The 51,737-nt window shown below is 43.2% G+C and carries 47 protein-coding genes and 3 pseudogenes; 30 read left to right on the top strand and 20 right to left on the bottom strand.

The window, feature by feature from the left end:
- Nucleotides 1-159: 159 nt before the first annotated feature.
- Complete coding sequence (locus MiAbW_RS13895; protein ID WP_151696593.1) at nucleotides 160-801, bottom strand: L-threonylcarbamoyladenylate synthase; 642 nt, start codon at nucleotides 799-801, stop codon at nucleotides 160-162.
- Between MiAbW_RS13895 and larC the strand changes: the two genes are divergently transcribed.
- Entirely contained in the window at nucleotides 778-2,055 is a 1,278-nt protein-coding gene (larC, locus tag MiAbW_RS13890) for a nickel pincer cofactor biosynthesis protein LarC (protein ID WP_151696592.1), read from the top strand. The two genes, MiAbW_RS13895 and larC, sit on opposite strands and share 24 nt — an antisense overlap.
- 102 nt (nucleotides 2,056-2,157) lie before the next feature.
- Here larC and MiAbW_RS20715 read toward each other — a convergent pair whose 3' ends face one another.
- From MiAbW_RS20715 to rpsD, 3 genes and pseudogenes are all read right to left on the bottom strand, one after another.
- Nucleotides 2,158-2,481 carry a DUF29 domain-containing protein gene (locus MiAbW_RS20715; RefSeq protein ID WP_274596533.1) on the bottom strand — a complete coding sequence of 108 codons (324 nt, stop codon included), beginning with the start codon at nucleotides 2,479-2,481 and terminating at the stop codon, nucleotides 2,158-2,160.
- A 73-nt stretch (nucleotides 2,482-2,554) separates the two neighbouring features.
- Nucleotides 2,555-2,620: pseudogene (locus MiAbW_RS20710) on the bottom strand (DUF29 domain-containing protein); the annotation flags it as partial.
- Between the two features lie 625 nt (nucleotides 2,621-3,245).
- Nucleotides 3,246-3,854, bottom strand: a complete 609-nt coding sequence (gene rpsD / locus MiAbW_RS13880; protein WP_002798058.1) for a 30S ribosomal protein S4 — start codon at nucleotides 3,852-3,854, stop codon at nucleotides 3,246-3,248.
- Between the two features lie 324 nt (nucleotides 3,855-4,178).
- Here rpsD and MiAbW_RS13875 point away from each other — a divergent pair, with 324 nt between their 5' ends.
- From MiAbW_RS13875 to MiAbW_RS13855, 5 genes are all read left to right on the top strand, one after another.
- A complete protein-coding gene (locus tag MiAbW_RS13875; RefSeq protein WP_151696591.1) occupies nucleotides 4,179-4,679 on the top strand; it encodes a bifunctional nuclease family protein in 501 nt (166 codons plus the stop codon).
- 109 nt (nucleotides 4,680-4,788) lie between these two features.
- Nucleotides 4,789-5,916 (top strand): aldo/keto reductase, encoded by a 1,128-nt coding sequence (locus tag MiAbW_RS13870; RefSeq protein ID WP_151696590.1) that lies wholly within the window; start codon nucleotides 4,789-4,791, stop codon nucleotides 5,914-5,916.
- A gap of 132 nt (nucleotides 5,917-6,048) precedes the next feature.
- Complete coding sequence (gene fba / locus MiAbW_RS13865) at nucleotides 6,049-7,128, top strand: class II fructose-bisphosphate aldolase (RefSeq protein WP_151696589.1); 1,080 nt, start codon at nucleotides 6,049-6,051, stop codon at nucleotides 7,126-7,128.
- A gap of 282 nt (nucleotides 7,129-7,410) precedes the next feature.
- Nucleotides 7,411-8,649, top strand: coding sequence for a carboxyl-terminal processing protease CtpA (gene ctpA, locus MiAbW_RS13860; protein ID WP_151696588.1), 1,239 nt, complete (start codon nucleotides 7,411-7,413; stop codon nucleotides 8,647-8,649).
- A gap of 459 nt (nucleotides 8,650-9,108) precedes the next feature.
- A complete protein-coding gene (locus MiAbW_RS13855) occupies nucleotides 9,109-10,413 on the top strand; it encodes an ABC transporter substrate-binding protein (RefSeq protein ID WP_151696587.1) in 1,305 nt (434 codons plus the stop codon).
- A 543-nt stretch (nucleotides 10,414-10,956) separates the two neighbouring features.
- Here MiAbW_RS13855 and psb30 read toward each other — a convergent pair.
- A complete protein-coding gene (gene psb30 / locus MiAbW_RS13850; RefSeq protein ID WP_002736367.1) occupies nucleotides 10,957-11,076 on the bottom strand; it encodes a photosystem II reaction center protein Ycf12/Psb30 in 120 nt (39 codons plus the stop codon).
- Between the two features lie 174 nt (nucleotides 11,077-11,250).
- Between psb30 and MiAbW_RS13845 the strand changes: the two genes are divergently transcribed.
- From MiAbW_RS13845 to arsC, 4 genes are all read left to right on the top strand, one after another.
- Nucleotides 11,251-11,589 carry an ArsR/SmtB family transcription factor gene (locus MiAbW_RS13845; RefSeq protein ID WP_151696586.1) on the top strand — a complete coding sequence of 113 codons (339 nt, stop codon included), beginning with the start codon at nucleotides 11,251-11,253 and terminating at the stop codon, nucleotides 11,587-11,589.
- A gap of 125 nt (nucleotides 11,590-11,714) precedes the next feature.
- Nucleotides 11,715-12,860 (top strand): ACR3 family arsenite efflux transporter, encoded by a 1,146-nt coding sequence (gene arsB / locus MiAbW_RS13840; RefSeq protein ID WP_151696585.1) that lies wholly within the window; start codon nucleotides 11,715-11,717, stop codon nucleotides 12,858-12,860.
- A gap of 9 nt (nucleotides 12,861-12,869) precedes the next feature.
- Nucleotides 12,870-13,517 (top strand): arsenical resistance protein ArsH, encoded by a 648-nt coding sequence (gene arsH / locus MiAbW_RS13835; RefSeq protein ID WP_151696584.1) that lies wholly within the window; start codon nucleotides 12,870-12,872, stop codon nucleotides 13,515-13,517.
- Nucleotides 13,518-13,540: 23 nt separating this feature from the next.
- Nucleotides 13,541-13,936 carry an arsenate reductase, glutathione/glutaredoxin type gene (gene arsC, locus MiAbW_RS13830; protein ID WP_151696583.1) on the top strand — a complete coding sequence of 132 codons (396 nt, stop codon included), beginning with the start codon at nucleotides 13,541-13,543 and terminating at the stop codon, nucleotides 13,934-13,936.
- A gap of 123 nt (nucleotides 13,937-14,059) precedes the next feature.
- Here arsC and MiAbW_RS13820 read toward each other — a convergent pair whose 3' ends face one another.
- Both MiAbW_RS13820 and MiAbW_RS13815 read right to left on the bottom strand, forming a co-directional pair.
- The gene (locus MiAbW_RS13820; RefSeq protein WP_151696582.1) at nucleotides 14,060-14,941 is read right to left on the bottom strand and encodes a universal stress protein; all 882 of its coding nucleotides are present in this window, start codon (nucleotides 14,939-14,941) and stop codon (nucleotides 14,060-14,062) included.
- 133 nt (nucleotides 14,942-15,074) lie between these two features.
- Complete coding sequence (locus tag MiAbW_RS13815) at nucleotides 15,075-15,275, bottom strand: NblA/ycf18 family protein (RefSeq protein WP_002739006.1); 201 nt, start codon at nucleotides 15,273-15,275, stop codon at nucleotides 15,075-15,077.
- 573 nt (nucleotides 15,276-15,848) lie between these two features.
- Between MiAbW_RS13815 and MiAbW_RS13810 the strand changes: the two genes are divergently transcribed.
- Together MiAbW_RS13810 and rpiA are read left to right on the top strand one after the other, a co-directional pair.
- Nucleotides 15,849-16,376 carry an RNA recognition motif domain-containing protein gene (locus tag MiAbW_RS13810; protein WP_151696581.1) on the top strand — a complete coding sequence of 176 codons (528 nt, stop codon included), beginning with the start codon at nucleotides 15,849-15,851 and terminating at the stop codon, nucleotides 16,374-16,376.
- Between the two features lie 72 nt (nucleotides 16,377-16,448).
- Nucleotides 16,449-17,159, top strand: a complete 711-nt coding sequence (rpiA, locus tag MiAbW_RS13805; RefSeq protein WP_002747271.1) for a ribose-5-phosphate isomerase RpiA — start codon at nucleotides 16,449-16,451, stop codon at nucleotides 17,157-17,159.
- Nucleotides 17,160-17,258: 99 nt separating this feature from the next.
- On the opposite strand, the gene recF is transcribed toward rpiA, so the two are convergent.
- A complete protein-coding gene (gene recF / locus MiAbW_RS13800; protein ID WP_151696580.1) occupies nucleotides 17,259-18,386 on the bottom strand; it encodes a DNA replication/repair protein RecF in 1,128 nt (375 codons plus the stop codon).
- A gap of 144 nt (nucleotides 18,387-18,530) precedes the next feature.
- Between recF and MiAbW_RS13795 the strand changes: the two genes are divergently transcribed.
- The 3 genes from MiAbW_RS13795 (at nucleotide 18,531) to MiAbW_RS13785 (ending at nucleotide 19,945) form a co-directional block, all read left to right on the top strand.
- Nucleotides 18,531-19,103, top strand: a complete 573-nt coding sequence (locus MiAbW_RS13795; RefSeq protein ID WP_151696579.1) for a DUF2808 domain-containing protein — start codon at nucleotides 18,531-18,533, stop codon at nucleotides 19,101-19,103.
- Between the two features lie 202 nt (nucleotides 19,104-19,305).
- Nucleotides 19,306-19,470 carry a metallothionein gene (locus tag MiAbW_RS13790; protein ID WP_151696578.1) on the top strand — a complete coding sequence of 55 codons (165 nt, stop codon included), beginning with the start codon at nucleotides 19,306-19,308 and terminating at the stop codon, nucleotides 19,468-19,470.
- A 103-nt stretch (nucleotides 19,471-19,573) separates the two neighbouring features.
- Nucleotides 19,574-19,945 (top strand): ArsR/SmtB family transcription factor, encoded by a 372-nt coding sequence (locus MiAbW_RS13785; RefSeq protein ID WP_002772122.1) that lies wholly within the window; start codon nucleotides 19,574-19,576, stop codon nucleotides 19,943-19,945.
- Here MiAbW_RS13785 and MiAbW_RS13780 read toward each other — a convergent pair.
- Nucleotides 19,942-20,730, bottom strand: a complete 789-nt coding sequence (locus tag MiAbW_RS13780) for a pentapeptide repeat-containing protein (RefSeq protein WP_151696577.1) — start codon at nucleotides 20,728-20,730, stop codon at nucleotides 19,942-19,944. The two genes, MiAbW_RS13785 and MiAbW_RS13780, sit on opposite strands and share 4 nt — an antisense overlap.
- A gap of 200 nt (nucleotides 20,731-20,930) precedes the next feature.
- Between MiAbW_RS13780 and MiAbW_RS13775 the strand changes: the two genes are divergently transcribed.
- Nucleotides 20,931-23,993, top strand: coding sequence for a DEAD/DEAH box helicase (locus MiAbW_RS13775; protein WP_151696576.1), 3,063 nt, complete (start codon nucleotides 20,931-20,933; stop codon nucleotides 23,991-23,993).
- Here the strand turns inward: MiAbW_RS13775 and MiAbW_RS20780 are convergent.
- From MiAbW_RS20780 to MiAbW_RS13755, 5 genes and pseudogenes are all read right to left on the bottom strand, one after another.
- Nucleotides 23,990-24,088, bottom strand: a pseudogene (locus tag MiAbW_RS20780) (DUF6515 family protein); the annotation flags it as partial. The gene MiAbW_RS13775 and the pseudogene MiAbW_RS20780 overlap by 4 nt on opposite strands.
- A 19-nt stretch (nucleotides 24,089-24,107) precedes the next feature.
- Nucleotides 24,108-24,440 (bottom strand): type II toxin-antitoxin system PemK/MazF family toxin, encoded by a 333-nt coding sequence (locus MiAbW_RS13770; RefSeq protein WP_151696594.1) that lies wholly within the window; start codon nucleotides 24,438-24,440, stop codon nucleotides 24,108-24,110.
- Nucleotides 24,437-24,679, bottom strand: coding sequence for an AbrB/MazE/SpoVT family DNA-binding domain-containing protein (locus MiAbW_RS13765; RefSeq protein ID WP_151696575.1), 243 nt, complete (start codon nucleotides 24,677-24,679; stop codon nucleotides 24,437-24,439). The genes MiAbW_RS13770 and MiAbW_RS13765 overlap by 4 nt, the downstream gene beginning before the upstream one ends.
- 91 nt (nucleotides 24,680-24,770) lie before the next feature.
- Nucleotides 24,771-25,551 (bottom strand): annotated as a pseudogene (locus MiAbW_RS13760) (DUF2092 domain-containing protein).
- A 33-nt stretch (nucleotides 25,552-25,584) separates the two neighbouring features.
- The gene (locus MiAbW_RS13755; protein ID WP_151696574.1) at nucleotides 25,585-26,247 is read right to left on the bottom strand and encodes a potassium channel family protein; all 663 of its coding nucleotides are present in this window, start codon (nucleotides 26,245-26,247) and stop codon (nucleotides 25,585-25,587) included.
- 580 nt (nucleotides 26,248-26,827) lie between these two features.
- Between MiAbW_RS13755 and MiAbW_RS13750 the strand changes: the two genes are divergently transcribed.
- The 4 genes from MiAbW_RS13750 to MiAbW_RS13740 all read left to right on the top strand — a co-directional run bounded on the left by MiAbW_RS13750 (nucleotide 26,828) and on the right by MiAbW_RS13740 (nucleotide 30,472).
- Nucleotides 26,828-27,796: a helix-turn-helix domain-containing protein gene (locus MiAbW_RS13750; protein ID WP_151696573.1), complete on the top strand. Its 969-nt coding sequence runs from the start codon at nucleotides 26,828-26,830 to the stop codon at nucleotides 27,794-27,796.
- 71 nt (nucleotides 27,797-27,867) lie between these two features.
- Entirely contained in the window at nucleotides 27,868-28,023 is a 156-nt protein-coding gene (locus tag MiAbW_RS19615; RefSeq protein WP_172967376.1) for a hypothetical protein, read from the top strand.
- 48 nt (nucleotides 28,024-28,071) lie between these two features.
- The gene (locus MiAbW_RS13745; protein WP_151696572.1) at nucleotides 28,072-28,533 is read left to right on the top strand and encodes a hypothetical protein; all 462 of its coding nucleotides are present in this window, start codon (nucleotides 28,072-28,074) and stop codon (nucleotides 28,531-28,533) included.
- 214 nt (nucleotides 28,534-28,747) lie between these two features.
- Complete coding sequence (locus MiAbW_RS13740) at nucleotides 28,748-30,472, top strand: SulP family inorganic anion transporter (RefSeq protein WP_151696571.1); 1,725 nt, start codon at nucleotides 28,748-28,750, stop codon at nucleotides 30,470-30,472.
- 528 nt (nucleotides 30,473-31,000) lie between these two features.
- Here the strand turns inward: MiAbW_RS13740 and MiAbW_RS13735 are convergent.
- Nucleotides 31,001-32,395 carry a DUF2252 domain-containing protein gene (locus tag MiAbW_RS13735; protein WP_151696570.1) on the bottom strand — a complete coding sequence of 465 codons (1,395 nt, stop codon included), beginning with the start codon at nucleotides 32,393-32,395 and terminating at the stop codon, nucleotides 31,001-31,003.
- Between the two features lie 1,504 nt (nucleotides 32,396-33,899).
- Between MiAbW_RS13735 and lipB the strand changes: the two genes are divergently transcribed.
- From lipB to MiAbW_RS13720, 3 genes are all read left to right on the top strand, one after another.
- Complete coding sequence (gene lipB / locus MiAbW_RS13730) at nucleotides 33,900-34,568, top strand: lipoyl(octanoyl) transferase LipB (protein ID WP_151696569.1); 669 nt, start codon at nucleotides 33,900-33,902, stop codon at nucleotides 34,566-34,568.
- 1 nt (nucleotide 34,569) lies between these two features.
- Nucleotides 34,570-35,832 (top strand): pentapeptide repeat-containing protein, encoded by a 1,263-nt coding sequence (locus MiAbW_RS13725; RefSeq protein ID WP_151696568.1) that lies wholly within the window; start codon nucleotides 34,570-34,572, stop codon nucleotides 35,830-35,832.
- A 67-nt stretch (nucleotides 35,833-35,899) separates the two neighbouring features.
- Nucleotides 35,900-36,130: a hypothetical protein gene (locus MiAbW_RS13720; protein WP_151696567.1), complete on the top strand. Its 231-nt coding sequence runs from the start codon at nucleotides 35,900-35,902 to the stop codon at nucleotides 36,128-36,130.
- Here the strand turns inward: MiAbW_RS13720 and MiAbW_RS13715 are convergent.
- Nucleotides 36,119-37,315 (bottom strand): homocysteine biosynthesis protein, encoded by a 1,197-nt coding sequence (locus MiAbW_RS13715; RefSeq protein ID WP_151696566.1) that lies wholly within the window; start codon nucleotides 37,313-37,315, stop codon nucleotides 36,119-36,121. The genes MiAbW_RS13720 and MiAbW_RS13715 overlap by 12 nt on opposite strands.
- 207 nt (nucleotides 37,316-37,522) lie before the next feature.
- Here MiAbW_RS13715 and MiAbW_RS13710 point away from each other — a divergent pair, with 207 nt between their 5' ends.
- Together MiAbW_RS13710 and MiAbW_RS13705 are read left to right on the top strand one after the other, a co-directional pair.
- The gene (locus MiAbW_RS13710) at nucleotides 37,523-38,449 is read left to right on the top strand and encodes a class I SAM-dependent methyltransferase (protein WP_151696565.1); all 927 of its coding nucleotides are present in this window, start codon (nucleotides 37,523-37,525) and stop codon (nucleotides 38,447-38,449) included.
- A gap of 14 nt (nucleotides 38,450-38,463) precedes the next feature.
- Nucleotides 38,464-39,117, top strand: coding sequence for a HupE/UreJ family protein (locus tag MiAbW_RS13705; RefSeq protein ID WP_151696564.1), 654 nt, complete (start codon nucleotides 38,464-38,466; stop codon nucleotides 39,115-39,117).
- 177 nt (nucleotides 39,118-39,294) lie between these two features.
- Here the strand turns inward: MiAbW_RS13705 and MiAbW_RS13700 are convergent, their stop codons facing one another.
- On the bottom strand, nucleotides 39,295-40,293 hold the full coding sequence (locus tag MiAbW_RS13700) for a helix-turn-helix domain-containing protein (RefSeq protein ID WP_151696563.1): 999 nt from the start codon (nucleotides 40,291-40,293) through the stop codon (nucleotides 39,295-39,297).
- A gap of 202 nt (nucleotides 40,294-40,495) precedes the next feature.
- On the opposite strand from MiAbW_RS13700, the gene MiAbW_RS13695 reads away from it, so the two are divergent.
- On the top strand, nucleotides 40,496-41,107 hold the full coding sequence (locus MiAbW_RS13695; RefSeq protein ID WP_151696562.1) for a hypothetical protein: 612 nt from the start codon (nucleotides 40,496-40,498) through the stop codon (nucleotides 41,105-41,107).
- Nucleotides 41,108-41,635: 528 nt separating this feature from the next.
- Here the strand turns inward: MiAbW_RS13695 and MiAbW_RS13690 are convergent.
- The gene (locus tag MiAbW_RS13690) at nucleotides 41,636-42,469 is read right to left on the bottom strand and encodes a GIY-YIG nuclease family protein (RefSeq protein WP_151696561.1); all 834 of its coding nucleotides are present in this window, start codon (nucleotides 42,467-42,469) and stop codon (nucleotides 41,636-41,638) included.
- A 721-nt stretch (nucleotides 42,470-43,190) separates the two neighbouring features.
- On the opposite strand from MiAbW_RS13690, the gene MiAbW_RS13685 reads away from it, so the two are divergent.
- A complete protein-coding gene (locus MiAbW_RS13685; protein WP_151696560.1) occupies nucleotides 43,191-45,941 on the top strand; it encodes a glycerol-3-phosphate acyltransferase in 2,751 nt (916 codons plus the stop codon).
- An 82-nt stretch (nucleotides 45,942-46,023) separates the two neighbouring features.
- On the opposite strand, the gene MiAbW_RS13680 is transcribed toward MiAbW_RS13685, so the two are convergent.
- The gene (locus tag MiAbW_RS13680; RefSeq protein WP_151696559.1) at nucleotides 46,024-48,180 is read right to left on the bottom strand and encodes a putative PEP-binding protein; all 2,157 of its coding nucleotides are present in this window, start codon (nucleotides 48,178-48,180) and stop codon (nucleotides 46,024-46,026) included.
- Between the two features lie 345 nt (nucleotides 48,181-48,525).
- Between MiAbW_RS13680 and MiAbW_RS13675 the strand changes: the two genes are divergently transcribed.
- The 3 genes from MiAbW_RS13675 (at nucleotide 48,526) to MiAbW_RS13665 (ending at nucleotide 50,027) form a co-directional block, all read left to right on the top strand.
- The gene (locus MiAbW_RS13675; RefSeq protein ID WP_002795661.1) at nucleotides 48,526-49,221 is read left to right on the top strand and encodes a response regulator transcription factor; all 696 of its coding nucleotides are present in this window, start codon (nucleotides 48,526-48,528) and stop codon (nucleotides 49,219-49,221) included.
- A 174-nt stretch (nucleotides 49,222-49,395) separates the two neighbouring features.
- Nucleotides 49,396-49,608, top strand: coding sequence for a hypothetical protein (locus MiAbW_RS13670; protein WP_149977555.1), 213 nt, complete (start codon nucleotides 49,396-49,398; stop codon nucleotides 49,606-49,608).
- A 20-nt stretch (nucleotides 49,609-49,628) separates the two neighbouring features.
- Nucleotides 49,629-50,027: a helix-turn-helix domain-containing protein gene (locus MiAbW_RS13665; RefSeq protein WP_151696558.1), complete on the top strand. Its 399-nt coding sequence runs from the start codon at nucleotides 49,629-49,631 to the stop codon at nucleotides 50,025-50,027.
- Between the two features lie 175 nt (nucleotides 50,028-50,202).
- Here MiAbW_RS13665 and MiAbW_RS13660 read toward each other — a convergent pair.
- Nucleotides 50,203-51,737: WD40 repeat domain-containing protein (locus tag MiAbW_RS13660; RefSeq protein ID WP_151696557.1), on the bottom strand; the 1,535-nt coding region annotated here is incomplete at its 5' end.

Below are 51,737 nucleotides of genomic sequence, written 5' to 3'. Positions count from 1 at the left end.
GGGGGGGGGGGAGGGGGGGAGGGGGGGGGGGGGGGAGGGGGGGTGGGGGGTGTGGGGTGTGGGGTGTGGGGAGAACAAAGCTGCCTTTTGCCTTTTGCCTTTTGCCTTTTGCCTTTTGCCTTTTGCCTTTTGCCTTTTGCCTTTTGCCTTTTGCCTTCGTTATAACCATTGTTGTAATTCCGGCCAACCCAAACCCTGACGCACGATATCCGGTTGATCGCCAGTAAAATCAACAATGGTTGACAGTTCCGAACCAGGGACTGAACCATCTTCGATAATTAAATCAACGATATGATCGAGGGCATCGAATAACCTAGCGGATTCTAATCCCTTGGTGGGAAAATCCCCCTCTTCATCGGGAAGATGGGCAGAACTAGAGATAATGGGATTTTCTAGGGTTTCGAGAATGGTGCGACAGATAACGTGATCGGGAACCCGGATACCGGTGGTTTTCCGCTTCGGATTCATCACCACTTTCGGCACTAATTTAGTCGCCGGTAAGAGAAAAGTGTACGGACCCGGTATGACTCGTCGCATAATCTTATAGGCATAATCGCTGACCACTGCGTACTCGGAAATATTCGACAAAGAAGAACAGAGAAACGTCAAGGGTTTATCATTAGATAGTTGCTTGATTTGGCGAACTCGTTCGACGGCGGATTTCACATTGAGATCGCAACCGATCGCATAGACGGTATCGGTAGGATAAAGCATAATTGCCCCATTTTTCAGGGCATGACAGATTTCTTGGATAGAACGTTGTTGGGGATTTTCGGGATGGAGAGAGTAAATAGTAGCCATGATAGCAAAATCGTCGCCTATTGGGATTGTCCCACGGGAATCGCCGGGGATATGTTTTTAGGGGCATTAGTAGATTTAGGAGTCCCCTTAGAATACCTGATTGCACAACTAAAAACTTTAGGAATTGAGAATGAATATCAGTTAAGGGCCGACAAAGTGCATCGTCGCGGTCAAATTGCCACTAAGGTTCACGTCGATGTCACTACCGAGAAGTCCGCTGATCATCACCACCATCACCATCATACCCCCACTCGCCATTTACCAGAGATTGAAAATTTAATTAAACAGGCAAATTTACCCCAGAAAGTCCAAGAATGGAGTTTAGCGGTTTTCCAACAACTTGCGATCGCGGAAGGGGCTGTTCACGGGATCGCGCCGGAAAAAGTGCATTTTCACGAAGTCGGGGCAACCGATGCCATTGTTGATATCGTCGGGACTTGTTTGGGTTTGGATTGGCTATCGGTGAGTGAATTATACTGTTCTTCTCTACCCACCGGCGGCGGTACAGTTCAGGCTGCCCATGGTCGTTTGCCGGTTCCCGTACCAGCAGTAGTACAATTGTTCAGTCAGCGACAAGTACCAATTTATAGTAATGGCATCGAAGCAGAATTAGTAACACCCACAGGGGCAGCTATTGTGACAACTTTAGCTAAAAGTTTCGGTAAACCGCCGAAAATGCAGTTAGAAAAGGTCGGTTTAGGAGCAGGTACAAAAGATTTACCGATTCCCAATCTTGTCCGACTTTGGTTAGGGAAAAAAGAATCAGAAAAGCTAGATGAAAGCCAAACCGTGGCAGTTTTAGAAACTCAAATTGATGACTTAAATCCGCAAGCGATCGCCTATTTAAGCGAGGCTTTATTACAAGCGGGGGCTTTGGACGTATTTAGTCAATCAATTACTATGAAAAAATCTCGTTTGGGGATACTTTTGACAGTAATTTGTGCTTTGGATAAAACTGCTATTTGTGAAAATATGATCTTTCAGGAAACCACAACTTTAGGCATTAGAAGAACGATTCAAGAGCGATCAATCTTAAAAAGAGAAATACAATTGATCGATACTGTCTATGGACAAATTCGGCTTAAAGTTGCCTACAAAGAGTCAATTAATCAACCGATTACCGTACAACCAGAATACGAAGATTGTGCCGCTATTGCCCGTCAGCATCATCTACCTTGGCGATTTGTTCATCAAATGGCTTTAACTATTTGGCAAGAAAAAAGCAGTCTTGACAGCAGGGCAATTTTATCATAAAACTGCTATATCCATTTTTCAAAAGGTATTTTCAGGAAAATAATCCCAATTTAAAATCTGTTCTTGGCTAAAAGGACAATCAACTGGAAAAGTTTCTTTTGGTCAATTAGTTTCATTTACCGTCCCTCGCACTGCTTTTTGATAACATTCTGCGAAAATATCGGCTAAATAGGGTTTTAAGCCAGGACTATCCCTTAAAATAAGCTCTAATTGTTCTCTTTGCTCATCAATGGCATTTATCCAGCTATTAGTTACTTTTTCTGGTTGATATTGCCATTTAAGTAAGTGCATCAAGAGAACTTTTAAACGACTGAATACCTCCCGTCTATTATTACTTACCATATCGGATATTTCTTCGATTAAGTTATAGCTTTTCTCACACCTGAGTGGCACACTTAAACCTTTGCTGATCAGACTTTTCAACATCGATAATGTACCTCTTGCGAACAGGAAACGCTATATCTAAATCAAGATGTTCTAAATTGCCCTTTTTTAAGTGATTTACGGTTTGCTCAAGCCACAAGTTAAAATCAGTTTCATAAAGCTGAGATAATTTAGTTTTCATTTTGAAAATATCCCATTTAGAAGTCGGTAGTCGGTAGGCTGCATTAACAGAGGGGAACCTCTTTGGGAATATTGAAAATCGAGAATGGTGATCGCTATATAAAAAACTTTTTTGTAATTTTATCTTTTTATTTCTAGCTGTTTCATCTTTTGCCCACGAATATACTTATCTAATCCAACTTGTACTTCTTCTAACTGAAACTCAAATTCTTACAGTTCTAAAATACCTTATTTTTTTAACAAACGTTCTCTAGTTTCTTCGTCAGGAATGATAAGTACCTAAGTAAAATTAATTACACATTTCGATAAAGCTTTTGCCTTTTGCCTTTTGCCTATCTTCACTAGGAAATTTATTTTGCACGACTACTTAGATTGCTCATTCATGGTACATTCCACTCTATTTTGATTTCTTGTACAGTAAGTTCTCAAGCAGCAATTCTTGACTGACTCTGACCTATGGCTTAATACAGAAATCTTAGCATATCAGTAGCGGGATATGGTTGAGCTTCTACCATCCGCAGTCGGGTCTTAGCCAACCCGATGTACAATCAAAAATACTAAATTTAGCCAATAAAATAAGGACGCTGCCAATTGCGTCCTCAAGGTATCTGGAAAAGGCTTTTTTCCTAGACTTTCCGAGAGTAGTATTCCACTACTAACAGTTCATTAATCGAGAGGGCAATCCATTCTCTTTCCACAACGCCATTCACTTTGCCCACGAGGGTGTTTTTGTCAAATTCCAAATGACTCGGCAGGTTGGCTAAACCGGGGTATTCCATATTTCTTTTGACGAGATCCTGGGAACGCTCTTGATTTCTAACTCCAATCACATCACCCGGACGGCATTGATAACTGGCAATATCCACAACTCTACCGTTAACGGTGACGTGACCGTGATTGACTAATTGTCGCGCCCCCGGAATTGTCCCGGCCATACCGAGACGGAAAACGGTATTATCCAGACGCATTTCTAAGAGTTGCAGCAGTACCTGACCAGTGGAACCAGTAGCCCGGCGAGCTTTACGGACATAGCGAATTAATTGTTTTTCGCTGACACCGTAGTTAAAACGCAGTTTTTGTTTTTCTTCTAGACGAATGGCATATTCTGAACGTTTTTTGCGGGCTTGACCATGTTGCCCCGGTGCATAGGCACGACGGGCATTTTTACGGGTTAAGCCTGGTAATTCCCCTAAACGACGCACAACGCGCAAGCGCGGTCCTCTATAACGAGACATACAGACAGTCTGCTCCTATTTAAATTTATCCGAAAACTATTATCGTAGCACAAATTAAGTAATTTAGATGGGAAGTGGGGTGTGGGAAGTGGGAAGGTGGAGCATTTGGCTGAAATTTCCCTAAACCCCTATCAACCTATCTCCTGTCTCCTATGACTCCCGTCTCCTGTCTCCCGACGGCAGGGGATGTATTTTTTTCGTTAAAGATGAGGCTAATCTCTGCCATCTTAGGGCATACTGTGAGTGTAGCGAAGCACTATATTATTCGGGTTGCTTTCCCACTCCTTCCCTAGCTGAATCTCTATCTTGGAGAAGCCATTAGTCATGATCGAAATGAAAGTCGCTGGAATTGCCCTAGACGCTATCACTCGCAGTCCCATTGTACTGCTGAAGGATGGTTCCGAGCGTCGCGCCCTACCTATCTACATCGGACAAGATCAGGCTAAGGCCATTATGACCGTCCTCGAACAACAAAGACCTCCTCGTCCTCTCACCCACGATTTGATCGTTAATATTTTTAAAGCTTGGGATATGGATTTAGAAAAGATTATCATCCATTCTCTCCAAGATAATACTTTTTATGCTGTTCTCTGTCTCCAGCGCGGCGAAGTCAAAAAAGAAATTGATTGTCGTCCCAGTGATGCGATCGCCATTGCCCTGCGTACTAACAGTCCTGTCTGGGTAATGGAAGAAGTGATCGCTTCCGCTTCTATCCCTGTCGATCGTGACGCAGATGAACAGGAACGTCAAGCTTTTCGCAATTTCGTCTCCAATCTTAGCCCCTCAGACCTGATCCAACGTCGCGGTGATTTTAGTGATCAGTGAAAATTCAGGAGATAGAAGTCAGGAGACAGCTTTTATTTATTCACCCCACACCCCACACCCTATCACCCAATACCTTCTAACTGACAACTGACAACTGATAACTGAATCAATGCGTTATCGACGATTTGGCCGTACTAATTGGCAATTTTCGCTGTTTTCCCTGGGGACAATGCGCTGTTTGTCCTCAGAGTCGGTGTTTACTGCAACAGTTGATCGCGCCCTAGAATTGGGGATTAATCACCTAGAAACGGCCAGAGGTTACGGTAATAGCGAAGTTTTTCTCGGTCGCTACCTGCAGCGTCAAGGAGTGCGGGATCGGGTTTATCTGACCACGAAATTAGTCCCCACTCCCGATCGCCAAACTATGGAAAAAGCGATCGCTGAATCCCTAGAACGATTACAATTAAATTACCTCGATTGTCTAGCAATTCACGGCATTAACACCCGCGAGCATTTAAACTGGATTAAAGACCCGCAAGGCTGCATGAAAGCCGTTTTTATAGCCCAAGAAGCTGGAAAAATCGGTCATATTGGCTTTTCTACCCATGCACCCCTAGAAATTATTCTGGAGACCATCAATACAGATTTCTTTGCTTTTGTCAATATCCATTACTATTTTTTTTGGCAAAGACAGCAACCAGCGATCGCTTTAGCCCAAACAAAGGACATGGGTGTGTTTATTATCTCCCCTGCTGATAAGGGAGGTAGTCTCCACAGACCTCCCAAGAAGCTAGAGGAATTATGCGCTCCTTTTTCACCCCTAGAGCTAAATTATCGCTTTTTATTGAGTGATCCGCGCATTACTACCCTCAGCGTCGGGGCAGCGATCCCAGAGGAATTAGAGGCAATTATTAACGTATGCGAAGGAGATCAGCCCCTAGATGCGGCGGAAATTGCCGTTTTTAAGGGTTTAGAGGCACATTTAACCGATAAATTGACTACAGATTTATGTAGCCAATGTTATCAATGTTTACCCTGTCCCGAAAATATTAATATCCCTGAAGTGTTGAGACTGCGGAATCTGGCAGTAGCTTACGAAATGACCGATTTTGGCCAGTATCGCTATCGAATGCTGGAAAATGCCGGTCATTGGTTCCCCGGACGCAAGGCGAATAATTGTACTGAATGTGGTGATTGTTTACCTCGCTGCCCGGAAAAATTGCCGATTCCCCCGCTGCTATTTAATACACACGAACTACTTAAAGGTCCAGCGCAACGGAGATTGTGGTCATCTTAGGACGAAACCCGAAAAAATTTTTTTTGGGGATCGTCAAAGTGTAAAAACTATCTTAAGATTAACAGGTAAGAGAATTAACTTTCTTGAATTTAAAGAGACAAAAAACAAGAAATAGATTAAGGAGTAAAGGATATGGCACTCGTCCCCATGCGGTTATTGTTGGATCACGCGGCTGAGAACGGATATGGCATCCCCGCTTTTAACGTAAATAATATGGAGCAGATCCAAGCGATCATGCAAGCGGCGGCAGCCACCGATAGCCCCGTTATCCTGCAAGCTTCTCGCGGTGCGCGCAAATATGCAGGGGAAAACTTCCTGCGTCACTTGATCACCGCCGCGGTGGAAACCTATCCTCATATCCCCATCGTGATGCACCAAGATCACGGTAATGAACCCGCCACCTGCTACTCGGCCATCCGTAACGGTTTCACCAGTGTCATGATGGATGGTTCCTTAGAAGCGGATGCTAAAACTCCCGCCACCTACGAGTACAACGTTAACGTTACTGCTGAAGTAGTAAAAGTTGCCCACTCGATCGGTGCTAGTGTAGAAGGGGAACTCGGTTGTTTAGGTTCCTTAGAAACTGGTAAAGGAGAAGCGGAAGATGGCCACGGTTTTGAAGGGGAATTAGATCACTCGATGCTGTTAACCGATCCCGATGAAGCGGTGGATTTCGTCGAAAGAACCCAAGTAGATGCTTTAGCAGTAGCCATTGGTACTAGCCACGGTGCTTACAAATTCACCCGCAAACCCACCGGCGAAATTCTCGCTATTAGCCGCATTGAAGAAATTCACAGCCGCTTACCCAATACTCACTTGGTCATGCACGGTTCTTCCTCGGTTCCCGAAGATCTCCTCGAATTAATCAACCAATTCGGTGGCGCTATCCCTGAAACCTACGGTGTTCCCGTGGAAGAAATCCAAAAAGGCATCAAGAGTGGTGTGCGTAAAATCAATATCGACACCGACTGCCGTTTAGCAATTACCGCCGCAGTTCGGGAAGCACTATTCAGCAACCCGAAAGAGTTTGATCCCCGTTTCTTCCTGAACCCCTCGATCACTTATATGCAGAAAGTTTGTGCCGATCGCTATCAACAATTTGGTACCGCCGGTAACGCCAGCAAAATCAAACAAATGTCCCTCGATGACTACGCAACCAAATATGCTAAAGGACAATTAACCCAAGTCAGCAAAAAAGTTGTGGCTGTCTAGTAGCTGAACAATTAAGCGATCGCTTAATTGCACCGATCTAGTAGAATTTTTTGGGGTAGTTAACCATAACTACCCTCTTTTTTATCAGGAACGATCGATCTTTGTGTTCTTTGTGTCTGGAGTGGTTCGTTCCACTAATTCGCACGGAAGACTGTATGTTAGAATACATTTTATCCACCAAGCCTAAGAGAGTCAAGAGTTGCCGCGTAAGAATCGATTTCAGAGAAAAGACTATACTGAGAATAATCAGCAGATCAGCACTTGATTTATAAGAGAAGCAAGATGAGAAAAAAATCGTTGTGGGTGGGATTATTGGTGGGATTTTGGTTTTGTCTAACTTGGATGGCATGGACACCCACAGCAGCCGCCTTTAGCGAAGAACAAAAATTAATACTGCAATCTTGGCGATTAGTCAACCAATCTTATTATGATGACACATTTAATCATCAAAACTGGTGGCAGGTGCGGGAACAATTCATCAAAAAACCCCTCAATGATCGGACGGCGGCCTACAATGCGATCGAACAGATGTTAGCCACTCTCGATGAACCCTTTACCCGTCTCTTGCGACCGGATCAATACCATAACCTACAAATTAGCACCACGGGGGAATTATCGGGGGTAGGACTACAAATTAATATCAATCCCGACAATGGTTACTTAGAAGTGGTTTCCCCCCTTGCTGGTTCTCCTGCCGAGGCCGCTGGTTTAACTAGCCACGATCGCATTTTGTTTATTGATGGCATCGATACCACTACTTTAACCCTCGATGCAGCAGCCGCCAAAATGCGCGGGACCGCCGGAACAGAAGTTTCCTTAGTCATTCTTCCCTATCAAAAAAGTCAACCAAAAACTCTATCTTTAACCCGTCAACGCATTTCTTTAAGTCCAGTGGTAGCGGTTTTAGATAAAAATTCCAGTTCCTTGCCCATCGGTTATGTGCGTTTAAATCAATTTAGTGCTAACGCTGCCAAAGAAGTCTCGGAAGCTGTGACGAATTTACAAAAACAAGGAGCCAAGGGTTATATTTTGGATCTAAGAAATAACCCCGGTGGGTTACTGCAAGCGGGCATAGAAATCGCTCGGATGTGGATTAATCAGGGAACGATCGTTTATACGGTTAATCGCGAGGGAATTGCCGATAGTTTTACCGCTTCTGGTAATGCTTTAACTGCTGCCCCTTTAGCAGTTTTAGTCAATCAGGGAACCGCCAGCGCCAGCGAGATTTTAGCGGGAGCATTACAGGATAATCAACGGGGGGTTTTAGTGGGAGAAAAGACCTTCGGTAAGGGGTTAATTCAGTCTTTATTTGAGTTACCCGATGGGGCAGGATTAGCGATTACCGTGGCTAAATATGAAACTCCCGCCCACCATGATATTCATAAGTTAGGAATTATGCCAGATCAAGTGGTGGCACAAGAACCGATCACATATCAGGAAATCGGCACCGAAAAAGATAGTCAATACCAAACCGCGATTCAGTTTTTAAACCAGAACACCGTTTTAGCCAAAGCTTCCTAAGTGGGTTTTCAGTCATCAGTTACCAGTGATCAGTAAACAGTAATCAGATGCGAGTTTTCATGGTTCTTCGTTACTTGGTATGGTTTGATCGGGTGGCATAAATCGACTAAATCCTTATCTGGCAAGAGACTTAATTGATTAGTTCGTTAAAGAGGGAAAACAATTGACCAATATCCCATCAATGTCTTTTTCTATAAGGGTTTCATCCCTTATAACCCCCTCCATTGCCTAACACAAACAAAAAGAACCGTTTTCAGTTCACTGTTTACTGATCACTGAAAAAACTTCCTACACCCCACGTCCTAGGGCATAGATCGAACAAATTAGCCATTTTTTCCATCAATATCTAAATTAAGATGAAAACCTGTTTGATTTGGAGAGAATGCTAACATCGATTAGAATTTTCCCAGTCCGGGTTTTTCAGCCTTGCAACCTTAACTCATCCTTGATTTTACTGCCATGCAGAGATATATTCGATCGCCCCTAGCCCTAACCCTGAGTATCAGCCTCTTAGCTAATTTTTTAACCGCTTGTAATAATGCCCAAACCCCAGATAACAACGCCTCTAGTCCCACCACCACTGCCCCCGGTGATGAGGGCTTAAAATTAGGGGCTTTGCTGCCCATTACCGGAGATTTAGCCGCTATTGGTCAAAATATGCCCGAAGCGGCTGCCCTAGCGGTAGAGACTATCAATGCCTGTGGTGGAGTCAATGGCAAACCCGTCACCCTCGTGAAAGAAGATGACCAAACCGAGCCTGCCGCCGGTGCTTCAGCGATGACGAAACTAGCGGAGGTGGATAAAGTAGCTGGTGTGGTCGGTTCCTTTGCCAGTAGCGTCTCAGGAGCAGCCGTAGATGTGGCGGTGAGAAATAAAGTTATGTTAGTCTCTCCGGGTAGCACCAGTCCCGTATTTACTGACAGGGCGAAAAAAGGCGATTTTCAAGGTTTTTGGGCGCGGACGGCTCCCCCAGACACCTACCAAGCTCAAGCTTTAGCAGCCCTTGCTAAGAAAAAGGATTTTCAAAATGTGGCCACCGTCGTGATCAATAACGATTATGGAGTGGGATTTGAACGGGAATTCGTGAGTGCTTTCGATAAATTAGGCGGCACTATCACTAATAAGCAAAATCCTGTCCGTTATGACCCGAAAGCTGCCACTCTCGATAGTGAAGCGGCAGCTGCCTTCGCTAACCAACCGGATGCTGTAGCGGCAGTCCTTTACGCTGAAACGGGCAGTTTATTACTACAAGCGGCCTATAAACAGGGATTGACCAAAGGAGTTACTGTCCTCCTCACCGATGGGGTTTATTCGGAAGATTTCACCAAGCAGGTGGGGAAAGGAACCGATGGTAAGTCAATTATTGCTGGCGCCCTAGGCACGGTCCCCGGGGCCGACGGTCAAGCTTTAAGCGCTTTTACTACTCTCTGGAAAGAAAAAACCGGCAAGGATGTCACCGCTTTTGTTCCCCATACTTGGGACGCAGCGATCTTATTGATGTTAGCAGCCGAGGCGGCTAAATCTAACACCGGAGAAGGTATTCAAAGCAAGATTCGTGAGGTGGCTAATGGTCCGGGGACGGAAGTAACCGATGCTTGTCAAGCGATGGAAATGATTCGCAAAGGCGAAGATATTAACTATCAGGGAGCCAGTGGCAATGTGGATATCGATGAAAATGGCGATGTGGTCGGTAGTTACGATGTCTGGACTGTTAAGGATGACGGGACTCTCAAGGTTATTGATAAGGTGACACCCAATCAGTAATCAGTGATCAGTAATCAGGAGTCAGGAGTCAGTATTCAGGAGATTGCTTTTATTTATTCTCCCCACTCCCCACTCCCCACTCCCCACTCCCCACTCCCCACTCCCCACTCCCCACTCCCCACTTCATACTTTGTGCTTTTTGTCAAAAAAACTTTTTTTTTGCAATAAAACTACACAAAAAAAAGATCATCGTTGTGGGTGAAATTGGCTGATTTACCTGTCTTAATTAGGATCACCTTCTAGCTGTGGCAAGGGTTTCAACCGTTGCTGTCCAAAAAAGCACCGAATGGCCGATCATGAAATTCAGTAAAATCGCTGTAACCATCATAACATCGTTGTTAAATAAAAATCTTTCTCAATTAATTTTTAAGAATTTGTAAATATTGCGGAATGTTAATTTAAATATTCTCAAGTTTCTGGAGTCAATGAATAAACTTTGCTTATACCTTTTCCGATCAAGATCCTGTCTTTTAGACAAAAAATCTCTCCCTAAAGAGGAGAGAAGACAAAAAAAGCACGAATAACAATGGGGGGAGGCGGTTTTTATAGGTCACCACCACGAAAAGCTAGTAGGAAAATGACAAAGGGGCCAGCTAACATGATTAGCGCCACGAAGGTGAGTTGAAAAATGGGTTCTAAATTGAGAGCCGCAAATAATTCCATGATGTCTCCTAACCTGTTTACAATGATTTAAAAGGCTAATCTGGTCAAAACCATTGTCTATCATACAGGGGATGATTCGCTGGTTTTCCTGATTCGATACAAAAATACATAAAGTTTTGTTGCAATTCTGAATTTTCCCGCTTTCCTATTTCCTTCCCACTAGGGGCAATCTCAATGCTCAACTCTCTGGCCACCTCTCCCGACTCGTTAACCCAGATTTATACTGGTTTTCAGGCACTCTCGGACCCCCTGCGACTGCAAATTCTGCAACTGTTGCGACATCAGGAATTATGCGTCTGTGAACTGCGCGACCATCTCGATATTGCCCAATCTAAATTATCTTTTCACCTAAAAACGCTAAAAGAAGCCAATTTAGTCCGCAGTCGTCAAGAGGGTCGCTGGATCTACTACAGCCTGAATCTATCTCAATTTCTTCTCCTAGAAGAATATCTATCGGAATATCGTCGTTTTGCTGCCCTCGTCCCCGCTCGTTTCTGCGAGGAAAATCAGTAACCAATCAAGATTTTTAGAAATATTAAAGCTTTATGACTAGCTTTTACCATTGACATATCAACTTTTTTTGAAATAATGAAGATGGGTTGCCCAATCTCCCATTATTCCCTTTCCACCTTTGTGCGATGACTAATCAAATCAATCCTAAAGCCGCTAAAGCTGGTGGTAGCCTGAGTGTTTTTGAAAAATACCTTACCCTTTGGGTTATTTTCTGTATTTTGGCGGGAATTGCCCTCGGTCGGTCATTTCCGGACGTAGCGCGGACTTTAGATGCCATGAGTGTCTATAACGTTTCTATTCCGATCGCCATCTGTCTTTTCTTCATGATGTATCCGATCATGGTTAAGATCGACTTTTCTCAGGCTCTTCGGGCTGCCCGTACTCCCAAACCAGTTATTTTAACTTTAGTGGTTAATTGGCTGATCAAACCCTTTACCATGGTGGCGCTGGCTCAATTTTTTCTCGGCTGGCTGTTTCTGCCTTGGTTGAGTCAAACGGAGATTATCCGAGGACAGACGGTAAGTTTAGCTAATTCCTACACTGCTGGAGCTATTTTACTAGGAATTGCTCCCTGTACGGCCATGGTCTTGATGTGGGGCTATCTTTCCTACAGTAACCAGGGTCATACCCTAATTATGGTAGCAGTCAATTCCTTAGCGATGCTTTTTCTCTACGCTCCTCTAGGTAAATGGTTACTGGCAGCTAATAATTTTGTAGTCCCTTGGCAGACCATTGTTTTTTCTGTGTTAATCTACGTTGGTTTACCGCTTATTGCTGGTATCTATAGCCGTCACTGGATTTTTAAACATAAAGGACGCGCCTGGTTTGAATCGCGTTTTCTTCACTATCTCAGTCCTGTGGCAATCACTGCCTTATTGTTAACCTTAATCCTGCTCTTTGCTTTCAAAGGCGATTTAATTGTTAGTAATCCCCTGCATATTTTCCTGATTGCTATTCCCCTCTTTATTCAAACTAATCTGATTTTTTTACTTAGTTATGTGGCCGCTCTCAAACTCAATTTAGTTTACGAAGATGCCGCTCCCGCTGCTTTAATTGGTGCTAGTAATCATTTTGAGGTAGCGATCGCCACTGCGGTGATGTTATTCGGATTGAATTCGGGGGCTGCTTTAGCCACAGTAGTGGGGGTATTGATTGAAGTACCTGTGATGTTAATGTTGGTAGAATTCTGTAAAAAAACCGCCTTTTGGTTTCCCAGAGATCCAGAAAAAGCCACCCTTCTTGATCCTCGTTGCTTGAGTTCTTATAAATAATTATTCACCATGATCCAATCGACTCACAAACCGAGAATTCTTTTTCTGTATGGTTCTTTGCGGGAACGTTCCTACAGTCGTTTATTAGCAGAAGAAGCGGCCAGAATTATCACTGAATTTGGGGCAGAAGTGCGCTTTTTTGATCCCCGTGAATTGCCGATTTATGGCAGTGTTCCCGATACTCATGCCAAGGTGCAAGAATTACGAGAATTAAGTCAATGGTCCGAGGGTCAAGTCTGGTCATCTCCCGAACTTCACGGTAATATTAGCGGCATTATCAAAAACCAAATTGATTGGATTCCCTTAAGTATTGGTGCGATTCGGCCAACTCAAGGCCGCACCTTAGCAGTCATGCAAGTAAGCGGAGGTTCCCAATCTTTTAACGCGGTTAATACTTTGCGAATTCTTGGTCGTTGGATGCGAATGTTTACTATTCCTAATCAATCTTCGGTGGCTAAAGCTTATCAAGAGTTTCACGAGGATGGCAGGATGAAAGATTCCCCCTATCGAGATCGGGTTATTGATGTGATGGAGGAACTTTATAAGTTTACCATTCTCCTGCGAGATCAGGTAGATTATCTGACCGATCGCTATAGTGAAAGGAAGGAAAAAGCTGCCCAAGACATAGCCACAATTGCCCATAAAGCTATTAATTAAATCAATTACTAGGAGTTAAAATCATGAAAAAAGTCATGTTTGCCTGTAGAAAAAATTCCTGTCGTTCCCAAATCGCCGAAGGTTTCGCTAAAACTTTAGGTGCGGGTAAAATTGCTGTCACCAGTTCTGGATTGGAAGCGGCCAAAGTTCACCCCGGGGCAATCGAAGTTATGGGGGAAATTGGTATCGATATTACTGACCAAACTTCTAAATCAATTAGGGATTTTAATCCCGAAGATTACGATGCCGTTATATCCCTATGTGGTTGCGGTGTCAATCTGCCGGAAGGATGGGTTTTACAGGAAATTTTCGAGGATTGGTTAATTGATGATCCCGATGGTCAACCCATCGAAACTTTTCGCCGAGTTCGCGATGAGATTAAGGCTAAAGTTGTCGGATTAATTGAGCAGTTAAGTTAATTTTCCAAAAATTTTTGCAGCTCTCTTGTTTTTTGTGTGATAGATTTTACCGATCAAATCTGTCTTCCTCTCTGTGTCCTTTGTGCCTCTGTGGTTTATCCCCAAGAGGATCTTTTTTCCAGTCTATCCCTTCGGTGAGAAAAATAAGAGCGGAAACCACAGTTGATGAAGAATATCTTCATTAATCCGACGCACGGCTAACCATTCCAACATATTAGAACGATGGCAGGTAGCCACTGCGATGGCACTGATGTCATCTTCTTCCGCTGCCGTCAAAACTTCTAATACAGGTGTTCCTTGTCGCACTTGGCTCTGTACTTGCAAACCGAGTTTTTCTAGTCGCGCTTGCACCGATTCTAGTTCCCGACGGGCATCATTTAAACGGTATTCGGTGACATTGGGATCCCGACTGATATTTTCCACTACCCGGACGAGAAGACATTGCTCAAAAGAGCCGGGGGCGCAAGTTTGGGCGTATTTTTCTATCTGTTCAATTAGATAAGTTGCGTCGGAACTGCCATCGTAGGGAATTAATAAATGTTTCCAGAGATGCTGACAGCGCAGGGCCAATTCATCGCGGGTATAAACTGATAATAATTGCGGTCGGAAAATCAGCAGCGGAATATCAGTAATACCTGCGATCGCTAAACTGGTACTACCGAATAATTTTTCTTGGACAGCACCGCGCATGGGATTTCCCATCAAAATCACGTCAATAGAGTGATGCGCGAGGATTTCCCGCACAGCATCCACGGGACGACGGTTAGAGATTTCGACAATAACTGTCATACCGTCGGGAATATTTGCTAAAGCTGGGGATAATTTTTCTTTGGCCGCATCAATTTTCCCTTGATCTACGGTGGCTAGGGTGGGTTGTTCCCAAATCGGAATACTGTGGAGGAAGATAACTTGTTTTAAGCCGCTCAGGGCTAAGTGTGGCACACAATGGACAAGACGATGGAGACCATCGAAAAGATCTGTACAGATCAAAGCGCGCTCGAACATAAATTAACCCCTAGCAATTCGGTTATCCTTCCCTAAGAATAGCTAAAAAGGGGAAGAAATGCGCCCCGCATCCCTAGCTCGTTTCTGGAGAAACCCAGCCGGAGAAAGAGGTCGCCCGCAGGGGTGAAATGAGTTACTGGGGGGCCCAGGGATTAGAATCTAGACCCCACTGGTGTTTGAGAAAAGCTTTGTACATATTTTCCCTGACCATCATTTGTTCGTAGAGCTTGATCAGGAAATCCTGCGCTTGCTCCTGACTCATTTTTTCTACCTGAGTCTGAAAAGAACGAATGTTGAACTGTTGTTCTAAGGAAAGTTCGATCGGTTGAGACATGGTGTTCCTCCTTGATGAAGGCAGTGGTTGATAACAAGCGAGATGGGTGATCGGTATCACCTTTTTTAACTAATGTAACAAATACTTGACAAAGTGTCAATGTATCTGTAAAGAGGGTTTTGCTTTTTCCCTCCTGTTAGCTAGGATACCCCGCCGCCAAAAGGAAATAAGCATATAATGATACATTTAGCAAGAGTTTTCAGAAAAATTTGTTTACTGTGAACAAATACTTAAGTATTTATACTTATTTCTTTCTAGGGCAGCCCAGAGCGAGAGAAAATATTTGACAAATTGTGTAAACATTCTGTAATAATCGAAGAGAGCGACAGAAATCGGGTAAGTTGAATGATTAGCCCTGTTAACAGCTAAAAAACGTAACCCCTAGATTCCGTCCCTCTCGTTGAAATCGTTAAGGATAGTCAAAATTGACGGCCACAGCCGCTATCGTGCAGAAACTACAAGCTTATCGCTGGGAAATATCTTCCTTAGCTCTGTTTGCCTTAAAAAAATCAGCATACAGGCACGGAATGTCGCACAAGTTTTTACATCAACCTATACTTGGAGGAATCCATCATGTCCGTTCGTCTATACGTTGGTAATTTGCCCAAAGAATCCGTCGAGCGCGAAAAATTACAGGCGCTTTTTGCCGATGAAGGGGATACGATCACCACTAAAGTCATCAAAGACCGCAAAACCGGCAAATGTCGCGGTTTTGCTTTCGTTACCGTCCCTAGCGATGAACTAGCTGACCAGTTTATCGAAAAATACAACGGTCAATCCTTCATGGAAAACCCGATCAAAATCGAGAAAGCCCTCCCCCGCAGCAAGGGAGGTAAAGAAGAAGGAGAAGAAGCAGAAGGCACCGAGGCAAGCGTAGAAACCCCAGAAAAAGTCGAAAGACCGACTCCAAAACCGACGACGGCAGCACCGCGCAAATCCAGTGGTGGTGGTGGTGGCGGCAAAAAACGCAAGGCTGAACGGGGTGGCAATAATACCCCGAAAGTTACCGGCGATGGTGACGCTTTACAGCCAGATCCCCGTTGGGCCAATGAATTGGCTAAACTCAAGGAAATGTTAGCAGCTCAGGCCACTAATCCCTAATTGCATTGACAAGAGGGCAAGGGATAGCCGATAACTAAGAGGTTCAAAACATCGCTTTTAGGAATGTGCATCATGACAGCAATCGATCCGGTCATTATCATGAAACAGGAGGTCGGTAAGGCCGCCGCTAATCTAGTTCAATCTAATTCGGTCGTGGGATTAGGAACTGGTTCAACAACGGCCTACGCGATCGAATATCTGGGCGCTAGACTGCAAAGCGGGGAAATCAGCAATATTGTCGGGGTTCCTACTTCTTTTCAAGCGCAAGTTTTGGCTAGGAAGTACGGAATTCCCCTCACTACCCTCGATGTCATCGTCAAGATGGATATCGCTATCGATGGGGCCGATGAGGTGGATCCACAGAAAAACCTGATTAAAGGTGGCGGTGCTGCCCATACTCAGGAGAAAATTGTCGATAGTCTCGCCGATATTTTCGTCGTGGTAGTGGATGGCAATAAGCTGGTGGATAAGTTGGGATCGACTTTTCTTTTGCCGGTGGAAGTGTTACCCATGGCCATGACTCCAGTTATGCTGAAATTAGAGGCCCTCGGTGGTAAACCTTCCCTGCGCATGGGAGTGAAAAAAGCCGGCCCCGTGGTGACAGATCAAGGCAATTTAGTTATCGATGTTAAATTTGATAGTATCGATGATCCGGCTGATTTGGAAAGAACTATTAATAATATGCCGGGGGTTTTAGAAAATGGTTTATTTGTCGGGGTTGCTGATCTGATTCTCGTCGGTGAAATTATCGACGGTAAGCCGGTAGTGCGCGAAATTAAGTAGGATTAATTATTCTTAATCTAATAGTGAAACAGGCCGCAGGCCTGTTTTGTTATTATGGGTGTATATAGACAAAGAGCAAAATAACCAGAGGGCTATAGGCTAATAAAAAATATGTCCCCTTTTGACAGAAAATATCTGGGAAGATTGCAACCAGCGAGACTCAAAAGAACTGAGATGAGTGGTGGTAATTAAAGTTTGAAACCGGTCTTCGATCGCATCTAATAATTGATTTTGTCGTTCGATATCTAATTCCGCTAAAACATCATCGAGGAGTAGTAGGGGAGGTTCCCCGATAATCTGCTCTAATAACTGTAATTCTGCTAATTTCAAGGCTAAAACTAAGGTTCTTTGTTGTCCTTGGGAACCGTAGGATTTAGCGGGGTTTTGGTTAATTAAAAAATCCACTTCATCCCGGTGCGGACCGACTACCGATGTCCCTAGTTGTTTCTCGGCCAAACGACGGGTTTCAATCTTATCTAAAAAAGCCCTTTGTACCCCATTGACATCATCTTCCACCCAAGGCACATTGGGAACATATTGTAATTCTAGATATTCAGTTTTTCCGCTAATACTTTCGTGCCATTTTTGGGCTAAAGGAATTAATCTTTGCAGGACTCGCGCCCTTCTTCTCGTTACTCTTGAGCCTGTTTCTGCTAATTGTAAATCCCAGAGTTTTAGTTGGGATAAATCTTCATAAACTTTTCCCTCTAATTCCTGTTTACGAATCTCTTTTAAGAGGGCATTTCTTTGTCGTAAAACCTGATTATATTGCTGTAAAATATGAACGTATAGTGGTTCTAATTGAATTAATAAAGTATCTAACCAATCCCGGCGAGCTTCCGGACCACCGCGCACTAAATCCAGATCGAGACTAGAAAATTGTACCGCATTAATCACGCCCAAAAAATCGAGATGACGGCGTAGGGGTTGACGGTCGCGGATCACAGTCCGACGACCGGAAGAACGGAGAATTAAACTTAATTCTGATGCCCCATAAAGACGATTAACCCTAGCAAAAATTCTCGCCTCTGAGTCCGATTCTAGCACCAGATCCCGATCCTTGCTGACTCGATGACTCTTGAGAGTGGCCAAAAGTTCGATCGCTTCTAGTAAATTAGATTTTCCCTGAGCATTATTGCCCAATAATATTGTTTTTTTGGACTCGAATTTTAGCAACTGTTCAGCATAATTTCTAAAACTGTGAAGGTGCAGGTGTTCTAGATACATTGCAAGTTGGGGGTTAAGTGTTGGGGGGTGGGGAAGTGGGGAGAAAAAAGCTGATAACTGATCACTGATAATGGCAGCGGTTGAGGGTTAAGTGAATTTGGTATAATTCCCCTTGACAATCAATATTTTATAGTAGCTTTTACTTTGAAAATTCCTTTTTTGCCTTTAAAACAGATTGAAAGTCTGTATAAGCTGGCTTTGATTGCTATACTCGCTTTTGATGCTTCTGTCTCTCTCGCAGGACAATTTCCCGACGGCAGAATATTTTTTGAGAGTTCTCCCACTCTGGTTAATTTCTTCGCTACTTTCCAATCCGTGCGTGCTTGGGGAGCAAAATACTATCTTACCATCGCTCTGCCGCCGTCTCTCGGAGCGCCCTTGGGCAAAGTAACCCTACAACAGCAGCCTAATATTCAAACTATTGCTTTTCTTATCGATCAAACTTTTGCTTTTCTTGGCGATCGCAATCAGCGAGGCGAAAAATTAACCCTAAAATCCACTACCTTTGACCCCAATACTAAGACGATCACGGTCATTTTTGATCCTCCTGTCCCGCCGGGTAATACCGTTTCTATCGGTCTGAAACCGGTACGAAATCCCGATTATGCTGGTGTCTATCAGTTTGGAATCACTGCTTATCCCCCCAGAGAGAATTCCCCTGGATTATATCTGGGAGTCGGACGCTTAGCAATTTATGAGGCTGGCGATCGCTGGTAGGCTGTTCCTCGTCTAAAAACAGTAATCAGTGAACTGAAAACTCAAATCTGATCACTGATCACTGATAACTTCCTACCTCACCCTTGAGATAACTGCCCTAACTTTCCCGTCTGAGTTTTAGAAACATTTAACTTTATTCAATTCCTGAACATCTGTTCAGATGTTATACTAAACTCAGTAAAGAAGTTCAGAGGTAGTAGCTATGATCGCTGTAACCACCATGAAATGTGCTTGTGAATCCTGTTTGTGTGTAGTCTCGATCGCCGATGCGATCAAAAAAAACGATCAATACTACTGTTGCCAAGCTTGTGCCGATGGTCACGTTAACGAAAAAGGCTGTGGACACAAGGGCTGTGGTTGCGGTTAAATTTAGTTAGGGTTTGCCGAATAAATCTAAAAACCTTTCAGCAAACCCTAGTTATTGGGAAGAACGGGAAAGTATCGGAATTAATAACCGATCGGGAAAAAACATGGCCATAGAGAAAATAGCACCGGTTTGTGGGGAATCCCATCACCAAGAGGCGAAATTCCAGCACTTGCAGGGATTAGAACTAGAAAAAGCCCAAAAAATGGCCGAATTTTTCAGCCTTTTGGGGGATGCCAACCGCCTCAGAATTCTGTCGCTTTTAGCCAAACAAGAATTATGTGTTTGTGACTTAGCCGACGACTTAGGGATGAGTGAATCGGCCGTATCGCACCAGTTAAGAACCCTAAGAGCCTTAAGATTAGTTAAATACCAAAAACAGGGACGGAGAGTCTTTTATCGCCTTGCCGATCATCATGTTCTTGACCTTTATTACGCGGTCTCGGAACATTTAGAAGAGCCAGCGGACGAAGACTAAAACAGTCCCAAAGCGGGTAAAACAAACTGTAAGAGCAGAGAACCAATCCCCTGCACCATTTGGTCTAATTGAGCGTTGCCACCACCTTGTTCTCGCGGTTTTAGGGCGATTTCCATGCCTTTAATAAAATTCTCTGCCGCTTCGTAACCAGGGGTGTTACCTTGCTGTTCAAAGAGAGTCGAAGCCATTTGAGCATCCTGGGCCGCTAGAGCATTTTGTCCCAGACGATAGTGAGCCATGGCCCGGGCTAGATAAGCTGGAGCATATTCTGAGTTAATTGTCAATGCCTTATTAAAATTTTCTATAGCGGCGCTGGTGCGTCCCTGTTTTCCTTCCACCATCCCTAGACCATAGAATAGTTCAGACGTACCAGCGCTACTGGGAATTCCCACCGCACCCTGCACGTATGCAGTGTCTAGCTTGGTGTTGTCGAGGTTAGCATTATTGAGATAAGCGCCTCTTAAATCCGCACCCGTCAAGATTGCCCCAGTTAAGTTCGATCCAGTCAGATTAGCACCAAAAAGAGAGGCACCGGTTAAATTTGCTCCACTCAGATCCGCCCCACTTAAATTAGCTTGACTAAGATTGGCTCCGACGAGATTAGCCCCATTTAATTTTGCCCCAGCTAGATTCGATTGCACTAACCCCGAACCGCTGAGATCGCATTGGGGACATTTTCGGGTGGATAATAATTGCTGTAGGTGGTTTAAATCTTCCGTCTGTCCAACTAGGGACAAGTTAAGGGGAAGACTGAGGGCTAGGGTTAGGGCGATCGATTTGTACATAATTTAAAAATAACTCTATCTATTATTATTGATAATAACCATGCGATCGGGGCTAATCGCTGAACTAGATTTTGCTTGAGAAATCAGCCCTTGTCAACTAAAATAGAGGCTAGAGGCTCTTAACGTCAGAAAAAGCGACAAAATCGAGATTTGTTACCTTTTCAACAGCAGGTTTTTTAGAGGAATTTCCCTATCTCATAATGACTACTCTACACGGTAATTGGCTGATTGGTTCGCAGGATAGTGTTTTTTTTCTTTGGGGTGAACAGTGGCAAGGGAAGGAATTAAGTGAAACAAAGGACAATCATCCTTTTTGTCTGGAATCTGGGGCATTAGCCCAATTTATCCAAAAATTTTCTCCTCAGCTTGACCAGTATTCTCCAGAATCAATCAAGCTGAGTTTGCCTAGTTATTCTCCCCCAAGGAAAAAATATTTTTTACCGCTGCTGTCGGGGCAAATTCTCGAACCCACACCTAAATCCTTGTCTTGGCAACCATGGCAGGTATCGGGATTAACTTTTTCTGCGGGGATGATAGTACAGTTATGGGAAAAATTACCCCTAGCTAAGGCCGAATTTATCGGCAATGATCTACGATTTTGGCTGTATTTGCACCGTTGGAGTTTAGATTTATTAGCAAGGGGGAAATTTTTAGCGGGAATAAATCAGGGTGAAAGTTGCTGGTATCCGCTGCTAGATAGTACCATCGATCGCACTCGTTTAGCTAAGTTTATCCAAACCATCCCCCCGGTCTGTCTTACCTATCAAGAAAATAGCGAACCACAAACAATTATTCTCGATTGCTTAAAAAATATTGTCGATTCTCGTTTGCGACAAAAGATAGATAGCACTGTTAATGTTTCCCCCTCATTGATGGTGAAACCCTGGCTACAATCTTTAAGCAGTGATCATCATGACATTGCCTTAGAAGCCAAGAATTTACAGCGTCTAGAAAATGCTTATAATAACTGGGTGTTTCCTATCCAAGAAAGTTTAGTTAATGGCAATAATCGCCAATTAATCGAGAATCAATACCGTGTTTGTTTATGTTTACAACCTCCCACTCTAGGGACAGCCTGGAAACTCACCTATTATTTACAAGCGTTAGATGATCCCGAATTTCTCATTAGTGCCAAGTTGATTTGGTTAGAGGGCAAAGAAAGTTATCATAGTTATCAAAGAGTTGTCAATAATCCCCAAGAAATTCTCTTAAAAGGATTGGGACTAGCGGTGCGATTGTACGAACCGATTAGAATTAGTTTAGAGCAAAGACACCCGGAGGAATGTTCTCTTGATTCGATCGAAGTTTATCAGTTTATTCGCTCGATCGCTTGGCAATTGCAAGAGCAGGGATTAGGGGTAATTTTGCCCACGGGTTTAACTGCCGGTAGTAATGAACAAAGATTAGGAATTAAGATTGCTGCCAGTGTAACTCCCAAAAAAGGAGAAAGATTAAGTTTAACCAGTTTGTTAAACTTTCAGCTTAAATTAGTGGTAGGGGAACAGGAAATATCGAAAAAAGATTTTGATAAGTTATTAGAGAAGAAATCGCCAGTGGTGGAAGTGGGGGGTAAATGGTTAATCCTACAACCTAGCGATGTTAAAGCAGCTCAGGCAATTTTAAATAATACCATCACTCCCCTGAATCTCTCGGTGGAGGATGCCCTGCGCTTGAGTTCAGGAGATAATAATCTCATTGCTAAACTGCCGGTAGTCAACTTCCAAGCGGAGGGAGCATTAAAGGAATTAATTGATAATTTAAACAACAATCAAGGGATTCAATTAATCAACCCACCGCGGGAATTTCGGGGAGAATTACGTCCCTATCAACTCAAGGGAGTTAGTTGGTTAGCTTTCCTAGAAAAGTGGGGTTTAGGTGCTTGTTTAGCCGATGATATGGGTTTAGGAAAAACCCCGCAATTAATCGCTTTTTTACTAGCATTAAAAGAAGAGGATATGTTAGTTAATCCTGTGTTAGTGGTGGCTCCCACTTCTGTGGTCAATAACTGGGAACATGAGTTAAGAAAATTTGCTCCCACCCTGGCGGTTTTTGTGCATCATGGCGAAAAAAGATTAAAAGGGCAAGCTTTTGCTCAAGAGATAAAAAATAAATCGGTTGTTATTACCAGTTATCCTTTAATCTATCGCGATCTCTCCACTTTGGAAGCAGTACAATGGCAAGGTTTAGTTTTAGATGAGGCTCAAAATATCAAAAATTCTACGGCTAAACAATCCCAAACAGTGCGAAAAATACCCGCAGGATTTCGGATTGCCTTAACGGGAACTCCCGTAGAAAATCGCCTGACAGAATTATGGTCAATTTTGGATTTTCTCAATCCCAATTTTTTAGGAACTCAAGCCTTTTTTCAGCGTCGTTTTGCCCTTCCCATTGAAAAATACGGCGATCAAGAATCCCTGCATAATTTGCGTTCCCTTGTCCGTCCTTTTATTTTACGGAGATTAAAAACCGATAAAACTATTATCGAAGATTTACCAGAAAAACAGGAAATGAATGTCCTGTGTGGTTTATCGAAAGAACAGGGACAACTTTATCAACAATTAGTCGAGACAACTCTCCAAAAAATTGAAGAAACTCAAGGAATTCAGAGACATGGATTAATTTTAACCTTGCTAATGCAGCTCAAACAAGTTTGTAATCATCCCGCTCACTTTTTGAAAGAAAATAGTTTAGAAAGCAGTCAAAGATCGGGAAAATTATTACGCTTAGAAGCCATGGTAGAGGAAGTGATAGCAGAAGGCGATCGAGCTTTAATTTTTACACAATTTGCCGAGTGGGGAAAACTCCTACAAACCCATCTCCAGAAAAAATTAGCCGAGGAAATATTATTTCTCTCCGGTTCTACCAAAACAAAAGATCGGGTAGAAATGATCGAGCGCTTTCAAAATGATCCCCAAGGACCGAAGATTTTTATTCTCTCCCTGAAAGCGGGGGGAACGGGATTAAATCTAACCCGCGCTAATCACGTTTTTCATATCGATCGTTGGTGGAATCCGGCCGTAGAAAACCAGGCCACCGATCGCGCTTTCCGCATCGGACAAAAACGCAACGTTCAGGTGCATAAATTCATCTGTACGGGAACCCTAGAGGAACGCATTAATGAGATGATCGAAAGCAAGAAACAATTAGCGGAACAAACCGTAGATGCTGGGGAAAATTGGTTAACAGAATTAGATACCGATCGCCTGCGAGATTTATTATTATTAGATCGATCGGCAATTATCGATGAAGAAGAAACCGATTAGAAGCGAACCACCTGATAAACCGTGCAAACATTCTGAAACAGAGGCCGATAGTAAATGCCGCTGCAATTGTAATAAAGCGTATTGTCAGCCGTAAGGATTTTGAGAATGTCCCGATCAGAACAGAATCGGCTTAATTCTTCTGAGAACATCCTGGAGCAACTGTTCTGGACACTTGCCGATAAAGCTCGCTTTTCTCGCTCGGAAGTCCAACGATCGCAGTTGATCTACCATAATAACTCCTGTCACCGCCTCTCCATCTGGAATCTTGACGTAGAAAGGTTTCTGGCGTTGCGTACTGCTCACCGGGCAGACAAAGGCAAAACCAATCTTGCGATTAAAATCAATATGGCTTACCACCAGTGCTGGACGATTACCCATTTGCTCATGCCCAATTTGTGGGTCAAAGCTCAACCGCACGAAATCTCCACGTTCTGGAATGTATGTCACCAAACCTCCTCTCCCGTTGGCCGTCCCCAATCCACCTCCGGCTCCGGTGATTCAACAACCTCAGTCAGTAGTTCTTCTAGGCTTAACTCAGGCAAGGCTTGAATTAGCTCAATTACTAGCTTTCCGTTTTCCACAGAACATTCAACAACGTCATTAGGATTGAGGTTCAGTGCCTCCACCGCATACTTGGGAATCCGAATCGCTAAAGAATTACCCCAGCGTCCAATCTGCGACTTCATGATCCCACCTCGAATTCGTTAGATATTCAAAGTATATCAAAACTCTGATTTCGGGGAATACCGACAAGCGATCGCATTTTATGAACGGGCTTTAAGGCGGGGATTGATTATCCCTAGGGGGTAGAAGTTCGATACCGATCGACTCTGACCCCGGTTGGAAAGTGAAAGTATCGGCGGGTGTACTAGGCTTAAAATTCCAATCGGATAATATTGCCGTGTACTGGGGTGAACCGGGTAGAGTTTTATAGGTGATAATCGCTTTCCTCAGTAGGGGGGTGGCATCCTGCGTGACCCAGATTTGATAATCGCGATCGCTACCGATCAGCAAGCAACAAGCAATACGTTTGTTCGCCATTGACCATGTTGTTGCCGATAAAAATAATTTGCTCGACATCAGCCATTAGATCTGCACAGGGATCGTTCGCTGCTAGATTTGACATGGGAATGGTGACTCCGTACCTTTGCTCTACCTAGTCTAAGGCTTCATCTAGAGTATTCGGTGCCGGTTTCGTGACGTATAGATCCCGTTCCAGATCTGCGAGGGTGAAGGTTTTACCGTCGTAAAAAAAGCGGGTAACTCGTTCATCCCCAGTGTAGTCCGAGCGCAGGCGATCGGGTTTCTTTACCCAGATGTTTTGATAGGCACTGTACTGAACTTTCGCTCCGGAGTCGAGTATATCGTCATAGGTGACATCCATATTGACGGTGAACGATCGCTGTTTGGTTAAATTAGCACAGAGTTGCTCGATCACCTGTTCCGCCGTTTTTGGGCGGATTTCCTGGGATAGAGTCGGTATTTCCGCCAAGACTCCTGCGGCGGCGACCCAGGGCAAAAGCCGAGAAAGAATCGGCACGAAGCGAGGCATAATCATCTAATATTCCCCCAAGGCCATGGATTGTTTTGGTTAACGACCATTGTGTAAACTGACTAAACGAGCAATAAAAACGGCGGGATAGAGAACCCCAGTCATTCCCTCTAAATTGGCCAGAACTCTGGCCAATTTACTGGTAGGAACGATATCACCGTAGCCCACCGTGGCCAGGGTAGTAAAGCTGAAATGAATTATATCCGCCTGGTTGACGGTTTTAGCGGCGGAGCTAAAGGCATCGGGGTCGAAAATCTGAACAATACTATAAGCGGATGCCCAGAAAAATCCTAGGAGAAAATAGACACAAATTCCCCCTTTGATGATATCGGATGTTACCTGTTCGGCGAGAATTAATTCTCGTAAAATCGAGTACACGCATAAACTAATAAAAGCGAGAGAAATTAATGTACTAGACAGATCGAACCAACCAGTTAAATCGCTATAAAGAGGGATAATCGTGCCGAATGCTCGCAGGAGGAGGGCAATTACAAACAGACCGATATTACATCTTAAAGCCAATTTACTGCGGTCAATCTGATAGACGGCGATGATCAGGGAGAGGGAGAAGAAAAAGAAAATCAGCCAATCTCCCAGGGGTAGATATACTAAAAATGGGTAAATAATGTAGAGCAAGACTAGATTTGCCAGCAGCCGATTGTATTTATTTTCTGTTGCCTGCGTCAATTGACGGAATTTCATAGCGGCGAACCTTTAATTGGTAATATCTCCTCCTGCTAATCAATTTTAAGGGTATTTATCTCCTATCTTCTTTCTGAATTTTCTTGCTTGAATAAACAGCGAGTTTGTATCTATTAGCCTCTAGAAGACTATTATAGAAGCTTGGCAAGAGCGATCGCTATCAAAAAATGGCAAACTTAGACTTATAGATAGAACTTTTCGGTAATTTTTTTATTAAGAATTGACCATAAATTTTAAAAAATATTGCGGATAACGAGAAACCCCTATTTCTTTCAATTAAGGAAAAAAGTGGCTCTTCTGGTTTCTGTGTGGAAACGAGGTCTATACTGGTCTATACTGATAGTCTATTTAACAAAATAGTCCTAAAAGTCTTTCCCAGTAAACATTTCACGATTTCATAAGCAAAAATTATCACACAAAGTCGAGAAGAGCCAAAAAGTTAGAGTCTGACGTTATTAACCCATAAAAGCCAAAAAACTCTACAATTAAGATTGGTGAGGTATCCTGCATATTGACAAGAGAATAACTCTTAATAATACTTAATGATTTTTAATAATTCCGCTATCCTAAATCAGACAAAATGGATATCAATTTACGGCCCCTGATCGAGACTCTTCCTTTTCACGATATCGATGAACTAGGGTCGCAGATGAGAGCTTTTCATTGGGACATGGTTCATCGACCGATCGAGGCGGGAAGTTTCGAGGGGGAACTGTTCGTAGCTCAAGTCGGGGGCATACAATTCGCCCGACCGATTTACAATCGAGGAATTCGTTCTCAGGGGGATTCTCCTCCTGGGACAATCACCGTCGGCATACCCTTGTCCACACCCCAGGTGTTCAAGTGGCACGGGTATTCCTTATCGTCGAATTCCGCTCTCTTGCAGAAAAGTTACAGGGGGATCGATATGCTTCGATCAGGAAACTTCCCCCTCGCTCTGGTTACTATCGATATCGATTCTCTGTTTTCCCTAGCCGAACAAACCGATCGTTCTCGGGTAGTATCTTTGATTACGGATTCAACCCTGGCAATTCAACCAGAGCCGACTGTCCTGAGACGATTTCGCTCTCATTTAAGATATATTTTTGAGCTTTTCTGGAGACAACCCCAGACAATTCTACAGCCAGCTATGCAATCGCTGATCCGAGAGGATTTTATCTCTCTGGTTCTAGATGTACTCGATTCCCATCAAAACGATCCGCCGCTGCGCCCTTCAATACGATATCCCTACATTAAACGAGCAGAGGAGATCTTACTGGACAATCTCGATCGCCCCCTCTCGATCCTCGATCTTTGCCAAGAACTGCACATTAGTGAACGTACCCTCCGTTACGGTTTTCAGGAATGTTTTGGCCTGGGACCTGCGACTTATCTCAAAATTCAACGTCTTAACGGGGTACGACGACAACTAAAAGCCTCTGCAGGTAAAGGAATTACCGTTAGTGCGATCGCCATACAGTGGGGATTCTGGCACATGGGTCAATTTGCCAAAGATTATAAGAAAATGTTCGGTGAGTGTCCGTCGGCAACTTTGCGAAATAATTCTTAACAAAATAAAAGTTAGATTTGCAGAATTTTGATAGTTTCTCCGAGCCTGCCAACGTTAAATATTAGTAGTAAATGAGGAGCAATTCTCTGAAAATCTCACGGGTTGACGCAAAGAAATTAACGCCAGAAGAAACAAATGACCAAGTCCCGCGCCAAGAATTAGAATTAGTGAGAACTTTGGTCACGGAAAAAGTCAAGGCGGGACAATTAAGACTTAATTATCTTTAATCGTCCCCGAAGAGCCAATTTTAGAAAAACTTAACGGGAAGAACTATCATGTTGACAAAAACTTTCAGCCTTCTCTCTGTCGGTTTAATCCTCGGACTAACCTCGATCGGGGTTGTTCCCGCTACTAAATATAAGGCTACAGAACTTCCGAAAAACTGTCAGTACCTCAAAGAAGTAGCCACTAATCAGACCCATATCCGCAAACAGATCGATGCCATAGGAAAGAATAACTTTAACACCGATTTCGCCATTCCCTCGGGGGTAAAATTTGCGTCTTTTAAGGGGGTAATGGTTCCCGAAAACGATGGCAAATACGGAGTGACGATCAATCTCAAATATCCCGATAATTCAGTCAATAGTGCCTTCAAGAAAAATGTCGAAATGAAACGGGGCGAAACCTATTCTTTACCCTTCCAATCACCGACGGGTAGACAGCCCTATCAGATTAATTTTAATATTAACGGAGCGAATAATAACGCCTACACGATTGCGGTAATGGCCTGTAAATAGTGATTGCTTTTATGCTTTTATTGATAACCCTCTGGAGAGGCACTCAAAAAGGCGATCGCTCGCTGACAGGAAAGTTTTCCGCTAGGGCTAAAGGTCGAGGTAGCTTTTGAATGGAAAGTCCCATAAAAAAGACATTCCCACTCACGGATATTTAACGCTTTCTTGCCACCAATATTCCCACAACAGGAACTTCGATGACAGGAGAAGAGTGAGGATGGCGACTCGATTAAATTTTTCTAGGGAGCGGTTTTCCCTACCCGGGTTAAAGCGTCTGCGATCCTATCGCTCGGCCTGGTTGCGGGGAGATATCATATCGGGGATCACCGTGGCGGCCTATCTCGTTCCCCAATGTCTGGCCTACGCGGAACTGGCTGGAGTACAACCGATCGCCGGATTATGGGCGATCCTACCGCCGATGCTTATCTATGCGATGCTCGGTTCCTCACCACAACTCTCCGTCGGGCCGGAATCGACGACGGCAGTGATGACCGCCGCCGCTATCATGCCCCTCGTCGCGGGGGATAGTAGCAACTACGCCAGTCTGTGTAGTCTATTGGCCTTACTCGTGGGGAGCGTCTGCTGCCTCGCCGCTTTCGCCCAGTTGGGTTTTCTCGCCGATCTCCTTTCCAAACCGATTCTCGTCGGCTACATGGCCGGAGTGGCGGTGATCATGATCGTCGGTCAGTTGGGAAAAATTAGCGGGATGTCACTGAAAGCGGAATCGCTTTTCGGACAGATCTGGGAATTTTCTCGACATTTACCGGAGATTCACCCACCAACTCTGATTCTTGCCGCCGCTGTTTTAATTTTCCTGCTATTGGTACAACGTCGCTTTCCCAATGTCCCCAGTCCTTTACTCGCGGTTCTACTGGCGACATCGGCAGTATATTTGTTTCATCTGAACGAGCGAGGCATCGCCGTGATCGGGGAAATTCCCGCCGGTTTACCGAGTTTGAAAGTACCGAGAGGCTTTTCTCCTCAGCAGTTCGTCTATTTACTCTCCTCGGCAATCGGTATCGCCCTCGTCGGCTATTCCGATAACGTCTTGACCGCGCGCGCGTTCGGGGCGAAAAACGACTATCGCATCGATGGCAATCAGGAATTACTCGCCCTCGGGGCGGTGAATATCGGCAACGGCATCATGCAAGGCTTTCCCGTCAGCAGTAGCGGCAGTCGCACGGCGATCGGCGATTCTCTGGGCAGTCGCTCGCAACTGTTTTCCCTGGTGGCTTTTCTGATCGTGATTTTGGTACTCTTGTTCTTACGCCCGATGCTATCCCTGTTTCCGAAACCGGCCCTGGGGGCGATCGTGATTTATGCCGCGCTCCGTCTGATCGAGATATCGGAGTTCAACCGTCTGCGTTGTTTCAAAACCAGTGAGTTCCGATTGGCGCTCGTCACCATGTTCGGTGTCCTGGCCACGGATATCCTCGTCGGGGTAGGGGTTGCCGTGGGGTTATCGGTGGTCGATCTGTTCACGCGGCTGATGCGACCACACGATGCGGTTTTGGGGGAAGTACCGAATCTGGCCGCCCTGCACGACATCGAGGATTGGCAGGGCGCAACGACGATCCCCGGATTGGTTCTCTACCGTTACGACGCGCCCCTCTGTTTCGCCAACGCCGAGAATTTTCGCAAACGGGCAATAGCGGCGATCGAGGCGGAGAAGGTCCCCGTCGAGTGGTTCGTTCTCAATGCCGAAGCGATTCTAGATATCGATATTACGGCGGTCGATATGTTGAAAGAATTACATCGAGAATTAATCGGCCGTGGTATTACTTTCGCCATGGCGCGGGTGAAGCAAGATTTATATCAGCAATTAAAAAAAGGAGACCTATCCGAGACGATCTCGACCGAACGTATTTATGCAACTCTAGAGAAAGCGATCGAGGCCTTTCATCATCGTAACTTACCCCAATCATCCGAGCCTCGATATTGACACTTTCACCGCTCATTCCTAGACAATCTAGGGGGAAATTCTCAGTTTACAGACCTAAACTAATACTACCAAATCATTACCCAAAAAAATAAACAGAAAACTTCTTACAGAAGTCGGGGAAGGGGTAAATTTTCACCTTTAACCTAGAATATGCGCCCCTTTTCCCGACAAAAGAGCGAGATTTTAGCCCCTGGCTCAAGGCTGACCATTAGTTGACACTCCCATCACACTAAGAGCTTCGGGATTCTTGGTTCAACGAGTCCACTTAAATTAACGCCAGTTCGGTTTAAGGGAATTTTGTCATAGCTTCCAGGAAAGAATAGGAGTTTCAGGCTACGGTAGCATCAGGGTTTTAGCTTATCCCGAACTGAGGTTAAATTAGATGCGTTGCGTTATCCAACCCAGAGGTGGTTCTCACGCTTGCGCGTTACTTTTCCTATGTCCCCCCCGTGTCCCCCGATGTGCATAGGGGCGCAACGCTTGCGCCCATAATGTAAGGTCGAGAAATAACAGGCTGATAGCTTAATGCTATAAATATTCTTCTACCAAAGCCTCGACCCTTCCTGTTTTAACCGCTTCCACCAAAGCGGCGTGATCTCGTTCTGTCTGCTCGGCATAAGCGATCGCAAATTCGCCCATGGCTAGATCGAACTGATCTCCTTTCCCCAAATAACCGCTAATAGTGGCTGCGTCTCCAGATTTGGCGTGGGCGCGGGCCAAAGTCCAGCCGCAGAACTCGGCGTAGCGTTGCAGTTGGACGGCCGATACTCCCTCAATGGGCAGGGAAAACTTCATATCCCGCAGTTGTCGTAAATAGAAGTTGTTGCCACCTCTTCCCTTGGTCCAGCCCAAAAATATGTCGCTAGAGGATTGCATCAATCTCTGGCCTGTAACTACCCGTTGTCCCTGATTTTCATACTGGCTCTTGGTGGTATAGGGTTCCAGAACCGAAGGGCAAGCCTCCTTAACTTGTAGGATGAGGGGATGGTTATCTTCCGAGAACAATAGGGCGATATAACATCTGGTGCCGACACTGCCAATGCCTACCACTTTCAGGGCAAAGTCCTCTAACTGGTAGCGATCAAACAGGACCCGGCGTTCCTCCGGCAGGGATTGGCGATAGTCTTCCAGACCCTCGCGCACGAGAGTCTCCCAATCCGGTTCGTTGACATGGTAGAGAATAGGCGGCTGATCGACAAAGCGATTGCGTCCGCCAGTTTGGGTGACAATCTTGGGGTAGAGATGTTCGATGATGCGCTCGCGGGCTTTTGCCATCATCTGTTCCCGCAACTTCCGCGTCTTTTCGTCGGGAGCCATCTCGATCGCCTGTTCTACTCCTATGCGCGTGTACCATACCTCTAACGGACTGAGGCGAGAATATTCCCGCAGGTGTTCTCGATAGGAACGAGCGCAATCGATCGCTGCCGCCTTCGATTCTCGATCGGATAAATCGCTATCCCTGCCGGCGATGACAAAGCTGACCACGAGACGCTTGAGATCCCATTCCCAAGGTGCGGGCAGGGTTTCGTCGAAATCGTTGATATCGAAGACTAAATTGCGTTCGGGGGTGGCAAAAAATCCGAAGTTCAACAGGTGGCAATCCCCGCAGGCCTGCACGATAATGTCGGTTTTGGGAGTGGAGGCCAGATCGTAGGCCATCAAGGCAGCGGAACCGCGCAGAAAGGTAAAGGGACTCCGCAACATTCGTCCGTAGCGGATGGGAATCAATTCCTGTAATCGCCCCCGATTTGATGCTTCGATGATCTCGATCGGGTCTCGACCAGCTGCGGGGGGTTGCCAGATAGCGTGACTAGAACGCAGCAATCGCTCCCGCAGAGATTTACCGATCTGGATGCGTTCCTCCCGCGAACGGAATCGAGCTTGAGAAGGTGACCGGATCGGGGTTTCTATTTGGTGGTTCATAGTGACTTTTTCCCCTGAATGAGATTAAATCCCTTGCTGTTAGATGACTAAATGAATACAAGCAATAGGAAATAGATAAGTCAAGAGTGATGGTTCCCCTTCTGGGATAACTTTCTAACATTGCCCCCTTTAGAGATAGCTTCTGATGCTCGGTTCAACAATTAATCTTCACTCGCTTCCTATCTGGGTAAGATCAACATCATCGATGACACATTTTTTCTGAAATGGCTATCCCTTAAATTTGCTTAACTTTTATCCCAATGGCAGCCCTGCCATTCCGATTGTATCTTGCTCAAAAATTGCTTGTGGAATGCTCGTAACAAAATTTTATCTCAAATGTCGGGCTGTCCATTAGTCACATCTTTCTTAACATTTCAAACTTTTGTAGCACAACGCTTTCAAGACTCGGTTAACAATTTGTAATATTCCTTGTTGACACCCTTACTGACAAAGAAAAAACTGAAATCAAGTCAGGATAAGGGTTGGAGTGCTTACTGAAAAAATTATTAAGAAAGATACCGATAAGGGATAGATTTTAGAGAAGGGATGAAACAAAGGCCAGCATAGAACAGCACTTCGACACATTTCGACACATTTCGACAGGCTCAATGTAAAGGCTCAATGTAAAGGCTCAGTGACACGAAGCACAACTAAGAATAAGTGTCCAGTCTCCTGACAAAATCTCGAATAACTTCTTCTTTTAAGGGTCTTGACCGTTCGGCTGAGCGTTCGACAAAAGCTCACGCCGAAGTCTCGCCGAACGTCCGAAGTCTCGCGGCCGAAGCCTGTAGTAGGTAAAATTTTTGGGCTCTACCGAACCTGTCATGTAACACTATCAACAACTCATGCTTGAAAAGCTTATATACTAAGGCTTTGAGTTTTTATTAGATTGATATTTATCAACTTTAGAGCATTGCTGGGCAGAGAGGGAACTTGAGGAATTTTCTACAGTGTAAGTTCGGAAGAACCAATTTTTGCAGGACCTAGACACACCAGTATTTGAAGCTAATACTTCAATTCAAGCACATTTATTTTGTCACCCCCCAACCCCCCGACATCGCAGGATGTACTCTCAGACAATTTCAAGAGAGATAAGCTTTTAATGGCTTGAGAGCAAGATTTATCAATCTATTCATAATAAATATTGGCAGAAGATTAAAGGTTAATTATTGTGACTAACTCTTTTGGTTAGAGAAAGATAAACTTGAGAATCTTCAGTAAAATTGATTGACTCAAAATCAGCTGTACTTAATTTAAATGGAACATCATCTAAGGGGATAGGGGAGTAAGATACCTGCTACGAATCAAGAAAAATGGTATCAAGGAACTGTTGGTGGGGTTGCTCAATCAAGGATTGAACTTGTTTTGGTGCTTTTTTGGCGGCGATGAGGATAAACTTGAGATTAGCGCTTATTATTCTACCCAACATCTATTTTTCCCTTCTTTTAATTTTCCTTGCTGATCTTCCACATTTCTTCAATAATTTGACCAATTATATCTCTCGATGAATGCACAAAAAATACCTCGTCTCTGTGGGCTAAAAATTCAGGCAATCACTCCCTATTCTCTCGCCTGGGCGCACCAGCGATCGCTGGTGGAGGCGAGAATTGCTAATCCCGACTTACCCGACATTTTGCTACTACTGGAACATCCTCCCGTTTACACCCTCGGTACTGGTTCAGATATTAAGTTTATTAAATTTAATCTTGACAAAACCGACAAAGAAGTGCATCGAATCGAGCGAGGAGGGGAAGTCACCTATCACTGTCCGGGACAGTTAGTGGGCTATCCGATCATCAATTTGCGCTATTATCAGCAGGATTTACACTGGTATTTGCGACAATTAGAAGAAGTCATCCTGCAAACTATTGCTATTTATGGATTGTCGGGGGAAAGAATCGGGGGCTTGACGGGGGTATGGGTAGAAGGGTATAAAATAGCGGCGATCGGTATTAAAGTTAGTCGTTGGATTACCTATCATGGTTTTGCCATTAATGTTTGTCCAGATTTAAGCGGTTTTGCCGAAATTATTCCCTGTGGGATTGCTAATAAACCCGTGGGCAGTTTACAGCAGTTTCTACCTAATATTAGTCTTATGCAAGTACAGCAAGATTTATCGAGAGTTTTCGCCTCAGTTTTCGGTGTGGAATTATTTTTTCTTGACAAGGATTAACATGAGCGATCACAAAGACCCAGAAAAACTCGCTGCGGAAAATAGGACTGATAACCCCGAAAATAACGGTAAAGCCAGTTTATCAGCCCCCGATGCCTCCGAATACGTCTCCTCCTTATCTTCCCGTAATCCTCTGCGTCAGCGCATCCTAGTATTAAAAGATCTTCGACCAGGTAACGCGGGGTTATTACTGGCCCCCCTGATGGTGATGACCATCGGCCTCGTCTTTAGCTGGGACTGGTTAGGCTTTTCTGGGGCGATAGTAGCGATATTAATATCTTTACAGGTGATTTTGCCCTCTATTCGCCAGTGGATCGCCCATTATCTCACCCCCTCTGAACGTCAGACCGTTTTCGCTTTTATCGTTTTTATAGCCGCTCTGGCTGGATTAGGGAAATATTTAGGAGTTTACGATCGCATATTGCGATGGTTAGAGAGTTTTAAATACGATGAGTTCGGTTCTTGGGCCGAGTGGGTGGGGGCCCTGGGACAGATTATGATCGCCGTGTTAGCTGTCTATGTGGCCTGGGAACAGTACGTTATCTCTAAGGATTTAACCATACAACAAAATCGCATTACCCAACAACAGACGATCGATTCCTATTTTCAGGGTATTTCCGATCTAGCCTTGGATGAGGAGGGATTTTTAGAAGATTGGCCCCAGGAAAGAGCGATCGCAGAAGGTCGCACCGCTTCCATCCTCAGCAGTGTCGATGCCTCCGGGAAAGCGAAAATACTGCGTTTTTTGAGTCAATCGCGGCTATTATCACCGATTAAACGCGATCGTTATCTGGGCCGACCGATTCTAGACGGGGAAGGGGGTTATGCGGAGGATCGAGAGTTCGGTACAAGAGTAGTACAATTGGGAGTAATGTTAGCGGGGGCCGACATTTCTGGGCAGGATTTGCGCTGGACCGATTTAAGCGAAGCGAATATGGTGCGGGCCGATTTAAGTTATAGCGATTTGGTAAAAGCAAATGTATCGCGGACAATTCTCTACGAAGCTAATTTAAGAGGGGCAGATATCAAGGGGATGCGTTTATTTTATGGTTCCCCAGAAAATGCTACCCCCCGCAGTCGTACCGTTCCCCCCAATTATGACAGCGGAGAACACACGGGAGCAGTGGTAGAAAATGTCAATTTTACTGGGGTGAAAAACATGAGCGAGGAACAACGTCACTATTGTTGTCGTTGGTGTGGGGAAAAGTCCCGCGCAACCATTCCGGGGGGATGTACTGATATTGCTAATCTTTTAGGTCGTTAACGGAGGCGGTGGGCGGTCGGCAGTGTTATAATCAGTGGTATTCATGGCCAATAATTACCACAAATTTATGAATCAAAAAGTCGTTATTCTTGCCACTGCTTCCGCTAGTTTATTAACCCTATTAGTTACCACTAACTCCGTACAAGCTGCGCCAGAGTCCTTTCATCCTATTTTCAATACCGAGAACTTAGGTGACATGATTATCGGCAAGACAACTGGGGAAGAAAATCCGATTTTTCGTCATCTTAATTGTAGTTGTGCCACCTGCACGCAATCCCTTAACTCCTCACTCAATTGATAATTTTCCGCCCCAACGATCCTGGGGGATAAAAGTCCGCTCTAGATTAATTTTTGCCACGGGTTCTGTGAGGGTAAATTCCCCCGATTCGATCAGTGCTTTTAATTCTAAAGCGGCTTCCCGGGACAGGGAAATACTAGCCAAAGGAGCCACCTTAACACTTTTTCCCTCGATCATAATCCGACCGCTTTTTAGTTTAGCGTAGGTGATTAAACCAAAGGTAGGACGGACTCGCCGAGGAATAGAAAAATCTACCACTGGAGCGACTATTTCCTCATCTTTTACCGCACAATGTCGAACAATTTCCTCGCTTAAAATCGGAATCGGTACTGCTACCCCCAACATTAAAGAAGCCCCATAATTTTTGAAATAACAACCCCGCACCCAGCGAGAATTCATTTGTTTAGCATCACCAATTAAGGCTAAGGTAGAAGCCGGTCCAATAGGAGTGCGATTTTGTAGGCGTTTTTGCAGGGGAAAATGTTGGGTTCCTTCCCAGGCAATATAACCGATTCCTCCCCCTAAAAAAATGCGCGTACCGATGCCTATAGCCTCTAAATCAGGGTCATTTAACAGGGGAGAAATGGCTCCGGGGTTAGAATAAACCGCATTACCTAATCGCGGCTGTAGTGGTCCTAAATAAGTATATAAAGTCTGCTCTCCCCCATTGACTCCGACGATAAAATTCTGGTAGAGATTGCGAGGATTAAAAAGATAAAATTGATTGATGGTATCCTTAGAAATAATCGTTTCAAAAGAAGTGCGAGGATAACAATCGGTGGCCTGGCCGACAGCGCGCAATTGAATCGATTTTCCGGCGATTAAATCCTCAATAATATGTCCGCCGCCCCTTTCAGGATTTTCTCCCTCTAAATTCTCATTTTTGGCCGCTAGATCACTAATAGCACTGGCTCCTAAGTATAAATCCACCGCCCCAAAACCGGCATAAGCAGGAATCCCATCTAACCAACATTGACGAATTTTTATCGGCGGATCCGTCTGACCTAAATTAATCATTGCCCCCGAAGATTCCATCGGTTCAAAAGTTCCCGTACAAACCACATCTACTTGGGAAAAAACCTCCTTAATTCCCATCTCGCTCACATGGCTTTTTAATTCCTCTACTGTCCAGACTACAGCCGTTTTTTTCGCAATTTTGTCGTTGATTTCAGCGATTGTTCTCATGATCAGAAATGGTGTCTCATTAATCAGTTATCGGTTTTCTCAGCTATCAGCATTTATTTTTAGATCGATGAGCCAAGTTTCTAGTTATGATCACCGTCCGAGTCACTGATGGCTGACGGCTGATAGCTTTTTCATTGTTTACTTGATATCAATTGTCCTCACAATCGATAAGATGAAAAAGGGAAAATTTACGATCGAAGCTTTTCTATGACAGTTACACCCGTTCCGGCCTCCTTTAATCCTGTTTCTGGTCTAGTTAACCGTATTCTCGGCATAAAACCGCTTTTTAACATCGCTCGCTATCAGGCGCGCAATATGATGATTAAAAGGGCCGAAAAACTAGGCGTACCTTGGCGGGAAACCGTCAAACAATGGCAGCAACGGGATTGGAGTCAGGAACTGCAAGCGGTAGAAAATCCCGATCTCGTCTATCCCGAATACTACGTTTGTTCTTTCCACGCTTACGAAAAGGGCAATTTAGACTGGTTGCCGGCTTTTGAGGTAGAATCTGCCGCCTATGCTGTCCATTCTACCATCTGGCCCGGGGCGGGGATTGACGGCGATCCGCGATTGCGACGGGAATATCACCAGATATTGAAGGAGCAAATCAAGGCAGAAATTAACGATATTGTGGATTTAGGCTGTAGTGTCGGCATGAGTAGCTTTGCGCTGCAAGATACTTATCCGCAAGCCAGGGTAACTGGGTTAGATCTCTCTCCCTACTATTTAGCCGTTGCCCAATACCAAGCTCAACAAAAACAAAAGACGATTCAATGGCAACACGCAGCCGCAGAAAAAACTCAATTACCCAGTCAGTCCTACGATCTGGTATCTTCGTTTTTAATGTTCCACGAACTACCCCAACAGACTACTAGAGAAATTTTCGCCGAAGCGCGTCGTTTATTGCGATCGGGAGGTTATTTGACGCTGATGGATATGAATCCGCGCTCGGAAATTTATCGAAAAATGCCCCCTTATGTCCTAACCTTACTCAAGAGTACCGAACCCTATCTCGATCAATATTTTACTCTCGATATCGAACGGGCATTAGTTGAAGCGGGGTTTCAAGCACCGATCATTACCCCCACCAGTCCCCGACACCGGGCGATTGTTGCGCAGGTTTCCGAATCATAATTTTGAGGTAATCAATGAAGATAATTTTTCGTCAAAGCTGGACAAGGATATTAACTATTGTCCCCCTATTCCTGTTAATTTTTGCCAGCAAAACCCTCGCTCATCATGCCATGGCAGGGGAAACTCCTGATAATTTTTTGAACGGATTTTTATCGGGTTTAGCTCACCCGGTTATCGGTTTAGATCATTTAGCTTTTGTGGTGGCTAGTGGTTTAATTGCTGTGGGGATGGAACAGGGTTTATTAATTCCGATCGCTTTTGCGATTGCTACTTTAATCGGCACAGGCATTCATTTACAGGGAATAAATTTACTGTTTCCTGAAGGAATTATTGCCCTTTCTGTGGTGATTTTTGGCGTGATTTTAACCCTGAAAAAAGGTTTCCAAAATCATTCTAATCTCTATACGATCGCTCTGGCAACTCTGGCAATGATTGCAGGAATTTTCCACGGTTATGCCTACGGAGAATCCATTATCGGGGCGCGAGTTGCCGCTTTAGTTGCCTATTTAATCGGTTTTACTGTGATCCAATTAGCGATCGCATCTGGGGCTTTTTTCCTTGGCAGTGTCATCAAGGAAAAATTAGCCCAGCAAGCGACTCTAATTAGCAAGTTCATCGGATTGGCAATTATGGCGATCGGTACAACTTTTTTAGTGGGAATTAAGTAAATTAATCTCGATGGGGCTAATTATTAATGGCTCTCTTGAGGTTATGGTGATCAGCAAATCTGGTCGAAGAAAGGGCGTACAATGATACGCCCCTACCAAACAAGTGCGGAAGAGCCGCTAAATCAAAAATAAGCCATAAATCTAAAAATAATCCTAGTTCCTATACCTACTATTTTTTTAGGTTTTCGAGGGGAAGTAACCAAACAGTTTTTGATAATCAGAGGCCAGATATCCTCGGTGAAAAAAACCTAATTCTTCGGCAATTTCATGAATTAATTTTGTCTGATTATTTTGGTGAAGAGATTGGTGTAAAGCATTAAGACGAAGCAATTTAAAATAATTGTAGGGAGACATTTGATAGAAGTCTTTAAATATATATTCTAAGGTGCGTTGACTTACTTCTAACTCCTGACAAATCGCTGGAATAGTAAGATCAGAACGCAGATTTTTTCTCATCATTTCTTCTGCTTTTTTGAGGATAGAGGTACGTCTGATAGCGTTTTTAGGAGTTTTAATATCTTTGGTTACTGCTAAGGTCAAAAGAAAATCTTTGACAATTTCTTCTTTTAATTTTTGTCTAACAAAATTCAATCTTATTGCTTTTCTTTGCCAAGATAGATGATCTAAATTAAATAGCATTTGATAAAGTTGATGACAAGATTGTTGGAGATGACAAATTTTTTCCGCTGGGCAAATCACAATAGAAGAATCGGAAGAATTTAAAAACTTTTTCGCTTCTGGTAACTCTAAAGTTTGGCACAATTTCTGAATATAATCATCATCAATGTAAAGCTGAAAACGATTAGAAAAAGGATGCTGAAAAACTGAAAATTCTGATTGAGGGGGGAGAATACCCAGATAGTTATTTTCTAATGGGTACAAATCTTGAAACAAGACAGGATTCACCTGAACAGGAATCGCCAAAACCCACATTTTAGAATGAATTATTCCTGCAAGTTTAGTTAAACAATTACGTTGAGATAACTCTAACATCACTTCATTAGTGATGAGCTTTGAAAGATACCCTTCAAAATTATCACCACTGAGTTGTAAAGCATTTAAGTCGAGAAATTCTCGATTCTGAAAATAGCGAGAAAAGTCACAAAAATATTCACTTTTAAAGGTTAATTCCTGAGAATCAATTAAAATATCGGTTTTACTGTCAAAAATAAACATCTATATATAACTACTTGGTTATTAAGTAAAATTAAACTTTTTTTGCCCATCAATTTAAAAACTTGCGTTTTTTGGATCATCTTAGCATAGAGGACTGAGTAGTATTGAGTTACAGCAAAGTTGATTTGTTAATTTTTTCCATCAGTGTAATCCCAGTTAAATCTCTCACTTTTTTCCGTTATCAATTACTAAGGAGATTTCGATGGCTAAACAATATATGCCCCTTGAAGATTGCTCTGGGTCTGCGGTATTGGGTGGAGAAATTCCTCAATTACGTCCCCCTGCATTTTCTGATGACTCAAAATATACCACATTTAGCTATACCTATTATCCAGGGATATCAGAAATTTACGAGGCTGTTGCTCCTAATATTAGCACTCGTTTCTATGCGATCGAAGCAGCTATTGATTTCTCCAAAGCTAAAGGGGAATTACAAGCTGTTCTGATAGCGCACGGCGGATATTTTGGTGAACATAGTTTCTACATCTATCAGGGAAAACTATGTTATGTCTATAACTGGTTAGGGCAGCAACAGAAGATCACTTGTGATCTTCCTCGTCTTAGTGGCGAGGTGACACTGAAAGTTGAATTTACCAAACCAGAGATAATCGCCCCTTCCGATGAAAAGTTGGGTGACAGCACGATATATAAGATGAAACTGTATATTAATAACATCGAACAAAATGTCGATATTATCAGAACTTTTTCCAATCATACTCCTAACTTCCTAATTCGATATAAACACGAGATTCCTGGCGAGTTTCAAGGTGCGAAGCTGCAAAAAATTATCGTTACCATTACTAATGATAAGTAGTCGGACATAAGTTTTCGCTGCTGTATAAAGTTTTGTAAATAGGGTAGAAAGCTGTATGCAACAGCGAAAACCGCCTATTTTACATTCCTTAAGATAGTGTTGTTTATTTATGTCCGACTACTTATAGTGCGATAAATGATGAGCAATCGTCAGCTTTTTGCTGTCAGTAAACAGTGAACACTAATCAGTGATCAGTAAACAGTAATCAGTGAAAAGACAGTAGGAAACTTCTATTTAATACTGCACACTTAAAACTCAAATCTGATAACTGATAACTTACCCACTGATAACTGATAACTGATAGCTGTCTCCCGTCTCGACTAGGAAATTAATTTTGCACGACTACTTATTTAGCCGAGCGAGCTAAACTTTTTGGCTGAGTTAAAGCTGAAAGTAAACGACACAGGGAAAGGGAGGCTCTCTCTCAACAAATTTCGGGGGCTATTTCCTTAAGTTGACAGCAATGAACGCTTGCGCCCAAAATGTAATATAGATATTTCTACAAAATTGAGATGCACCCATTCAAAATTACCCTTCAATCCAAAGTAACGGAACTAAATCATCGACAAAGCAGCATAAATCCGCAAAATCATAAGGATATTGATTAGACATTCTCTTAAAATCATGTTCTGGGATTGTTCTCATTTTTACCCCAGCAAGTTTTTGAAAATTTGTTATTGATTTAATCTGTTTATAATTATCGGTAGGGGTGATATGGATTATTACTCCATTACAAGCCATTTCCCAATGATTATTATAGGAACGATTCTGACGAGCTAGGGCTTTTTGTCCGCGACTGCCTATTTGAAACTCTTCGGGCTCCCTGATTCTTCCCCAAGGTTTTCTTCTAATCTTAAAACTGGTATTTATATGATTATTTTCTTGAATAAAATTTTTAATCTTTGCGGCTGTCCCTTTCGGAGAACAATCTGTCCAGTCATATTTCAAATGAATATGTGGTAGCTCTTGAGAAGTTTGTGGTTTAACCCCAATAATGATTAATCGTCGAGAAAATTCCCTGAGAAAATTTCGGAAGACTAACTCTGATGGTACAACTTGTGGAGATTTAACTTCTGTTCTATTTAGCAAAGGTTGAAAATGTTTAATTAGATATAGTTCAATTTCATTTAATTCTTCATTATTGCAAACTTGCCAAGCTATTCTTACAGGATAATCTTGATTAATTTCTTGTAATTGATATATACGATGATGATTTTTCCAGCGATTTAAAAGATTAACTGCTTGACCAATATAAAGAATTATATTTTGAGAATCGATAGCAAAATATATGGCCGAACAATCAGGAAGTTGATTTAAATTATCTAGTTCTACTGAAGACATTGCCAAAGGATCGAGCAGCATAAACCTAGTCTTATTTTATTTCCAAGATAATAATTTTGTGTAATTGCTATCAATTATAACTCATTGTTGGCTTAGTTTTTTAAGGTAAGGGTTTTAAAATTGCCGTAACCTTTATCCTGTATGCTTTTTAGCGAATAAGGTAAGCAGAACAGTGGCGATTCCTTAACCTCAAAATGGTCTTTTTGTACTAACAAATATGCGGGTAGAACGCTCAATGCGTTTGCTAGACTACATTTGAGACAATTTATCAAATTTTCGTTTCCAGAAATAAGCGAACGGTGAGTGATAAAATTCATGTCAGCGAAGAAGTCCGTCAAGCTGTGGGAGAAGAAGGAGTCTAAGATAGTTTATTTACATACTTACTCTCTCGACTTTACCTCGATTGAAAACTATTGAAAACTTTTGCCCAAAAGCCAAGTCTATCTTGGTAAAATTACAACCGAAAAATTATCCAGATTTAAACAAGGCTCCCGAAGAAGCTTTTAGGTCAGTCTCCAAGAAAGACACCCGTAATTGCTGCAATCACTGTTGTCATTATACCTCATCTTTCCGAGAAAAGCTGTAAGTATTTATAAAGTAAAATTTAAAATAAATAATGTCGTGGGTTGGTAGAGCTAAAATACTATATAAGATTTAAGGGAGTGTGGTCCGAATTATTCTAATCCCGATACCTGACAGGACTCCACCGAGAAGTAACTATTTTTTATATCCAGAAAATATAATGACAGAAATTTTGGGATCCCTATTTATTTTTTTAGTCTGTCCTATAATCGGGGGATTGCCTCTGATCGATTGGATAAATTATCTCGTAACTGGACGTAAATTATCCCAATTAGGCACTGGTAATATCGGTGTAACTGCCGCTTTTTACCATGGCGGTAAATTAGTAGGAATTTTGGCGGTAATTTCGGAAGCAGCCAAGGGAATTATCGTTATTCTCCTAACCCGTTGCTTTTTTCCCACCGGATCCACTTGGGAATTATTAGCTTTAATTGCCTTAGTCATGGGGCGCTATTGGTTAGGAAAAGGTGCGGGAACTACTAACGTTTTCTGGGGATTAATGGTTCACGATTTTGTCGCTGTTTTTCTCACCTCAATTATTAGTGGGATTAGCTTTACTATTTTTCGAGAAAAATCTACGGGTAGATTGGTAGGATTATTTTTATTAGCTTTAATTCTCACCTTGCGCCGTCCCCACGATTCAGGTTATATTATAACTGCCATTGCTTTAGCCTGTCTATTAGGGGCAATTTTTCAAAAAATAGCCGACGATTTAGACTTACCCGAAGCAAGTGTTAACAATGAATCAAAAACTATGTTTCGTTTTTTTCGTGGAGATCGATCGATCCAAACTCTTGATGACAATCTGGCAACTGTAAAAGTGGGACAAAAAGCCGCCACTCTAGCCTATCTTAAGCGTGCTGGTTATCCCATTCCTAGGGGTTGGATTTTACCACCGGGGGATGATCCACAACCGTTGATAGAATCCCTTAATCCTGATATCAATCATCCCTTAGTCGTGCGCTCTTCCGCTATTGGAGAAGATAGTGAAACCGCTTCATCTGCCGGACAATATACTACAATTCTTAACGTTGTCGATCGAGAAAATTTAGCGGCGGCGATTTTAAGTTGCCAAACCTCCTATAATAATCCTAATGCTGTTAATTATCGACTTGATCGAGGTCAAGAAAACACGGCCATGGCTGTGTTAATTCAAGAACAAATTCGAGGAGTTTTTTCGGGAGTTGCCTTCAGTCGTGATCCGATTAATCCTCTCAGTTTAGATGTGGTTATTGAAGCTTTACCCGGAGATGCCACCAGAGTTGTATCGGGAAGAATCACCCCCGAAAGTTATCGAGTTAATTTAGAAGAAAATATCATCATCGGAGAGGGAGATATTCCCCCGGCTATTATTCAACAGGTAGCTAATCTTTGTCGGCAATTAGAAACCCTTGATCATGGCATTCCCCAAGATATAGAATGGACTCATGACGGACAAAAATTATGGTTATTACAGTGCCGTCCTATCACTAATTTACAGCCAATTTGGACAAGAAAAATCGCTGCGGAAGTTATACCTGGAGTGATTCGTCCTTTGCCTTGGTCGATTAATCGTCCTTTAACCTGTGGAGTTTGGGGAGATATTTTCCAGTTAGTTTTAGACAAAAAAGCTATTGATTTGGACTTCAATGAAACAGCGACTTTACACTATCAAAGAGCCTATTTTAATGCTTCTTTGTTAGGAACAATTTTCCTTCGCATGGGATTACCTCCAGAAAGCTTAGAATTCCTGACCAAAGGGGCAAAGTTTACCAAACCACCGTTAACGACAACCTTGGCTAATTCCCCTGGTTTATTAAAACTTTTAGGACGGGAATTACAGTTAGAAAAAGACTTTAGCCAAGATCAAAAAACCTATTTTATCCCGACGCTCGAAAAAATTAACGCTACTTCCCTAGAAGCTTTATCTTCTGGGGAGATTTTAGGGCAAATTGAAGAAATTTTAACCGTCTTAAAAAAAGCTACCTATTATAGTATTCTTGCCCCTCTTAGCTTCGCTTTGCGTCGCAGTATTTCGCGAGTACCTTTTGAGAAATTAGATAACTCCCAAGCACCAGAAATAGCCTCAATGCGATCGCTATCTGAACTGAGAAAAAATACGCTTGATCGAGATTTTGACTCAGCTTTTTCCCTCTGGTTAGAAACCTACGGTTATTTAAGCGAAGTGGGGACTGATATTTCCATACCGAGATGGCGAGAAAATCCCCAAGAGCTGCTACAACTCCCCTTAGATAGTCCGGGTAATAATAGCCATAAAAAAGTTAAATCTTCCCATACTGTCCAAAAAAGATTAAATATCAAAAACCAGGTAACTGAAATTTACTCCCGTCTTTTAGCTCACCTACGCTGGCATTTTCTCGCTTTGGAAACCCTCTGGTTACAGCAGCAAATATTATCGGAGACGGGAGATATATTTTATCTAAATTACTCAGAAGTTACCCAGTTAGGTCAGAATAATAAAATCGCCAATCTTAATCAGATTATCCATCAGCGTCGCCAACAATTCCAAGAAAACTATCAATTAACCGATATTCCCTATATCGTTTATGGACAACCACCGAAAAAAGAATTTTTAGTTTCAAATTTAACTGCAAAAAAACGCTTACAGGGAATTGCCGCCAGTGGGGGGACAGTGGAGGGACGAGTCAAAATTATGCCAACCTTACAAAATCTAGAAATTGCCCCTAATACTATTCTCGTTATTCCCTATACTGACTCAGGATGGTCCCCTTTATTATCCCGGGCTGTGGGCATTATTGCCGAGGTGGGAGGACAATTATCCCATGGTGCTATTATTGCCAGAGAATACGGAATTCCAGCGGTTATGGATGTGCATCATGCCATGAAATTGTTAAAAGATGGTCAATTAATTCGTCTCGATGGTAGTCAAGGAATTATTGAAATTCTCTAGGCATTAGGGGACAAGCTGTTCCCTATCTGGGGTACTTAACATCTTCCCCAACAGCCAACTCCTAACATCCCTTTTGCCGAGGTTATCTGCCATTTTCCAATAAAAACCTTCTTTCGGCGCGAACAATTGCCTCTCTAGTGGCTAAAACTGCTTCCCTATCCACCGAAAGAGAAGTCACACCCCAAGCAATCAGATCATCGATAAGTTCAGGATACTGGACGATGGCCATGCCGCAAATGGAACAGGGAATCTGTAAAACTTTTGCTTGAGTGATAATTTGTTTTAAAGCTGCCCTGACTGCGGGATGACGGGCGTTAAAATATTCTGAGAAATGTTCTCGATCGCTGCCTAAAAGTAATTGAGTTAAATCATTAGTACCAATAGCGATTAACTGTACCCCTGCTTGCACATAATCCCTCAATTGAAAGATTACCCCCGGTACTTCCACCATTATCCCCAATTGGAAAGAAGGGACTTGAGTGAGTAAAGCCGACTGTACCCGTTGCCGGCAAAAAATAAATTCTTCAACCCCGCGGACAAAGGGAAGCAGTAAATTAATATTGCTGGCGCCGGTGGTTTGTACCCGTCGTAAAGCTTGCAATTCTAGATCGAATAGAGTCGGATCTAAAATATAACCATGGGTTCCCCGACTGTCTTTAGCCGAATGTTGAGCATCAAAAGAACGATAAAATAAAGGCTTAGGTTGGATACTAAGGGCAAATTGTGCGATTAAATCACTTAATCTCTCGATCAATGCTTCTTGATGCTCTGGTGTTAACCATTCTTCTAGATTACGCTGAGAAAGTAACTCTAAAATCATCCATTCTGATCGCAATAAACCGATCCCATCAATAGGCAGTTCTTGGATTCCGACAATACTTTCAGTTTGACTGAGATTAACCATCAAACGGGTAGCAATTGCCGTCCCGTCGGTTTCTCTGGGGGGTGGAGGGGGTAAGGAAATCTTTTCCTGAGATGCTAGAGAAATAATTCCCCTCGTACCATCTACTAAAATTATCTCGCCTGAGCGGATAATTTCCGTGGCATTTTTAACCCCGACAACGGCAGGAATGGCTAATTCCCGGGCTAAAATGGCTCCATGGCTAGTTAATCCCCCCTGTTCCGTGATCATTCCTCGAATTTGGCGTAAATGGGGCAGTTTTTTCGGAGGTAAATTAGTAGTAACCAGAATGCAATCCTGAAAATTTGCCTCTGGGGAGTCGAAATTGCCGATAACTTTTGCCACTCCCGATGCCAACCCCGGGGATGCCCCTAATCCTCTTAAGGGATAATGGGAGGTAGTAGCGGTGATTTCCTGACTGTGACAGTTAAGAATATAAATTTGACCATCCAGCATCATCAGCCATTCTATGCTGGTTAGAGTGGGTTTTTCCGCCAGTAGAGATTGAACCAGTTGACAAAGGCGATCGAGGGCGAAATTATCTAAACAGTAGCTTTCCTGTAAACTGGGCGCTAATAATTGTGGTGCAAGCAGATTACTGTCACTATTGAGATAATAAGCCCTGGATTTATTGCCTAATTGCCGACTGCGTAATTGACCAGAGCGATCGATAATATAGGTATCCGGTGCCACTTCTCCATTAGCTAAACTGTGTCCTAATCCCCAAACCGCCTGAATTTGCCAGTTATCCTCATTAATCAGCACATTTCCCGCACAATTGGCTGGTAATAACGGTTGTACCAGTAAAGATAATTGAATGTTTTCTAAACCAATTCCCACTTTTCGCCAATAAAATAGACTTCTGGCGGTGAATAACTCCGCCCAAGCTTGTTTTAGGGCATTTTCTAGATTATCTGTTTTAATTCCACTGATGGGGGCGGAAAATAAACCGAGAGTTCGCCGAGCTAGATGAGCAGGTAAGGAAAAGCGCCATACTAGGGTAGCCATGGATAATTGTGCCACGGCCGCCGCTAGTTCTTCTAACCAGAGAGGAGGAATTTGCGCTTGTAAAATGGCGCGCCGACTTTCTTTGGCAACTAATTGCAGAGCTTTTGCGTTATCTACGTCTAAATAGAGGGAAGACTGCGGAAAATCAGTCAGGAACGAGTCAGCATTATTGATAGTTTCCAAAAATTCCGCAAAAATGCGGTTAAAAATGGCAAATCCCCTGATAATTGGGTATCCTCGCTGGTGTAATTCACTGGCAATAAAAGCTTTTTCCCCCACCAGGGGGCGATCAGAAGCACTAATGTGATCGAGCCAGCAGAGAATGGTCACGGGATTTGTTAAGAATGGTGAAAGGATTATAAAATCATTGTGTGATTTTTGTAACTTTTTAGTTCTATCTGCTAGTTTAACTCACCGTCACTATCTTGAGGATGATCTGGGGAGTGGGGTGTGGGGTATGGGGTGTAGGGTGTGGGGTGTGGGGTGTAGGGTGTAGAGAGGGGAGAATAAATAAAAGCAATCTCCTAACTCCTATCTCCTGACTCCTATCTCCTGACTACTGACTCCTATCTCCTGCCTCCTGACTCTTGACTCCTATCTCCTGACTACTGACGACCGGCTCCTGATAGCTGATAAGATAGGATTCGGACAATATTCGATCGCTGCGAGAAATTGATGGACACACCTGCGAAAGTTTTGTTAGTGGATGACGAACCGGGGGTTCGTGAATCTGTGCAAGCATATCTACAGTACGGGGATGACTTCGAGGTAAGAACTGCTAGTAATGCTAACGAAGCCTGGGATTTACTCAATCAAGAAATTCCGGAATTAGTCATCTCTGATATTATGATGCCGCAGGTGGATGGCTATCAGTTTCTCAAGAAATTGCGCGAAGATGCTCGTTTTCAGACAATTCCCGTGGTTTTTCTCACCGCTAGGGGGATGACAAGCGATCGCATTCAGGGTTATAATGCTGGTTGTGATGCTTATTTATCCAAGCCTTTCGATCCCGAAGAATTAGAAGCATTAATCAAGTCTTTAATCGAGCGCCGTCGTCAATCCTTGCAAGCCACCAGCGAAAACGCTAGATTAGAAGAAATTGCCCGAGATATCCGGGAATTAAAACAGCAGGTGGGACAGCAGAACACTTTTACTACTACTCCCCCCCCGATTAAAATTGACCTTACCCCCCGGGAACAAAGTGTTTTAGATTTAGTAGCGGAGGGATTGATGAATAAAGAAATTGCCAGTCGTCTAGAAACCAGCGTCAGAAACGTAGAAAAATACGTCAGTCGCTTATTTAGCAAGACTGGTACTAATAGTCGCACGGAATTGGTACGTTTTGCCCTAAAACACGGTTTAACCAGTTAATATAGCAGCTAAGGACAAAGTAGCGGACGGGAGTGTCAATAACTGACGATAACAAGCAACTGAATTACCGATGGAAAACGTTTCATCAGTTCATCTTATGGCTTCTGGCGTTGAAACAAATTTTGTTTTAGAGCGAACCTTCGAGCAAGAGCAGAATAGGAGGATATGTCAACCATGTTAAGCACTGATCTAGAGATAAGACTAGCAACTTTAGAAGCTGAAGTAGCACTGCTTAAGCGTTTGCTACCTACTGTCAGCGAAACTCCCTGGTGGGAAAAAATTGTCGGCACTTTTGCTGACGATCCGGTTTACGAAGAGGCAATGCAGTTTGGTCAAGAGTACCGCCAGTCTCTAAAACCTTTAGCCGAGGAAGCATCCGAATCCTGAAATGTATCTCCTTGACACCGATGACCCTTACTTTTAATCCAGAAAAATACAAAGAATTACTAGCTCGCCATTTACCTAAAGTTATTAAAACAGAGGCAGAAAATGAAAAAGCTTTGGCTATTGTGGAAGAATTAATGCACCGTCAGCAGCGAACTCCCGAAGAAGATGAACTTTATGAGCTTCTAATTTTTTTAATTGAGAATTTTGAAAAAAGCTTTTATCTACAGGAATCAACCACACCTCATTCTATGTTATTGTTTTTGATGGAACACCAAGGCGTTAATAAGAAAGACATAGCCAGAATCCTTGGCTCTGACAAAATTGCCTCTAGTTTAATTGAAGGAAAAGGGTCAATTACCCAAGAACAGGCGAAATTATTAGGACATTTCTTTCATGTAGATTATAGTTTGTTGATGTAGATACGATCCCCTCTAGCTTGTCGGTTGGGTTGAGCGATTTAATACTTAGGAGAAAACTGCTCGATTCAATAATTTGAGCTAAAACCCAATATTTTTAAAGACATCGGTGCAGTTTCCCGCAAGTGTCGCTCATTTTTGATAGACAAAAGTTATTGCTGTCACCCCCAACACAAGTTTACTGTCCCACCCGCCAAATTTTGATAGTTTTGTCCCAACTCCCACTAGCTAAATAGCGGCCATCGGGACTATATACTACTGACAAAACCACATGAGAATGACCAGTAAGGGTACGCAATTCTTTTCCCGTTGCTACCTCCCAAATTTTGATAGTTTTATCACCATTCCCACTAGCTAAATAGCGGCCATCGGGACTATATGCCACTGACCAAACACTACCAGAATGACCAGTAAGAGTACGCAATTGTTTGCCCGTTGCTACCTCCCAAATTTTGATAGTTTTGTCCCAACTCCCACTAGCTAAATAGCGGCCATCGGGACTATATGCTACTGACCTAACCCAGTTAGAATGACCCGTAAGAGTACGCAATTGTTTTCCCGTTGCTACTTCCCAAATTTTGATAGTTTTGTCCCAACTCCCACTAGCTAAATAGCGGCCATCGGGACTATATACTACTGACCTAACCCAGTTAGAATGACCAGTAAGAGTACGCAATTGTTTTCCCGTTGCTACTTCCCAAATTTTGATAGTTTTGTCACCACTCCCACTAGCTAAATAGCGACCATCGGGACTATATGCTACTGACCAAACACTACCAGAATGACCAGTAAGAGTACGCAATTGTTTGCCCGTTGCTACCTCCCAAATTTTGATAGTTTTGTCCCAACTCCCACTAGCTAAATAGCGGCCATCAGGACTATCTGCTACTGAGTAAACCGAGCTAAAATGACCAGTAAGGGTATGCAATTGTTTTCCCGTTGCTACTTCCCAAATTTTGATAGTTTTGTCATTACTCCCACTAGCTAAATAGCGGCCATCGGGACTATATACTACTGATTGAACTGAGTCAGAATGACCAGTTAGGGTTTTATCGAGAAAACTATGTTCTGAAATTTTTTTTCTTGTGGTGAGTTTATTGGTGGGTGAGTTTATTGGTGCAATTTGAGGATTTACTTCTTGACTTTTAAAATAACCGTAACCTTGCGTTATTCCTACTCCTAATAACAAAACGCCACTGAGTGCTATTAATCCATTTCTCTGATTATTATTTTTAACCGGTTGTGCTGGTGTTTTTTTGGGTACAGGTGCGGGTGAAACCGGCGGAGAAGGATTAATCTTAGGAATAACTGGCGGTTGTTTTTGAGTTACAACAGGCTGCGGATTTGGTGCTGGTGGAGATGGTCTATTAGGAGTTATAGTAGGTGACTTTAATTGCCGTTCAATCTCATCCAAACGTTGTAAAATAACCCTAGTATTAGCTGGCCTATTTCTGGGTAATCTTCCCATTAACTCATCAATAAAATCCAACAATAACGGGTGAATATTTTCCGTTTCTTCTCGCCAGGGTAAAACATCATTAATCGGATCATAAATTTCTAAAGGATGTTTTCCGGTTAATAAATGTACAAAAGTTCGTCCTAAAGCATGAAAATCTGATTGAATCACCGCTTGGCCATGTTGTTGTTCATTGGGTGTATATCCGGCTGAGGTAATACCTGTTACTTGTTGACCTTTGAACTTTTGATGATAGG

It is taken from the genome of Microcystis aeruginosa NIES-4325, assembly GCF_008974145.1.
Lineage (GTDB): Bacteria > Cyanobacteriota > Cyanobacteriia > Cyanobacteriales > Microcystaceae > Microcystis > Microcystis aeruginosa_G.
The sequence above is the reverse complement of the archived record's forward strand: the minus strand, read 5'-3'. Positions and strand labels throughout refer to the sequence as shown.

Excerpts from the sequence above, each read along its gene's own strand:
- larC (WP_151696592.1), top strand. The coding sequence starts at position 778 with ATGGAGAGAGTAAATAGTAGCCATGATAGCAAAATCGTCGCCTATTGG.
- MiAbW_RS13895 (WP_151696593.1), bottom strand. The coding sequence starts at position 801 with ATGGCTACTATTTACTCTCTCCATCCCGAAAATCCCCAACAACGTTCT.
- MiAbW_RS20715 (WP_274596533.1), bottom strand. The coding sequence starts at position 2,481 with ATGTTGAAAAGTCTGATCAGCAAAGGTTTAAGTGTGCCACTCAGGTGT.
- rpsD (WP_002798058.1), bottom strand. The coding sequence starts at position 3,854 with ATGTCTCGTTATAGAGGACCGCGCTTGCGCGTTGTGCGTCGTTTAGGG.
- MiAbW_RS13875 (WP_151696591.1), top strand. The coding sequence starts at position 4,179 with ATGATCGAAATGAAAGTCGCTGGAATTGCCCTAGACGCTATCACTCGC.
- MiAbW_RS13870 (WP_151696590.1), top strand. The coding sequence starts at position 4,789 with ATGCGTTATCGACGATTTGGCCGTACTAATTGGCAATTTTCGCTGTTT.
- fba (WP_151696589.1), top strand. The coding sequence starts at position 6,049 with ATGGCACTCGTCCCCATGCGGTTATTGTTGGATCACGCGGCTGAGAAC.
- ctpA (WP_151696588.1), top strand. The coding sequence starts at position 7,411 with ATGAGAAAAAAATCGTTGTGGGTGGGATTATTGGTGGGATTTTGGTTT.
- MiAbW_RS13855 (WP_151696587.1), top strand. The coding sequence starts at position 9,109 with ATGCAGAGATATATTCGATCGCCCCTAGCCCTAACCCTGAGTATCAGC.
- psb30 (WP_002736367.1), bottom strand. The coding sequence starts at position 11,076 with ATGGAATTATTTGCGGCTCTCAATTTAGAACCCATTTTTCAACTCACC.
- MiAbW_RS13845 (WP_151696586.1), top strand. The coding sequence starts at position 11,251 with ATGCTCAACTCTCTGGCCACCTCTCCCGACTCGTTAACCCAGATTTAT.
- arsB (WP_151696585.1), top strand. The coding sequence starts at position 11,715 with ATGACTAATCAAATCAATCCTAAAGCCGCTAAAGCTGGTGGTAGCCTG.
- arsH (WP_151696584.1), top strand. The coding sequence starts at position 12,870 with ATGATCCAATCGACTCACAAACCGAGAATTCTTTTTCTGTATGGTTCT.
- arsC (WP_151696583.1), top strand. The coding sequence starts at position 13,541 with ATGAAAAAAGTCATGTTTGCCTGTAGAAAAAATTCCTGTCGTTCCCAA.
- MiAbW_RS13820 (WP_151696582.1), bottom strand. The coding sequence starts at position 14,941 with ATGTTCGAGCGCGCTTTGATCTGTACAGATCTTTTCGATGGTCTCCAT.
- MiAbW_RS13815 (WP_002739006.1), bottom strand. The coding sequence starts at position 15,275 with ATGTCTCAACCGATCGAACTTTCCTTAGAACAACAGTTCAACATTCGT.
- MiAbW_RS13810 (WP_151696581.1), top strand. The coding sequence starts at position 15,849 with ATGTCCGTTCGTCTATACGTTGGTAATTTGCCCAAAGAATCCGTCGAG.
- rpiA (WP_002747271.1), top strand. The coding sequence starts at position 16,449 with ATGACAGCAATCGATCCGGTCATTATCATGAAACAGGAGGTCGGTAAG.
- recF (WP_151696580.1), bottom strand. The coding sequence starts at position 18,386 with ATGTATCTAGAACACCTGCACCTTCACAGTTTTAGAAATTATGCTGAA.
- MiAbW_RS13790 (WP_151696578.1), top strand. The coding sequence starts at position 19,306 with ATGATCGCTGTAACCACCATGAAATGTGCTTGTGAATCCTGTTTGTGT.
- MiAbW_RS13785 (WP_002772122.1), top strand. The coding sequence starts at position 19,574 with ATGGCCATAGAGAAAATAGCACCGGTTTGTGGGGAATCCCATCACCAA.
- MiAbW_RS13780 (WP_151696577.1), bottom strand. The coding sequence starts at position 20,730 with ATGTACAAATCGATCGCCCTAACCCTAGCCCTCAGTCTTCCCCTTAAC.
- MiAbW_RS13775 (WP_151696576.1), top strand. The coding sequence starts at position 20,931 with ATGACTACTCTACACGGTAATTGGCTGATTGGTTCGCAGGATAGTGTT.
- MiAbW_RS13765 (WP_151696575.1), bottom strand. The coding sequence starts at position 24,679 with ATGAAGTCGCAGATTGGACGCTGGGGTAATTCTTTAGCGATTCGGATT.
- MiAbW_RS13755 (WP_151696574.1), bottom strand. The coding sequence starts at position 26,247 with ATGAAATTCCGTCAATTGACGCAGGCAACAGAAAATAAATACAATCGG.
- MiAbW_RS13750 (WP_151696573.1), top strand. The coding sequence starts at position 26,828 with ATGGATATCAATTTACGGCCCCTGATCGAGACTCTTCCTTTTCACGAT.
- MiAbW_RS19615 (WP_172967376.1), top strand. The coding sequence starts at position 27,868 with ATGAGGAGCAATTCTCTGAAAATCTCACGGGTTGACGCAAAGAAATTA.
- MiAbW_RS13745 (WP_151696572.1), top strand. The coding sequence starts at position 28,072 with ATGTTGACAAAAACTTTCAGCCTTCTCTCTGTCGGTTTAATCCTCGGA.
- MiAbW_RS13740 (WP_151696571.1), top strand. The coding sequence starts at position 28,748 with ATGGCGACTCGATTAAATTTTTCTAGGGAGCGGTTTTCCCTACCCGGG.
- MiAbW_RS13735 (WP_151696570.1), bottom strand. The coding sequence starts at position 32,395 with ATGAACCACCAAATAGAAACCCCGATCCGGTCACCTTCTCAAGCTCGA.
- lipB (WP_151696569.1), top strand. The coding sequence starts at position 33,900 with ATGAATGCACAAAAAATACCTCGTCTCTGTGGGCTAAAAATTCAGGCA.
- MiAbW_RS13725 (WP_151696568.1), top strand. The coding sequence starts at position 34,570 with ATGAGCGATCACAAAGACCCAGAAAAACTCGCTGCGGAAAATAGGACT.
- MiAbW_RS13720 (WP_151696567.1), top strand. The coding sequence starts at position 35,900 with ATGAATCAAAAAGTCGTTATTCTTGCCACTGCTTCCGCTAGTTTATTA.
- MiAbW_RS13715 (WP_151696566.1), bottom strand. The coding sequence starts at position 37,315 with ATGAGAACAATCGCTGAAATCAACGACAAAATTGCGAAAAAAACGGCT.
- MiAbW_RS13710 (WP_151696565.1), top strand. The coding sequence starts at position 37,523 with ATGACAGTTACACCCGTTCCGGCCTCCTTTAATCCTGTTTCTGGTCTA.
- MiAbW_RS13705 (WP_151696564.1), top strand. The coding sequence starts at position 38,464 with ATGAAGATAATTTTTCGTCAAAGCTGGACAAGGATATTAACTATTGTC.
- MiAbW_RS13700 (WP_151696563.1), bottom strand. The coding sequence starts at position 40,293 with ATGTTTATTTTTGACAGTAAAACCGATATTTTAATTGATTCTCAGGAA.
- MiAbW_RS13695 (WP_151696562.1), top strand. The coding sequence starts at position 40,496 with ATGGCTAAACAATATATGCCCCTTGAAGATTGCTCTGGGTCTGCGGTA.
- MiAbW_RS13690 (WP_151696561.1), bottom strand. The coding sequence starts at position 42,469 with ATGCTGCTCGATCCTTTGGCAATGTCTTCAGTAGAACTAGATAATTTA.
- MiAbW_RS13685 (WP_151696560.1), top strand. The coding sequence starts at position 43,191 with ATGACAGAAATTTTGGGATCCCTATTTATTTTTTTAGTCTGTCCTATA.
- MiAbW_RS13675 (WP_002795661.1), top strand. The coding sequence starts at position 48,526 with ATGGACACACCTGCGAAAGTTTTGTTAGTGGATGACGAACCGGGGGTT.
- MiAbW_RS13670 (WP_149977555.1), top strand. The coding sequence starts at position 49,396 with ATGTTAAGCACTGATCTAGAGATAAGACTAGCAACTTTAGAAGCTGAA.
- MiAbW_RS13665 (WP_151696558.1), top strand. The coding sequence starts at position 49,629 with ATGACCCTTACTTTTAATCCAGAAAAATACAAAGAATTACTAGCTCGC.